Raw genomic sequence first — 54,328 nt, 5'->3', positions numbered from 1 at the left:
TGCCATTGCCGCAATTCATTCGTATTGGTGTGTGCACGCAAGCCATGGCATCCCAGGTTCAGTCCATTCTTGACGCGGCAGGAGTACCATTGCAGGCTGAAGTGAAAACCGACTGGTACTTTCTGGGCCAGTGACCATGACCATACACCTTACCCACGGCGATTTGTTGAAACAGGACGATGTTGACGCCATAGTCAACACGGTGAACTGCGTCGGCGTCATGGGCAAGGGCATTGCCCTGCAGTTCAAGAACAAGTGGCCTGACAATTTCACTGCCTACTACGCTGCTTGCAAAGCTGGCGAGGTGCGCCCCGGCAAGATGATGGTGTTTGACGCGGGCGCCTACGCGCAACCCCACTTCATCATCAACTTCCCGACCAAAGACCATTGGCGTGGTAACTCCAAGCTTTCATTTATCCAGGACGGCTTGCAAGATTTGGTTGCACAAGTGCGCGCGCTTGATATCCGCTCAATCGCCATTCCGCCTTTGGGTTGCGGCAATGGGGGTTTGGATTGGCAAGATGTGAAGCCTTTAATCGAGGCTGCTTTTACAACCTTGCCCGACGTGGATGTGCGTCTGTTTGAGCCAGGAGATGCGCCCGCCGCCAAGAACATGATGGTGCGTACCGTTCGTCCCAAAATGACGCTTGGCCGAGCCGCAATCCTCAAGTCCATTGATACCTACCGCGACTTGAATTACGGCTTGACCAAGATTGAGGTGCAGAAGCTGGGCTACTTCTTGCAAGCCGCAGGCCAAGACCTGGGTTTGCAGTTTGAAAAGCATCTGTACGGTCCATACTCTGAGCAACTGCGCCATGCACTGAATCGCATGGAAGGCCACTTCATTGTCGGCATGGGCGATGGCTCGGTCGATTCAGAAATTGAGCCCGCACCCGATGCATTGCTAGAGGCTGATGCGTTTCTTGCAGCCAGTGGAGATGCAGCAATCAACGCCCGTATATCTCGTTTACAAACATTGATTGATGGTTTTCAATCACCTTACGGCATGGAACTGTTGGCAACGGTTCATTGGGTTGCGGTGAACGAACCAGGTATTGCTTCGCCTGGTGAAGCGTTGCAAGCAATCGGAAAATGGAACCCGCGCAAAAAGCGTTTGATGAAAGCAGAACACATTAGTACTGCCTGGGAACGCTTGGAAAATACCGGTTGGTTCTTGTCTAAAGCGCATTGAATTAAACAAGAGCCCCCGCACGTCATCTCGGTATCAAACGTCGATATTCGCAGCCCGCAGCATTCGTCTCAATAAACTCGCGCCGCGGCTCCACCTCATCACCCACCAGCACCGTGAACACGGGATCGGCCTCGATAGTTCCATCGACTTGGGCTTTCTTTCCGCTGCGCATAGACCCCTCACACACTGGCGTACTTCGCCATCAATGCAGGAATAGCGGGTTTCGCGCAGCGCTGCAGGTTCATCAACAAGGCGTGGTCGGGCTTGCCCACGCGGTGCCGGGTACGCAGGTCATGCTGGATTTGCCCTAGCAACGCCGCCGCCATTTCCGCATCCGCCAGCGCCAGCGCCAGGTGGGCACGGCCAGCGCAGGACAGGTGGTGCTAGTCCACCAGCACGCCCAGCTTGTGGCTGGATGCCTGGGGGTATAGCCTTCTGGAAACAAGCATGGTGCAGGCAAAGGGCTGCGCCGCTGCTGCGCCGGCACGCGCCAGCTCGGCCTGCCAGAACCTGCGGTCAAACGAAGCGTTGTGCGCCACCATGGGCGTGTTGCCCACAAAGCGGCTGGCAGCCAGCATGACCGTGGCGGCATCGGGCGCGGTGGCCACCATCGCGTTGCTGATGCCGGTGAGGCTGGTGATGAAGGCGGGAATGTGCACGCCCGCGTTCATCAGGCTCTGGAAGCGGTCGACCACGCAGCCATTTTCAACCAGCACGATGGCCACCTCAGTAGCGCGGTCGCCCATGGCGGGCGACAGGCCGGTGGTTTCAAAGTCGATGACGGCGACCAAGGTCATGCCAGGTCGCCTGGCAGCATGGCCTTCATGCGGTAACTCTGGCGTGACCGCACGCCACAGCGCTCGCGCTTCACCCGGCAATGGCCAAGCTTACGGAAACTGTCTGGCCACATGCACGACAGCCCGGACGATCACGGTGCAACTGCTTTCGTCCTGGTCGAAGTAAACGATGTAGTTTTGGTGGGCTACCAGCTCATGTGCCCCCGCGACCCGCGTGCTTGGCCGACGCGGAAAATTGGCGTCGACCAAACCTTCCACTTGATCGTCTATCCATATCCACATATCGACCGCCGCACTGGCATTGTCCCGGGCAATCCAGGCTTCAATGGCATCCAGGTCTTCGAGGTATTCAGGCCGACGCACGATGCGCCAGAACGTGCAACTCATGTGGCCTGCGCGGCCTTGCGTTCAACCAGCTTCGCAGCCCTGATACGCTGCCATTCCTCATCGGTGACCGGCGGTCGCGGATCGTCGCGACTGGTCTGGACCTTGGCGCGTACCCAGCGGTCGTATTCTGCGGCGCGGGTCAACGCAGCCGCCCGGTCGGGCCGGGTACGGCGCCCTGGCGCCGCCTGCTCAGGGTGCCAGCGCTCCAGCCGGTCCAGCACAATGCGCCGCACGCCGACCTTGTGCAGCACTTTCATCGCGCTGTCCACCGTGCCAAAAAGCCGAAGTTCTGTTTTTCGCGCCTGAACCAGCATGGCATCGCCATTGCGCGTGATGACCTTCACCGCAAATTGAGCGCCCTGCGGTTCAATTTCTACCGACTGAACCGCGCCGTGCTCAAACGCGGCTAGAAATTGAGACTGGGTCAGGTTTTGCATTTCTGGTGCCTTGATAACATTATTCTTACCGATTTTATATGTTATTTTTACGTCATAGTGTCAATTGAGAAATCCACAAGCCCGATTAGGCGGGCAAATCGTGCTCCAGCACAGCCCAAAGAGGCACGGCCTCCATGCCGTCCGCCAGCTTGTACCGATGCAGCCCCGGGTACACCACATACAACGCGTCCAGCTTCAGGTCATTCATGGCAATGCGCATGCTGGGGGTCACTCGCGGTGCATCGGCACGTTTGAATTCAACACCCACGCGCTGATGGCCTTTGAACATCAGCAGGTCAAGTTCGGCGCCCTGATGGGTGGCCCAGAAATAGGCCTGATCCGGTTGCGCAATGCGCAGTACCTGCTCCAGCGCAAAACCTTCCCAGCTGGCCCCGCTTTGGGGATGCGCCAACAGGTCCGGGAGGGTCTTCACACCCATCAGCGCGTGAAGCAGGCCTGTGTCGCGAAAGTAGATTTTCGGCGCCTTGACCTGGCGCTTGCCCAGGTTCTCGTGCCAGGGTTGTAGCTGACGGACCATCAAGGTCTGCGTCAGAGTGTCCAGATACCGGCGGATCGTGGGCTCAGAAACACCCATCGACTGTGCCGACGGGGCGGCTGACCAGATCTGCCCGTGGTAATGCGCCAGCATCGTCCAGAAGCGCAACATGGCGGGCGCCGCAATATTGATCCCGAACTGGGGCATGTCTACCCGCACATGATCGGACACCGCATGAGCACGCCAAACCATGCTGTCTTCATCATTTGCCGCAAGATACGCTCGGGGAAAACCTCCGCGCAGCCATAAACGGCCTGCGGCTTCTTCGCTATAGGCGCCCTCGTGAGCGCTGATCTCCTGAAGGTCAAAGCCGCCAATATTCACGGTTTCCACCCGCCCCAGCAACGACTCGCCGGCTTGCCGCAGAAAGGCGGGCGAGGCACTGCCTAGAAGCAAATACTGGCCGGGCGTATCGGTGCGATCCATGAGCACCCGCAACAGCGGAAACAACCCGGGACTGAGCTGAACCTCATCGATCACAACCAGGCCCCTCAATGCTTCGAGTACCTGTGCGGGTTGCTCAAGCAGCCGGGCATGCGGCGGATATTCCAGATCGAAGTAATTGGGCGACTGCCGGCCCAGAAACTTCTGGGCCAGTGTGCTTTTGCCGGATTGCCGCGGTCCGCTGAGTACAACGCCGCGAGAACGGCCTAACGCTGTGCGAATGGAAAGCTCGAGGGTTGTACGGCCTAGCATCGGCAAATACTAGCACGAAACTGCAAATTACCATGAAATTCGAATATCAAGTATTCGAATTTCATGGTCTTTTTTGGTTGCCTCGACGTGCGCGCCAATCAGCCCGCTACATCCTGGTTTCTCGCTACGACTGCTTCTTCAGGCCTTCAAGCGCTTCCAGGTCCGCCAGATCCTTGTAACGACCCACAGCTCTCTTGTTGATCTTGAAGTCGTCCAGCGAAATGAAACCAAGCTCAACGCCATCAACTACAACCGTCAAGCGGCGCTGGTAACAATCCACGAAGTCAACACCGTCAATGCTGGTCAACAAGTCAATGCGGGCCGGTGGGTAGCCCATCTGAATGACGTTGTTGGTTGTGGTCAGGTCTGCTTTGCCGATGCCAAGGCTTCCGAAGCCAAACTGGCCCAGTGCCACCAGTACCCTGTCTGCATTGCCTGAGTCCGTCCCGATCCAGAAGTCCAGATCGCCCGTGTACCGGGGGTGGCCATAGGCAGCCAACGCATAACCGCACACCACCAGATATTCAACCTTGTTTGAGTTGAGAAATGCGACAAACTCTTTGAATCCGGAAGTCAATAGAAGTGAGTCCTGAGTTGTGCTGAAGACGCAAGGCCTCCAATACATCGATTCGCGCCTGAACGGGTTGAGCGAGCCACCAGGCCAAGTCTGCGGGCTCCTGGGTTGCATGCAACAGGGTGCGCTTCACAGTGCGTTGCATGGCAACTCCTTACACATCAATATTCGCAGCCCGCAGCGCATTCGTCTCAATAAACTCGCGCCTCGGCTCCACCTCATCACCCATCAGCATCGTGAAGACGTGATCGGCTTCAATCGCGTCGTCGATCTGTACGCGCAGCAGGCGGCGCACGGTCGGGTCCATGGTGGTTTCCCATAGCTGGGCCGGGTTCATCTCGCCCAGGCCTTTGTAGCGCTGGCGGGCGGTGGCGCCTTCGGCCTGGGTGATCAGCCAGGCCATGGCCTGGCGGAAGGTCTCGACCTTGTCTTCTTTCTGGCGCTCGCCTTCGCCGCGCATCACGCGTGAGCCTTCGCTCATCAGGCCCTTGAAGGTGGCGGCCGCTTCGGCCAGGGCCGCGTAGTCGGCGCCGTGCACAAAGTCTTGCGTGAGCACGCTGCTTTTCACGTTGCCGTGGTGGCGGCGGCTGATGCGCAAAATCGGTTTGTCGTTGCGGGCGTCAAACTCGCCCGCCACTTCGGCCGTCGACAAATGGGCCTGCAGCGCGGCGGCTGAACGTTCGGCGTCTTCCACCGTGTCCAGGTTCAGGGCCACGCCGTCGGCAATCGCCTTCAGTGCCTCAGCGTCCATGTAGCCGCGCAGGCGGTTGATGACGGACTCTGCCAGCTGGTGTTTGCGCGCCAGTTCGGCCAGGGTGTCGCCGGTCAGCAGTGTGCCTTTACCTGTTGATGGATCGGCGCCGGTTTGCACAGATGCATCTTTCAGCGCAATCTTCAGCAGGAAGCTGTCGAGGGCCGGGCCGTCTTTGAGGTACTGCTCTTCCTTGCCCGACTTGACCTTGTACAGCGGTGGCTGCGCAATGTAGATGTGGCCGCGCTCCACCAGCTCAGGCATCTGGCGGTAAAAGAAGGTCAGCAGCAGGGTGCGGATGTGCGCGCCGTCCACGTCGGCGTCGGTCATGATGATGATGCGGTGGTAACGCAGCTTGGCGACGTTGAAGTCGTCATTGCCGGTGGTGCCACCCGCCTTGCCGATGCCGGTGCCCAGGGCGGTGATCAAGGTCAAAATTTCGTTGCTGGTCAATAACTTTTCATAACGCGCTTTTTCGACGTTCAGAATTTTGCCGCGCAGCGGCAGAATCGCCTGAAACTTGCGGTCCCGGCCCTGCTTGGCAGAACCACCGGCAGAGTCGCCCTCGACGATGTATATCTCGCACAGCGCCGGGTCCTTCTCCTGGCAGTCGGCCAGCTTGCCGGGCAGGCCCATGCCGTCCAGCACACCTTTGCGGCGCGTCATGTCGCGCGCCTTGCGGGCCGCCTCACGCGCACGCGCGGCTTCAATGATCTTGCCGACGATGATCTTGGCGTCGTTGGGCCGCTCCTGCAGGTAGTCGGTCAGCAGTTTGCTGACGATGTCTTCCACCGGGCCACGCACCTCGCTGCTGACCAGTTTGTCCTTGGTCTGGCTGGAGAACTTGGGCTCTGGCACCTTGACTGACAGCACGCAGGTCAGGCCTTCACGCATGTCATCGCCGGTGACCTCAACCTTGGCTTTCTTGGCGATTTCACTGTCGTCGATGTATTTGTTGATGACCCGTGTCATCGCGGCGCGCAGGCCGGTCAGGTGCGTGCCACCGTCGCGCTGCGGAATGTTGTTGGTGAAACACAGCACCTGCTCGTTGTAGCCGCTGTTCCACTGCATGGCAACTTCCACACCAATGTTGGTGTTCTGGTCGCTCTGGCGGTCGCCCATGGCGTGGAACACATTCGGGTGCAAAACCGTCTTGCCCTTGTTGATGAAGTTGACAAAACCCGTCACGCCACCGGCGCCGGCAAAGTCGTCTTCCTTGCCGCTGCGTTCGTCTTTCAGGCGGATCTTCACGCCGTTGTTCAAAAAGCTCAGCTCGCGCAGGCGCTTGCTCAAAATTTCGTAATGGAAGTCGTTGTTCTGCTGAAAGATGTCGGTGTCGGGCAGAAAGTGCACCTCGGTGCCGCGTTTGTCGGTATCACCCAGCACCTGCATGGGTGACACATCCACGCCGCCCACCTGTTCAACAATGCGGTTTTGCACAAACCCTTTGGAAAACTCCATCACGTGGACCTTGCCTTCACGCCGGATAGTCAGGCGCAGCATTTTGGACAGCGCATTCACGCAGCTCACACCCACGCCGTGCAGGCCGCCTGATACCTTGTAGCTGTTCTGGTTGAACTTGCCGCCCGCATGTAGCTCGGTCAGCGCAATCTCGGCCGCAGAGCGTTTGGGCTCATGTTTGTCGTCCATCTTGATGCCGGTCGGGATGCCCCGGCCGTTGTCCACCACGCTGATGGAGTTGTCCAGGTGGATGGTGACCATGATGTCGTCGCAATGGCCGGCCAGCGATTCATCAATCGAGTTGTCGACCACCTCAAACACCAGGTGGTGCAAGCCGGTACCGTCAGATGTGTCGCCGATGTACATGCCAGGGCGCTTGCGCACCGCCTCCAGGCCTTCCAGGATCTGGATCGAACCCTCCCCATAACCCTCAGACGCGCCTGCCTGGTTAGAGTCGATCTTGGGCTGGAAATTGGAGCTTCCCTCAGCACCTTCACCCGAATGAACACCTTCGCCTACAGCGCTTGGTTCAACAGGAGTGGCTTCGCTGGCTTTATTTTCTTGCGTCATAACTACGTTTTCTCAATCTCTTCAATGACCGAACCCGCTTTGGAAAGCGGGTTCGGTGAGGTGGCAGTGTGTTTTTTTGTACTGTAGATACGCTTAAATCCGCATCGGCATCACGACGTATTTAAAGGCCGCATCGTCGGGAATGGTCAGCAGCGCCGAACTGTTGGAGTCGGCCAACTCGATCTTCACCATGTCCTGCTGCATATTCATCAAGGCATCGATCAGGTAGGTTACGTTGAAACCGATTTCAATCGCATCACCCGCGTAGTCGATGTCAAGCTCGTCCACCGCTTCTTCCTGCTCGGCATTGTTGGACGCCACACGCAGGATGCCGGGCTCGATGTTCAGGCGCACACCCTTGAACTTCTCACTGGTCAAAATGGCGGTGCGCTGCAACGATGCCAGCAGCGGTACGCGGCCCAGGGTAATGATGTTTTTGTGGTTTTTGGGGATCACGCGGTTGTAGTCGGGGAATTTACCCTCGACCAGCTTGGTCACAAACTCCATGCCTTCGAAGCTGAACTTGGCCTGGTTGCTGGCAAACTGCATCTCGATCGCGCCTTCTTTGTCGCTGAGCAGTCGCTGCATCTCCAGCACTGTCTTGCGCGGTAGGATCACTTCCTGGCGCGGTACTTCAACATCCAGCGTGGCCGACGAAAACGCCAGGCGGTGACCGTCGGTGGCCACCAGGCTCAGCTGTTTGCCCTCCGCCACAAACAAAATGCCGTTGAGGTAATAGCGAATGTCGTGCACCGCCATCGCAAACGAGACCTGGTTCAGCAGCTCTTTGAGCACTTTTTGCGGCACCGAGAAGCTGGGGCCAAAGTTGGCGGCTTCCTGCACCAGGGGAAAGTCTTCGGCCGGCAGGGTTTGCAGCGTGAAGCGGCTTTTGCCACCCTTGAGGATCAGCTTGCTCTGCGCCGACTCCAGTGAAACCGTCTGGTCGCTGGGCATGGAGCGCAGGATGTCGATGAGCTTGCGCGCTCCCACAGTGGTGGTGAAGTTGCCAGTGTCGCCATCCAGCTCGGCGGTGGTGCGGATCTGGATTTCAAGGTCGCTGGTGGTCAGCTGCAACTGCGCGCCTGTTTTGCGAATCAGCACGTTGGCCAGGATAGGCAGCGTGTGCCTGCGCTCCACAATGCCGGCAACCGATTGCAGAACCGATAAAACTTTATCCTGAGTGGCTTTGAGAACAATCACTGTCTTAACCTCTTATTTCTTTAATTCAAATTAGTAGTAGTAGATAAGGGCAGCACGTTTCTGTGGACAGCCCTATTTTCTTCTTTTTGATCAACTACTTGGCGCTTGTTTAACCTTGTGGTCAGACATCCCCCCAACCCTGCTGCCAAATATGAACAACTTTCAGAAATCCACCTGCCCTGTGGATAAGTGATGGGTTGTTCAAAACTTGTCCCCATAGTTGTCAGACTGGCTTGCAACTGGGGAAAAGAGACTGAAAAAGTAGTCACTTCAGCCTTTCAGGGTTTGTTCCAGCACATGTAATTGCTGGTTGAGCTCGGTCATTTGCTGGCGCTCGGCAGACATCTTGCGCACCGCGTGAAGCACGGTGGTGTGGTCACGGCCGCCAAACAGCTCACCGATCTCGGGCAGGCTCTTCTGGGTCAGCTCCTTGGCCAGGTACATGGCAATCTGGCGCGGCCGGGCAATGCTGGCCGGCCGCTTCTTTGAATACATGTCGGCGACCTTGATCTTGTAATAGTCGGCAACGGTCTTCTGGATGTTTTCAACCGAGATCTGGCGGTTCTGGATGGACAGCAGGTCGCGCAGCGCCTCACGTGCCAGCTGAATGGAGATTTCTTTCAGGTTGAAGCGTGAGTAAGCCAGGATTTTGCGCAGCGCACCTTCGAGCTCACGCACATTGGAGCGTACGTTTTTGGCAACAAAAAATGCCACCTCCTCGGGCATGACGGCGCTTTCGGCCTCGGCCTTGCGGATCAAAATGGCCACGCGCATCTCCAGCTCGGGCGGCTCGATGGCCACCGTCAGGCCGGAATCAAAACGCGAGACCAGACGCTCGTGGATGTCGGTCAGGCCTTTGGGATAGGTGTCGCTGGTCATCACAATGTGTGATTTTTTGGTTAGCAAGGCCTCAAAGGCGTTAAAGAACTCTTCCTGCGTGCGGTCTTTGTTGGCCAGGAACTGCACATCGTCAATCAGCAGCAAATCCAGCGAATGGTAGCGCTCCTTGAACTCGTCAAAAGTCTTGCGCTGATAGGCTTTAACCACATCCGAGACAAATTGCTCGGCATGGATGTAGAGAACTTTGCAGGCCGGGTTGTCGGCCAGCAGCTTGTTGCCGATGGCGTGCATCAAATGGGTTTTGCCCAGCCCGACGCCGCCATAGATAAAAAGCGGGTTGTACAACTGCCCCAGGCTGCTGGACACATGCATGGCCGCAGCTCGGCCCATGCGGTTGGCCGTGCCCTCAATCAGGGTGTCAAAAGTCAGCGCGGTGTTCAGCCGGTTTTTGAAAGGGGCGCCAGCCACGTCGTCGGGCACACCCAGTGCAGCCGGCTCAGCCACGCCGTTACCCTCAAAGCTGCGGGTCAAAGGTGCAGAACGGACGGGGGCTTCACGCTGAGCGAGCGCTAACTCAAGGTGAACGCCGTGGCCGGAGATTTTTTCCAGCAGGGCAGAAATGCGGCCTGCGTACTGAGCCCGAATCCAGTCCAGCTTGAAACGGTTGGCAACCTGGATGGTGACTTTGGACAGGTCGGCGGCGACCTCTGCAACCAGCGGACGAATCCAGGTGTTGAACTGCTGCTCGGGCAGCTCCTGGGCGAGGTGGTCGACGCAGCTTTGCCACAGGTCCTGGCTGGAACTGAGAACAGAGGCCTCACGCATACGGGGTTTTGGCTGGACAGTCACAGCTGCCGGCAGGCTTGTGCTTGTGCTTGTGGATATTATTAATTTTTGGCACCCGTTATTGTAGCCGCGCCGCCTAGTTATCCACAAAAATATTCGTCCGGGTTTTAACCTAGTGCAGCACCCCGGCCGGGGCCTGCCATCTCAGGCTTTACCGCCAATACAGGGCCTAACTTGTTTACCACACTTGCGAAATCTGCGATAATCATAGGTTTCCCTGACTCGTCGCGGGTTTGCAAGTTGTGCGGGCGCTTATTTTTAGCCGCCGAACCACGCATTGCGGATTTTGCACAGGGAGCTTTGTAGCCCGTAGGACCCATTATGAAACGCACATACCAACCCTCCAAAGTCAAACGCGCACGCACGCACGGCTTTTTGACACGCATGAAAACCCGCGGCGGCCGCGCAGTGATTGCTGCCCGTCGCGCCAAAGGCCGCAAGCGCCTGGCTGTATAAGCCTGCTTCCGGTTGCCGGTTGCTTTCGCGCGGACGCCAGGCGCCAGTGCAGCGGCTTCAAACCCGTCCCCAGTTTCAGGCCGTCCTTGCCGGCGCCATCGTGGCAAGAACAACGCATTTCGCATTGCACCGCAATGCGCTGGATGCCATGAACGCGCAAACCGTGCCCGCCAAAACCCACGCCACGCCGGACCTTTTTCCGGTGCAGGACACCTGGGTCGGGGCGATGGTGCCTAAACGCTGGGCCAAACGAGCTGTGACGCGCAACGCCATCAAAAGACAGATCTACACCGTGAGCGCTGATTTTTTGCCCCATTACCCCCAGGCTGCCTGGGTGGTGCGCTTGCGTCGTGATTTTTCCCGCAAGGAATTCGTCAGCGCCAGCTCTGAAGCATTCGCGCAGGTCGTCCGCAGCGAAGTGTTGGCCTTGATGCGGGCCGGGGCCCCTGTCGCATGAGCACCCTGACGATGTTGCGCCGCGCGGCCTCTGCCCTCAGTCGGTTGCCGCAGAAGTTTCTGGTGACCCTGGTCAAGGGCTACCGCTTGTTGTTGAGTCCCTGGCTGGGCTCGTCCTGCCGTTTTGAGCCGACCTGTTCTGCCTATTCCTTGCAGGCGCTGCAGCAGCATGGCGCCGTCAAAGGCAGCTACCTGACGCTTTATCGCCTGGTGCGTTGCCACCCCTGGTGCAACGGCGGCTACGATCCGGTGCCGTCGTCGTCGCCGCAATCGTCCACTGGCCGATTTTCCCTTTTCACCCGTCTGGTCACGCCCGTGACTTCGATTTCCTCTAAAAAGAAGCCGTCATGAACGACATACGCCGCACCATTTTGTGGGTGATTTTTGGTTTTTCCATGGTCTTGTTGTGGGACCAATGGCAGATTTTCAATGGCAACAAGGCGACGTTTTTTCCGTCGCCTGCGCCTGTGGCCAGTAGTCCTGCGCCGGCCAGCTCGCCCACCCCCACGGCAAGCGTTCCCACGGGCGCGCCCACCAGCAGCGCCGTGCCGACGCCGGTGTTGCTTCCTGGCGCAGTGGTGGTCGCGCCGGGCGCCGTGCCCGCCAGCACACCGTCGGCCACCAAGCAACGCCTGGTCGTGAGCACGGATGTGCTGTCGCTGACCTTTGACACCGAGGGCGGCTCGCTGATTGGTTCGGCCTTCCCGCGCCTGAAGGATGTGGATGGCAAGACCGATGGTTTTGTGCTGCTCGATGAAAGCGCGGCGCGCGTTTATGTGGCCCAGTCCGGCCTGATTGCAGGTGCCGGCGGCGGCAGCTTCCCTACCCACAAAACACTGATGACGGCGCTGCCTGGCGAGCGCCAGCTCAAGGACGGCCAGGACAGCCTGGAAGTAAAGTTCGAGTCGGCCGAGGTCGGCGGCGTCAAGCTGATCAAAACCTACACGCTCAAGCGCGGAGCCTATGACATGGCGGTGCGCCACGACATCGTCAACACGGGCACAGCCCCGGTGTCGCCGCAGCTTTACATGCAGTTGGTGCGCGACGGCAACAAGCTGCCGGGCGAGTCGGCGTTTTATTCGACCTTTACCGGCCCGGCGCTTTATACCGAGGCCAAGAAATACCAGAAGGTTGAATTCAGCGACATAGAAAAGAACAAGGTCGAGGTTGAGAAACACGCCAGCAATGGTTATGTGGCCATGGTCCAGCACTATTTTGCGTCGGCCTGGATCCTGCCTGACGGCCTGCAGCGCGACATTTTCCTGCGCAAGGTGGACACCAACTTGTATGCTGTGGGCATGATCACGCCGCTGGAAGCCATCGCGCCCGGCACCACCAAGTCAAGCACCGCGACGCTGTTTGTCGGTCCGCAGGAAGAAAAACAGCTTGAAGCGATTGCGCCGGGGCTGGAGCTGGTCAAGGACTATGGCTGGCTGACCATCCTGGCAAAACCGCTGTACTGGTTGCTCGACAAGTTGCATGGCTTTCTGCAGAACTGGGGCTGGTCCATCGTGGCGCTGGTGCTGCTGCTGAAGGCCGCGTTTTACTGGCTCAATGCCAAGGCTTATGCCAGCATGGCCAAAATGAAGGCGGTCAACCCCAAGATCATGGAAATGCGCGAGCGGCTCAAGGACAAGCCGCAGGAAATGCAGCAGGCCATGATGAAGATGTACAAGGATGAAAAAGTCAACCCGATGGGTGGCTGCTTCCCCATCATGATCCAGATTCCGGTGTTCATTGCGCTGTACTGGGTGCTGCTCAGCTCGGTCGAGATGCGCAACGCACCGTGGATTTTGTGGATCAAGGACCTGTCATCGCCCGACCCTTACTACATCCTGCCGCTGGTGATGGCCGCCACCACCATGCTGCAGACGGCTCTGAACCCGACGCCGCCCGATCCGCTACAGGCCAAACTGATGTGGTACATGCCGCTGATTTTCAGTGTGATGTTCTTCTTCTTCCCGGCCGGCCTGGTGCTGTACTGGATCACCAACAACATCCTGTCGATCGCGCAGCAGTGGGTGATCAACACCCGCATGGGTGTGCCGCCGCAGTTCAACCTGCCCAAATTTAAGTAACCCCCCGAAGCGCCTTTGGCGAGGTGCCATTGCCAGAGTCAATGGCTCTTCGTGTCCGTCCAAACCTGCGCGGGCAGGTTTGGAGCCGCGGCCTCTCAGCCCCCCAGGGGGCGACACCTGCGGCCCGGCAAAGCCGGTTCCGCAGTGTCTGCTGATAATGCATCCATGCTTGCGCGCCACCATGACCCCATCGCTGCCATTGCCACCGCGCCCGGGCGCGGCGCGGTCGGCATCGTGCGGGTGTCGGGCAAAAATATCGCGCCGCTCATCGCTGCCGTTTGCGGGCGCACGTTGGCCCCGAGGCAGGCGACCTATCTGCCGTTTTGCGACGCACAAGGCAAGCCAATCGACCAGGGCCTGGCGATTTATTTCCCGGCGCCGCACTCCTACACCGGTGAAGACGTCCTGGAGCTGCAGGCCCACGGTGGGCCGGTGGTGCTGCAATTGCTGCTGGCGCGCTGTCTGGAGGCGGCGGCAGCCATTGCTGTAGCCACTGGCCAACCGCTGCTGGCCGGCCTGCGCCTGGCCCAGCCCGGAGAGTTCACCGAGCGGGCTTTCCTGAACGACAAGATTGACCTGACCCAGGCCGAGGCGATAGCCGACCTGATCGATGCCAGCACCGAAACCGCTGCGCGCTCGGCAGCGCGCTCGTTGTCGGGAGAGTTTTCGAAGGAGGTGTATGTCCTCCTTGATCGGCTGGTGCATCTGCGCATGCTGGTCGAAGCCACACTGGACTTCCCCGAAGAAGACATTGATTTCCTGCAACAGGCCGATGCCCAGGGCCAGCTCAGCGGACTGCGGCAGACGCTGGCCAGCGTGATGCGGCGCGCGCAGCAGGGCGCGATCCTGCGCGAAGGCATCAAGGTGGTGATTGCCGGGCAACCCAATGCCGGCAAAAGCTCGCTGCTCAATGCGCTGGCGGGTGCCGAGCTGGCGATTGTCACGCCGATCGCTGGCACCACCCGCGACAAGGTGACCCAGCTGATCCAGATCGACGGCGTGCCCCTGCATGTGGTGGACACCGCCGGCCTGCGCGACAGCCGGCTGCCGGAAGTCGGGGAGGTTGAAAAGATAGGCATTGCACGCGCCTGGCGAGAAATCGAAAGCGCCGACGCGGTGCTTTTTCTGCATGACCTGACACGCCAGCAAACGCCCGAGGACCCGCAGATGGCGCAGCGCTATAAAGCGGCGGATGCCGCCATCGCGGCAGACCTTGCCGACAAGCTGCCCGCCAATACGCCGGTCATTGATGTGTGGAACAAGTCCGATACTGCGCTTGCGGCGGTGTTGGCCGAGGCCCGCGCTGGCGTGATGATCTCCGCTAAAACCGGCACCGGCTTGCCGCAACTGCGTCAGCGCCTGCTAGCACTGGTGGGTTGGCAGGCCGCACCCGAAGGCGTGTTCATGGCGCGCGAGCGCCATGTGCGCGCATTGCAGCAGGTGGATGGCCAGCTTGTGCAGGCTGCCAGGCAGTTGCTGGCGCCAGCGCCCGCGCTGGACCTGCTCGCGGAAGACTTGCGGCAGGCGCAGAATGCGCTGAGCGGCGTCACTGGCGCGTTCACGTCGGACGACCTGCTTGGCGAAATATTTTCAAAATTCTGCATCGGCAAATAAGCCGGCAACCGGCCTGAACCTGGGCAAGCATGGCCGACCATGCGGCACCGTATATCAACAAGACCGAACCGTTACAGCCGCGCCCCCCGATGTATCAGCTGTAAGCGAGCGTTAACGTCCCTTGCCGGTTGCGTGCTTGGAGGCGTATCTTCCGTCCACCATGAACGCAGCTCTACCCGCCGTCCTCCGTTTTGATATTCAAGGCCTGGCCTCCGCGATTGCGCACAGCCATGCCAGTGACGTGCTGCGCTGCCAGTTCACGCAGCAGCAGTGGGAGATTTTGGCCGGCTATATGCAGCCCTTTGCCATGCAGCCGGGCCAGGTGCTGATTGAGCAGGGATCGAACGACCAGACCCTGTACTTTATTGAAAGCGGCACGCTGAGTGTTCACTACGAAGACGACAAGGGCCGGGTCCGGCTGGCGCTGGTGGCGCCCGGCACCGTGATTGGCGAAGGCGCATTTTTCTCGCGTTTGCCGCGCAACGCCACGGTGCAGGCGTCCAACGCCAGCAAGGTCTGGTGTCTGACAGCCTTGCGTTTCAAGGAACTGGCCAACCGGCACAGCCCGATTGCGCTGGAACTCACCCTTGCCATGGGTGGCGTGCTGGCGAAACGGCTGTACAACCGTCCCAAACGCGTGGCGGTCACCTGATGGGTGACCCTAACCGCTACGATATTGACAGCTGATGACGCTTGCTAGCAAAGGGCCAAGCGGCAAAAACATTCACAAGCGCGGCGCCTGCGGGCGCCCTGGCGGGTGGGCCGCAAGCTGATCGAAAGAAACGGCTCGGGCCGTTTCTCCAACACAGCGTCAACGTGATTTATTGCAGGCACTTGTTTCGCCCCGGCGGGCGACAAGTGACAGAGGACTCAGTAAACTCCTTGACAAGCGCGTGACCTTTTTGCAACCCACCCGATGGCCGTTGATGCGGCCGTTGTTTTTCAGGCAGTAGCCCATGTCTTTATTCAACTGGTTTTCCGGCAAGCCCGCTGCTGTGTCGGGCAAAGCGAAGCCGGAGAGTTCCGGCCTGGCTGGTGGCGGCGATCACCGGCCTGCCGCCGCGCCGCTGAAAACTGCCGCAGTCAGCAGTGTGCGGGCCAGCAGCGCGCACAAGTCACATCGCCACGCCAGGCGGGAGCTGCTCTACACGGCGGTGCGCGAGGCCATGATACGTGCCGGTGTTTTGTCGGCCAGCTACAAATTCAAGGTCTTGTCGCTGGACCCGCGCGGCGAGCAGTTCATGGTCATGATCGATCTGTCGCAGGAGTTTGGCGGACAGCCCGAGCGGCTGGCCGAGATAGAAGTCATGATTGCCCAAAGCGCCAAGTCGCGCTACAACATACGGGTCACGGCGGTGTACTGGCGCCTGAACGAGCTGGTGTCGGTGGCCCGGCCGGCTGGCGCGCCGCAGGCCGGCCACCGGCCGACGGCCCCGCGCCTTGCCGAGGCAGCGCTAGCAGCCGCGGCCCTGCCGGCGCCAGCGATGGCCGCGTTGAAGCCGTCGCCGGTGGTGCATCGGTATGAGCCCATTCAGGCCGATGAGGTCGCGGCTTTCAAACAGGCGCTTGCCGCCGCATCAGCGCAGGGTGTGCCGGCGGTCGAGGGCGGCGCGCCAAGCCGCAGCAGGCTGCGTTCCTACACGCTGCTCACCGGGTTTGAAGACACCGAGATGCCGGACTCGCCAGCCCTGGTGCCCGCGCTCAGTGCGACCCAGTACGGCGACCTCAATTAAGAGTAAAAACGCCCCCAGCCCTTACAGGACGGGCATCAACAGCTATTGATTTAATAGCGTTTTCGGGATCAATGCTCGGCGAAATCCAGCAAGGTGAACAAGGGCAAGCCAGACGCTTTCAGTTTGACCGAGCCGCCCAGTTCTGGCAGGTCCACGATGGCCGCCCCTTCCATCACGGTGGCGCCGAGTTTTTCCAGCAGCTTTTTGCCGGCCATCATGGTGCCGCCGGTGGCGATCAGATCGTCGATCAGCAACACCTTGTCGCCGACCTTGACCGCGTCGGTGTGCAACTCCACCGTGGCGCTGCCGTATTCCAGTTCGTAGGTTTCCTGCACGGTGGTAAAGGGCAGCTTGCCTTTCTTGCGGATCGGTACAAAACCGACGTTGAGCTCATAGGCCACCACGGCGCCCAGGATAAACCCGCGCGCATCGAGGCCGGCCACCACGTCTGGGCGCAAGTTTTTGTCCATGTAGCGGTGTACGAAGGCATCGATCAGCACGCGAAACACCTTGGGGTCTTGCAGCAGCGGCGTGATGTCGCGGAACTGCACCCCCGGCGCGGGCCAGTCCGCCACGGTGCGGATGTGGTTCTTCAGGTACTGGTTGACCGTCAGGTGGCTGAGAGCATCGGGCGGGTGAGGGTTCATGGCAGGTTCGCGAAAAACCGTCATTTTGACTTGTCCGGCGCGGCACCCGCTGCTGGGCCTGAGGCGCCGGCCTGGGCGCGTCCGCTGAGAAGCTTTTCTTCCGCGACCGCCAGCGCTTCGGGCTTGCCGGACAGTACCAGGGCGTCACCGCCTTCGAGCAGGGTGTCGTCATCATGGCTCAGGGGCTTGCCATTGCCGCGCCTGATGCTGACGACCCGCACGCCAACGGCGTGCAAGGCCATGGCACCGAGTCGCTGCCCGGCGGCGCGCGTGCCCAGTGGCAGCGTGAGGGTGGACAGCCGCTCCTGGTCAAGCTCGTTGACCGTGTTGTCGTCAGCACCGTGAAAGTAGCCACGCAACAGGTTGTAGCGCGCATCGCGTTGGTCCTGCACCACGCGGATCACGCGGCGCATCGGCACGCCTACCAGCGCCAGCGCGTGGCTTGCCAGCATCAGGCTGCCTTCAATGGCTTCAGGCACCACCTCGGCAGCGCCGGCGGCCCGCAGTTTCTCCAGGTCGCGGTCGTCCACTGTGCGCACGATCACCGGGACCGTTGGCGAATGCGCGCGGATGTTGGCCAGCACCTTCATGGCGCTGGCGGTGTCGAGGTAGGTCACCACCACCGCGCTGGCACGCGCCAGGCCCGCCGCCATCAGGGCCTGCAGCCGTACTGCGTCGCCAAACACCACCGAATCGCCGGCCGCTGCGGCCTGGCGCACCCGGTCCGGGTCCAGGTCCAGCGCCATGTAGGGAATGCCTTCGCCGTCGAGCATGCGGCCCAGGTTCTGGCCGCAGCGGCCGTAGCCGCAGATGATCACATGTTTGTCGACGTTGATGGACTTGCGCGCGATCGAGGTCATCTGCAGCGACTGCTGCAGCCAATCGCTGCTGACCAGGCGCATCACGATGCGGTTGCTGTACATGATGATGAAGGGCGTGGCCAGCATCGACAGCACCATGCTGGCCAGGATGGGGTTGAGCAGCTCCGGCGGGATCAGGCTGTTGTCCTGGGCCAGCGACAGCAGCACAAAACCGAACTCACCGGCCTGCGCCAGGTACAGGCCGGTGCGCAGCGACACCCCAGCAGTGGCGCCCAGCCCGCGCGCCAGTGTTGTCACCAACAGCAGCTTGAACAATACCGGCACCGTCAGCAACAGCAGCACCAGCGGCCAGCGCTCCAATACCAGTCGCCAGTCGAGCATCATGCCGATGCTGATGAAAAACAGGCCCAGCAGCACATCGTGGAAAGGCCGGATATCGGTTTCCACTTGGTGTTTGAACTCAGTTTCAGAGATCAGCATGCCGGCGATAAAGGCCCCCAGCGCCAGGCTCAGGCCGGCCAGTTCCGTCAGCCAGGCCAGTGCCAGCGTGACCAGCAGCAGGTTCAGCACAAACAGCTCCTCGCTTTTGCGCCTGGCCACCAGCGTCAGCCACCAGCGCATGACACGCTGGCCACCGGTCAGCAGCAGCCCGACCAGCACGGTGGCCTTGAGGCCGGCGACGGCCAGTGCCATCAACAGCTTGTCGGGCGAGGAGCCCAGCGCAGGGATCAACACCAGCAGCGGCACCACGGCCAAGTCCTGAAACAGCAACACACCCATCACGCGTTTGCCGTGTTCGGACTCCATCTCCAGCCGCTCGGACAGCAGCTTGACCACCACGGCAGTGCTGCTCATGGCAATGGCGCCTGACAGGGTCAGCGCGGTTTGCCACGACATGCCCCAAAGCGTGGGCGCCAGCGTGGCCAGGAACAGAGATCCGAAGGTGACCAGCAAAATCGTCATCATGACCTGCAGCAGCCCCAGGCCAAATACATGGCGCCGCATGGAGCGCAGCTTGGGCAGGTTGAACTCCAGCCCGATCACAAACATCAGGAACACCACGCCGAACTCACCGAGATGCCGCACGCCGTCGGCGTCCTCTGACAAGGCCAGCGCGTTCGGGCCTATCACCACGCCAACGGCCAGGTAACCGAGCATGGGCGGCAATTTGAGCCAACGGCAGGCGACCACGCCGAGCACGGCAGCCAGCAAATACAGCAGGGTCAGTTCAAGCGCGCTCATGCGCCGATGGTAGCTGATGACCGGTGTGCAGCGCAGGGCATGGCGTCCCCTCACAGGCGGTGTTTCAGGGGGGCTCTATAGAATGCGGGCATGAGCTTTGATCCCGTGAATTTCGACCCTGCGCAGGCGTTAGCGCTGGCCCACGCAACCTTTGACATAGAAGCTGCGGCGGTGCTGGGCCTGAAAAAACGGGTCGGTCCCGAGTTTGCACGGGCGGTGCAGCTGGTTCTCAACTGCAAGGGTCGGGTGGTGGTCATGGGCATGGGCAAAAGCGGCCACATCGGCCGCAAGATTGCTGCGACCCTGGCGTCCACCGGCACACCGGCCATGTTTGTCCACCCGGCCGAGGCCAGCCACGGCGACCTCGGCATGATCACCGCCGCTGATGTGTTGTTTGCAATTTCCAACAGTGGCGAGGTGCAGGAACTCACCTCCATTTTGCCGGTGGTCAAACGCCAGGGCGTGCCCCTGCTCGCCATGTCTGGCGCCCTGCAGTCCACGCTGGCGCGACATGCCGATATCGTGCTCGACAGCAGCGTCGAGAAAGAAGCCTGTCCGCTGAATCTGGCGCCCACGGCCAGCACCACCGCCCAGTTGGCGCTGGGCGATGCGCTGGCGGTGGCTCTGCTTGACGCGCGCGGGTTCAAGGAAGAAGACTTTGCCCGCTCGCACCCCGGCGGCGCCCTGGGCCGCAAGCTGCTGACCCACGTCAGCGATGTGATGCGCTCCGGGGAAGCCGTGCCGGCCGTGGGCCGGCACACTGGCTTCACCGAATTGATGCGTGAAATGAGCAACAAAGGCCTGGGCGCCGCCGCCGTGGTTGATGACCAGCGGCGGGTGCTCGGAATTTTTACCGACGGCGATTTGCGCCGCCTGATTGAAAAGGGCGTTGATCTGCGAGCCAGCACTGCCGGAGAGGTCATGCATCCGGGGCCCCGGACCTTGCGCAGCGACGCACTGGCGGTGGAGGCGGTGACCCTGATGGAGCAATACCGCATCACCAGCGTGCTGGTGGTGGACGGCAACGAGGTCCTGTGCGGCGCGCTTAACAGCAACGACTTGCTGCGCGCGAAAGTGATCTGATGGCCCCCACAAGTCCTCACCTTCCTGCTCTGACTTTTGCGCCCGAGCTGCTGCTGCGTGCGCAAAACGTCAAAGTGGTTTTTTTTGATGTTGACGGTGTGTTGACTGACGGTGGTCTGTATTTCGGGGAGTACCCGCAAGGCGATACACGGGCAACGCTGCAGGACAGTTTCACCACAGGCGGCGAAACGCTCAAGCGCTTCAATACCCTTGACGGCCACGGCTTGAAGCTGTTGCAAAGGGCCGGCATCACGCCGGCCGTGATCACCGGGCGCGACAGTGCGGTGCTGCGCTCACGCCTGCATGCGCTGGGCGTGACCCACGCCCATTTCGGCACCGAAGACAAGCGCCCTGCGGCCGAGTTCACCCTCAAGGCACTGGGGCTGGACTGGTCCCAAGCTGCCTTCATGGGGGACGACTGGCCGGACCTGCCGGTGATGCGGCGTGTTGCCTTTGGCTGTGCGCCCGCCAACGCGCATGTGGAAGTCAGGGCTGCGGCCCACCACGTTACCGAGGCGCGTGGTGGCGACGGAGCCGTTCGTGAGTTCTGCGACTTGCTGATGGTGGCCAGTGGCCGTTATGCCGCGCTGCTGCAGGAGTACACGCGCTGATGGCCGCCAGCCGCCGCCGGCCTGTCTGGGGCACCGCGCCCGGCTGGCGCCATGCGCTTGACCGCTTGTCGCGCGGGTGGGAGCGCACGGCCATCTACATTCCGGTGCTGCTGATGGGCCTGCTGGCCCTGGGCACTTACTGGCTGGTCAGAAACACCCCCGAATCGTTGCCACCAGAAGGCCAGAAAGTCATCAGCAGCGAGCCGGACTACTACATGCGCAAGTTTGGCATCAAGACTTTTGATGACGCCGGCCAGCTCAAGAGCGATGTCACCGGCACCGAGGTCCGCCACTACCCCGATACCGACACGCTGGAGATCGACAATGCGCTGATTCGCAGCTACAGCATCGAAGGCCGGCTGACAACTTCGACCGGTGACCGCGCGCTGACCAATGGCGACGGCTCCGAAGTCCAACTGATTGGCAATGCACGCGTGGTGCGGGATGCGTCGGTGGGCCCGGATGGCCGGGAGGTTGCCCGGCTTGAGTTTCGCGGTGAGTTCCTGCATGTGTTTGTCAACGACGAACGCGTCAAATCGCATTTGCCGGTGGTCATCAAACGCGGCGCCGACGAGTTTGAGGGCGATACCTTTGCCTATGACAACCTGGACCGGGTGGCCGACCTGAAAGGCCGTGTCAAAGGGGTGCTGGTGCCCCGAAAAGCGGCCGGCAGCCTGCCCTGAACCGCGCTTGCCTTTCTGCAACCTCGGCGCGAACCTTGCCTATGTCCAGACTTGTTTTCATCACCGGCGCGTCCAGCGGCATTGGCCAGGCGCTGGCGCTGCGGTTTTCGCGTGCGGGTTACCGTCTGGCCCTGGTGGCGCGCCGCACGGCGGAAGTCCAATCGTGGGCTTTGGCGCAAGGGATAAGTGCAGACAGCTATGAAATATATAGCGCGGATGTGTCCCTTGCGGAGAGCATTGTGGCGGCGGGCCAGGCCTGCATCGCGTCGCAGGGCCTGCCCGATGTGGTGATTGCCAACGCCGGCATCAGCATTGGCATGGACACGGCCGCGCGTGAAGACCTGGACGTGATGGCGCAGACCTTTGCCACCAACAACACCGGCCTGGCGGCGACCTTTCACCCCTTCGTTGATGCCATGGTGCAACGCGGCGCGGGCGCATTGGTCGGCATCGGCAGCGTCGCCGGCATTCGCGGCCTGCCTGGTCATGGGGCTTATTGCGCCAGCAAGGCGGCCGTCATTGCCTATTGCGAAAGCCTGCGCGGGGAGTTGCGCTCTGCCGGTGTGAAAGTGGTGACGCTGTGCCCCGGTTACATCGACACGCCGCTGACACAGAAGAACCGCTACGCGATGCCTTTTCTGATGCAGCCCGACGCGTTTGCCGACAAGGCACTCCATGCCATCGAGGCCGGCGTCAGTTACCGCGTGATTCCCTGGCAGATGGGTGTGGTGGCCAAGCTGCTGCGCCTGCTACCGAACGCACTGTTCGACCGGGCGCTGGCGGGCCGGCCGCGCAAGCACCGGCAAGGCGCTGGACGGTAAACATCGCGTTCGGCCTTGGCCTGACGCGTCAGTGGTCACATTGACGCCGTCAGTCTCGGGGAACAACAAGGTCAGCGAACAACGCTGAGGTAAGCGAAGGCCGCGCGGCGCAGCTCACGGGCCTGGCGCGGGTTGCGCCCGGCGCGGTCACCGGCACGCTCCATCAACTGACGCGCCACGCCCGGGGTCGATGCTGGCGTGTGGTGTGCCGGCAAAAAACGAAGAAAAAAACCAAACAAGCGGGTCATATCAAAGTCCAAAGTCACCCACAAAAGGTGAAAAGTTGCGATGACACAAAGATAAGGGTTTTCCCTTGTTTTGCAAGTCGCCCACCGACCGATTCACATGCGCAACACGCATAGTTTGGCCCGCTGCCGACATGGACCTGTCGTTTGGCCGCCCTGGCTCCTGGCGGCATCCCGCACAATCGGTGGGTGAAAATTCAGCTCCTGTCCGACCTCCACCTGGAGTCCAACCCGCATTTTGTGGCGCAGCCGACGCCCGGTGCCGACCTGTTGGTGCTGGCTGGCGACATCGGGTCTTACCAGAGCGGCTCCATGCTCAAGGAAAGCGACTTCGGGCTGGCGCGTTTTTCGCCGCTTCCGGTTGCCCAGGGTGGCGCCGCCTGGCCCACGCCGGTGCTGTTTATCCCGGGTAATCACGAATATGACGGCCTGGACTTTGACGCCACCCACGCGCGGCTGCGTGAAACCTGTGAACGACTCGGCATGGTATGGCTGGAGCAGCAAACGGTGGTCTTGCAAGGTCTGCGTTTTATCGGCAGCACCCTCTGGACCGACTTCGACGCGCTGAGCGCCGAAGCGGCGAGCGCAGGCGAGGTCAGCCTGGGCGAGCAGCTCAAGGCCCGCGACAAAGCCTTTCGCGCGGCCAACTTTTACCTTCGCAAAAACCACGCCTTTCAACACGGTCAGCCGATGCTGGCCGACGCCGTGCGCGAACGTGGTCTGCAAAGCCAGGCTTGGTTGCGGCAGGCGTTGGCCATACCGTTTTCGGGCCCGACCGTGGTGGTCACTCACTTCGCGCCCAGTCTATTGAGCGGCGATCCGCGTTATGGCCTGGCGCCCGGCACCGCCGGTTTTTGCAATGCGCTCGACGACGTGCTGGCGGGGGCGCAGCTCTGGTTGCACGGCCACCTGCATTGCCCCAGCAACTATGTGAAAAACGGCTGCCGCGTGGTGGCCAACCCGCTGGGTTATGCCCGCAAGGGTGAGCAAGACGGCTTCAAGCCCGATTTTTTGATCAAAATCGGGGCCTGACCCATATGAATGCTACGTAACCAGCTATCTTATTTATAGCGTTGCAAGCTGCCTGAAGGCGGCCGGTCAGGCCGGCCGGGCGTTCAAGCCCTCAAAACAGGTGCGGACCACCAGCTCGACGAGTTCCTGGTCACTGTGTTGCCCGCCTGCCTTGAGGAACTCCAGCACCGGGTCGCAGGCCCGTGCGTACAAGGTGTAGAGCACCAGCAACGCCGGAAGTGTGGGGTTCAGCGAGCCGTCTTGCTGGGCTTGTTCTATCCAGCCGCCGAGTTGTTCGCTGACCTGCATCAAGCCGTCTACATAGGCCTTGTTGTTGACCAGCGTGGTGCGCAAGCTGGAGTTGTGGTGCGGCAGTGACGGCATTTCACCCGCCAGTTGCAGCCGAATCATCCATCGCACCATGGCCTTGAGCTGGTCCAGCGGCGGGGCGTTGGCCGGTAAACCCGCCAAAAACGCCTGCGCTTGTCCTACGACGCGCACCATGGCGGCGGCGGCCAGGTCTTCCTTGCTCGGAAAGTGTTTGTAGAGGCTGGCCTTGGCGATGCCCACTTCAGCGGCCACCTGGTCTACCGTCATCAGATCAAAGCCTTTTTCCGCCAGCAGGCGGTTGACGGCCTGCACGATGGCGTCTTCCCGCACGGCCAGCATGTGGGCTTTGAAGGAGACTTTTAAGGTCGGCTCGGCCGGAGCGGCAGGCAAGGCAGAGGGGACGAGGGTCCGGGTAATCATCCCGCAATTTTAGCTGTACGCGTTGTTCAAGATCAGTCCAGCGCTTGTGGCTTTGCAAGTATCTTGCGTAGGCGTCTGGGCGCCGAAGTGAAAATTGGCCCCGGCGACCTCCCCATGGCTGCTTGCATCGCGGGCTGCGCCGCCCAGGCTCCTAGCCATACCCGCTAGGCGTGAACAGCTATCAAAACAGGAGTAGCGACTGGCCATCTGGCCCTGTCCTACAGGGCCACGCGCGGGATGCTGATGTGGCCTCCGCAGAGCGCCGCCTACCATCAAATTATTATTTTTATGGGCGCGGTGCGTCCCAGTCCCATCAGGAGATTCAGGATGTTGAAGTACGCCATCATTTTTGCGATTATTTCGCTGATTGCCGGAGCCTTGGGCTTTGGCGGCATTGCGGCGGGCTCGGCGGGGATCGCGAAGATTCTGTTCGGCCTGTTCCTGATCCTTGCGGTCATTTTTGTGGTGCTGGCCGCGTTGGGCGTGGGTGCGGTGAACAAGGCTCTCAAGTAAATGCAGACCACGTTTTACGGGCTGCATGGTGTGACGCTTTCAACCGACAAACGCGAGCCGCAAGCCGAACCGGGCACCGCGCTGTCCCGCGCCAGCGCGCAGCGCGCAAGTGTGGCCCAGTTGCTGCTGGTGGCCCGCCTGAAAGCGCGCAACCGCCGCGATCTGGCTGTGGACACGCTTGAACGCGGCGCCCATGTGATGTGGGTGACCTGCAAGAGCTGGTTTTCCTCCGGCAGCCCCAGCGCATCCCCAGATTCCGACCTCAACACAGACAAAGATACCGATGCACACCGCGACCGTTGATTGCCTGCTTGACTACGATGTGCTCAGCCCGACCCATTTCCTTTTCAATATTGAGGCGGCTTTTCACGACAGCCACAAGGTGCTTGAAGAACGCCTGAGCGTGACGCCCAGCGTCAAAGTCCGGCATTTCTGCGACGAGCGCAACGGCAACCGGTTTTTCCGGCTCGATGCGCCGCGTGGCCTGCTGTCGGTCAACTACCACGCGCAGGTAGAGCTGCACCATGCCCCCGTGCCGCAGCACCTGGAAGAGGCGGCGGTTACAGCCGTGCCCGACGATGCACTGCGTTACCTGATGCCCAGCCGTTATTGCGAGTCCGACATCATGAGCCGGGCTGCGCAGCAGCTGTTTAGCCATCTGTCGCCCGGTCTGTCGCGGGTGCAGGCGATTGAGAGCTGGATTCACGACTCCATCCACTACCTGCCGGGTTTCAGCAACTCCACCACCACGGCGCAAGAGGTGTTTGTGCAGCGCGCCGGTGTCTGCCGTGACTTTGCGCACCTGGGCATCACGCTGTGCCGGGCGTTGAACATTCCGGCGCGGCTGGTGGTTGGGTATGTGTATTTTGACGAGCCGCCGCAGGACTTTCATGCGGTGTTTGAGGCCTGGCTGGACGGGCGCTGGGTGTTGTTTGACGCCACGCGTATGGCCCCCAACGACCGGCTGGTGCGTATTGGCACAGGGCGCGATGCCAAAGACGTGGCTTTTGCCACGATCTTTGGCGCCGTGCAAATGGTGCGCAAAGAGCTGGTGATTGACCAGGGCGACATGCCCGCACGCGCGGTGGCAGGTGCACAGCCCGCTGCCCTGGCGACGGCCTGATCGGTTGAAGGCGCGGCGGGCGCTGATCTGCGGCTGCGCGCCAGTCAAGCCCTCAGCCCGCGCTTGTTTTTCAGGACTTGTAGCTCTCGTCCAGCCGGTCCAGCTTGCGGATCAGCGACGGCCAGGCAAAAGCGCCGCCCATGCCGCCGGTCTGCACCCGCATGGCTTCACCCACGCCCTTGACGATTTGCGGGTTGACCTCGGTCAGCGCGCCCCCGGCCTGCGCATCAAGCTGGATGCGGCAGGTGTTTTCAAAGGTGTACATGGCCAGAAACGCATCGGCAATGGTTTTGCCCACCACCAGCAGGCCGTGGTTGCGCAGCATTAAAAAATTGGCGCGGCCCAGGTCGGCCTGTAGGCGCGGCTTTTCGTCGTCGCGGAAGGCCACCCCTTCGTAGCTGTGATACGCCAGCGAGGCCAGCACAAAAGTGGACTGCTGGCTGATCGGCAAAATGCCGCAGGCTTGCGCGCTGACCGCCACACCGGCGCGGGTGTGGGTGTGCAGCACGCAGCCGGCGTCTGCGCGCGCTTCATGCACCGCGCTGTGGATCACAAAGCCGGCCGGGTTCACGGGAAACGGCGAGTCGATCACCTTGTTGCACAACCCGTCCACCTTGACCAGGCTGGAGGCCGTGATCTCGTCAAACATCAGGCCATAGGGGTTGATCAGGAAGTGGTGCGCACTGGCGCCCGCTACCTCCTCGGGCAGCTTGGCGCTGATGTGGGTAAAGACCAGGTCGCTCCAGCCGTACAGCGCCACCAGGCGGTAACAGGCGGCCAGGTCGCAGCGCAGTTGCCATTCTTGGTCGCTGACAAGTTTTTTGAGTGAGGGGATGTGCATGTGTGTCTCCTGGACGTTGTTGTTAAAGGCGGGGCTGACTTGGACAATACGTCAGTGCTTGACGGGCAACTGTCAAAATATTTGACAATGGGCAGCATGACTGTACTGTCCGCGACACCCGCCTGCCCCCCGAGCCTGGCGGGCTGTTGCTGCGCCTGTCGGCCAACCCCCGGTTTGACAAGCGGCGATGTCACCATGGCCGCAGATGCCCGTCCTGTGGTGCCGGTCTCGCAGGAGGCGATGGCCATGATGCTGGGCATGACGCGGCAGACCTTGTCCAAAGAGCTGAAGGTGCTGGTTGCCGAGGGCGCGGTGGCGCTGCGCTACCGCCGGATCGAAATCACCTCTGCCGCCCGGCTGAAGGTCTTGAGCGACCCCTCACGCTGACAAGTTGCTATAAATACAGGAGCTGCTGACGCACAGCCAGCAAGGGCTACAGCCCGATTTGATACAAATTAATGGCGCAATGGCCGCAGCGGCAGTGCAGCGGCGCGGGTGACCGACAACTGCCGGAACCCGCTCGGGCTCAGGCCGGTGTGCGCACGGAACACGCGGCTGAAATGCGAGAGGTTGTTGAAACCCCAGGACAGTGCAATTTCGGTGATGGGGCAGGCTTGCGGGCTGGTCTGCTGCAGCTCGCGCAGGCAGGCCTGTAGCCGCATTTGCAGGATGTAGCTGGCCAGGGTGTCGGCTTCGCCGGCAAAGGCGTTGTGCAGGTGGCGCTTGCTGCAGTTCAGCGCCTGGGCGATCTGCTCGATGCTGAGCGCCGGGTCGCGCAGCCGCAGCGCTACATAGGCGCAGATGCGGTCTTTCAGCGCTTCGCGCTGCGTCACTGCGGTTTCCTGCCCGCTCAGCTCAATCAGCGACAGGCGCACCGCTTGGGCGATCAGCTCGCCCGCGCCACGGGCCGCCGACGCGCTCATGTGGGGCAACTCCTGGTAAGTACTGCGCATGGTGGCCAGGGCCACGCGTGCGATGCCGCTGGCGCCGCCCACATGGCGCGCCATCAGGCTTTCCAGCGGCAGGCCGCGCTCCAGCAGCTGGGCCTTGGGCAGCATCACGATCAGGTGTTCAACCCGCTCGGGGTTGTCCACCGCATAGGCGCTGCTGGTGTCGTAAATGGTCCAGCCGCCGGGGCTGACCCAGGCCCGGCGCCCCATCTGCTCGACACCGGCGCGGCCCTGCATGGGCGCGACGATCTTGAAGTAACCGGTGTCGCTGGCGCGCGCCATGTCGGCTGTGCGCACCACGCGGTGGCGGTTGGCCTCCAGTTTGGTCAGGATGACATCACCAGCGTGGCCCGAGGCCATGTGACCGTCGAAATCGGTGTCGCCATACAGGTCTGATTCCAGCCCGCCGAAGTGTTTCCAGACCCACTCGCGCCACACCGGCGCGCGCTCGCGCGGGGCGAAATTGTCGGTGGATACAACGGTGGCCGCAGTCATGTTTGTCTCCGGTTGTGCGGGGCCTGGCGCCCAGATGCCTCAAGAAGATTATGGGCGTTGTGCCTTGTCCTGTCGGGCTCTCCGGTCAAGGGTTAACCCCGATCAGCGTGCGCTGTGCGTCAACTGCTTTGTGCACCTTGAGCAAAGCGCCTGGCCCCGCCCCTGCCTACCATGGTGTCTCATCCGCCCGAACGGCGCACCCACACAGGAGTCACCACCATGGTCCAGTCATCGAAACGCCATTTGCTCAAAGGCGCCGCAGCCGCTGTTGGCGCAGCCGCCTTTGCGCCTTCCCTTTTCGCCCAGGCCAAGCCGGTGCGTGTGGGGTATGCCATTGCCCGCACCGGGCCGTGGACCGGCGGCGCGCAGGTCAGCCAGGAGCCGAACTACCTGCTCTGGGCCGAGCAGCAAAACGCGGCGGGCGGCCTGAGCGTGGGCGGCACACGGCGACCCATCGAGCTGATCAGCTCGGACGACCGCAGCGACATCGAAACCTGTGTGCGCTCTTACGAAAAGCTGATGGGTAGCGACAAGGTCGATCTGGTGCTGGCGCCCTGGGGCTCCAACGCCAACTTTGCGGTTGCGCCGCTGGCCAATCGCTTCCAGTACCCCTTTCTCGCGCCGACCGCGCTGTCCAGGCGGCTGGCCGAGATGAAGCTGCCCTACTTCTTTTTGCTGCTGCAGCAGCCCAAGTCGATGTGCGACGCGCTGGTGGACATGCTCAAGGCCAATGGCGTCAAGAGTGTGGCAGTGATTTATGTGGACGACCTGTTTGGCCTGGAGAATTTTGCCGCGTTGAAAGTGGCGCTGCAGGGCACCGGCATCCAGATGGTGGAAGACAAGAGTTACCCCGGCGGCGTGAAAGACCTGTCGCCAGTGCTGCGCTCCATGAAGGACAAGAACCCCGATGCCTTCATCGGATTCACCTACCCGCCGGACACGATTCTGGCGAGCAAGCAGGCCAAAGAGATCGGCTTCAATCCGAAGTTTTTTTATGCGTCGGTGGGCACGGCCTTTCAGCTCTACAAAAATGTGATGACGCCGGCTGGTGCCGAAGGTGTGCTGGGCATGGGCTCGTGGAACAGCAAGACCAGCCCCGCTGCCAAAGCCTACTTTGATGCACACACCAAAAAGTTTGCAGGCAAAGAGCCGGACCGCTGGGCCAGCGGCGCCTGCTGGGCGGGTATGGAAATCCTCACAGCCGGCGTGGCCAAGGTGGGCCTGGACCGCAAGGCGCTGCGTGACTACATTGCCGGCACCACGCACAAAACCATCATTGGCGACATCAAGTTCACTGGCAGCGAAAACACCGCCACGCCGGGTACGGTGAGCCAGTGGCAAAACGGCGAGTTCGAGGTGGTGTGGCCGCAAAAGCTGGCCACCGCCAAACTCAACCCGAACAAGCCAGTCTGGAAATAAGCAAGAAGTTGTCATTGCGGGCTTGACCCGCAATCCATGCCTCGTCCACGACTGCGGTTGGGGCGCCATGGATGCCGGGTCAAGCCCGGCATGACAAACTGCGTGATCATGTCTTTTACAGCCTGGCTTGAACTGATTGCTTCCGGTTTGATCACCGGCGGCATTTATGCGCTGGTGGCGCTCGGGCTGAACCTGCAGTACGGCCTGATGCGCATCCTGAATATCGCCCATGGCGAGTTTTTGATGGTGGGCGCCTACCTGACCTGGATGGCGCAGACCTCGCTCGGCCTGTCGCCGCTGCTGATGGTGCCGGTGTCGTTTCTCGTGCTGATGGCGCTGGGGATGGTGATTCACCGGCTGTGCTTTCGCCGGCTTACCGCCACCTCGCCGAACCTTGACATCTTTGAGGCGCGCGGCCTGATGGTGGCGTTTGGCCTGATGTTTCTGGTGCAGAACTTCGCCTCCTTCATGTGGGGCGGTGACCTGCGCGGTTACGACTACCTGACCGATCCGGTGAAGGTGGGTGATGCGCAGTTTGCCGGCAACAAGCTGCTGGTGTTTGGCCTGGCGCTGCTTTTCAGCGGCGCGCTGATTGTGCTGCTGCGCTACACCCTGCTGGGCAAGGGCGTGCGCGCGCTGATGCAGTCACCGGTGGGCGCGCAGCTGGTGGGCATTGACACCCAGCGCCTGCACCCGCTGATGTTTGGGATGGGTCTGGGCTTGTCCGGCGTGGCCGGTTGCCTGCTGTCAATGGCCTACACCATCACGCCCGCCATGGGTGAGCCCTACACGGTGACGGCGCTGATTGTCATCACGCTGGGCGGTTTTGGCAGCATGAGCGGCGCGCTGGCCGGTGGCTTGCTGCTCGGTGTGATCGAGGCGCTCGGCATGCATTTCACCAACCCCTCACTCAAGGCCTTGCTGTCGTACAGCGTGTTCATCGGGGTGCTGCTGTTGCGGCCTCGTGGCCTGTTTGCAAAGTAAAAGAAAAACAGGCAGATGAAAGACCGCCAAATTCTTGTTCGTGACGTGCTGCTCCTGCTCGCCTTTGCCGGCTGGGGGCTGGCGCTGCCGCATTACGGCAGTGAGTTTGTGGTGTCGATGGCGCTGACCTGCCTGATGTATGTGGCGCTGTCCTCCAGCTGGGGCCTGTTTTGCGGCAGCACACGTTATTTGTCGCTGGCAACTTCGGCCTTCTTCGGCATAGGCGCTTACACCAGCGCGATTGCGCTGGAACACCTGTCGTGGCTGGAATCGATTGCGCTCGGTGCGGGCCTGGCTGCCTTGGTGGCGGTGGTCATGGGTGCGGCCGTGCTGCATTTGCGCGGGACTTATTTTGCAGTGCTGACCTTCGGCATGACCGAGCTGATTCGCCACGCCGTGACCTATTTTGAAAAGTCGGTGACCGGCACGGTGGGCCGGGTGCTCACGGTGGTACCGGACCGGGACACGATTTACCTCACGGTGCTGGGGCTCGCCGTGCTGGCGGTAGGGGTGTCCATCATCGTGCGGCGCAGCCGCTTTGGTCTGGCCTTGATGGGCATAGGCGCGGACGAGCAGCGTGCGCAGACGCTGGGCGTGAACACGCGCTTGATCAAGATTGCCGGTTTTGCGATGACGGCCGCGTTTGCCGGCGCGGTCGGTGCGGCCATGGCGGTGCGCTGGACCTATATCGACCCGCTCACGGTCTTCAACCCCTTCATCGGTTTCCAGACGGTGCTGATTGCGCTTATAGGTGGCGCCGTGACCCTGTGGGGCCCGCTGATTGCCGCGATTGTCTTCAGCGTGCTGGCCGAGACGCTGCGTCTGCAGGCGCCGCAGATCTACATGATGTCGCTGGGCCTGCTGCTAATCCTGAGCGTGCTCTACCTGCCCGGTGGCCTGGCCTCACTGCGCTGGGCGACCTTTGGCGGCTGGTGGCGTGACAGCCGGGGCTGGCTGCGCGGCTTGAAAAGCAAGGAGCGCGACCGTGGCTGAGCTCTTGCTGCAGGCGCAGGGCATCACGGTGCGTTTTGGCGGTTTGACAGCGGTGGATGCCGTCAGCGCTGATTTTCACGCCAGTGAGCTGGTCGGCATCATCGGCCCCAACGGCGCGGGCAAGACCACCTTTTTCAATGCCATTTCGGGTGTGATTGCGCCGACCTCGGGCCAGCTGATCGCCGGCGGCCGCAATCTCAGCGGCAAGGGCCCGCACCGTTATGCAGCGGCGGGTATTGCGCGCACCTTCCAGACGCCGCGCGTATTTCCCGATATGCAGGTGTCGGAGAACATTGGCTTTGGCCTGAAGTTTGCGGGGCGCAGTCGCGAGGGCGCCTGGCATTTGCGCAGTGAGGAAAGCATTCTTGCGCTGATTGGTTTGGGTGCGCAAGCCGCGCTTCCCGCAGCGGCCATCACGCCGTCGCAGCAGCGCCTGCTGGAGATCGGCATGGCGCTGGCCACGCGGCCGCGTTTGTTGCTGCTCGACGAGGTGGCGGCCGGCCTGACCGAAGCCGAGATTGAAAACATGGCGCAGCTGATACGCCGCATGCGGGACGAGCTGGACATGACGGTGGTCTGGATTGAACATGCGGTCACGACGCTGCTGCGGCATGTCGAGCGTGTGATTGTGCTGCACCAGGGCCGCGTGATTGCCGACGGCACCCCGGCGGAGGTGGTGCGTGATGCGGGTGTGATTGAAGCCTATCTGGGCGATGAGATGGCCGTATGAAGCGAAGGGCGAGGGCCCCGCGCAGCGGGATCGACCAGCGTAGTGCGGCCCGTTGCCGACACTGCGGCAGAGCATGGACCAAGACAATTGGGGAGGCAACTGAACCATGATGTGGCATGCCCCCCCGTTTGTGCTGGGCTCGTCGGGCCATGCGCACCTGAAGGTGCGGGGCCTGAGCGCTGGTTATGGCGCCTTCCTGGTGCTGCGCGATGTCACGCTGGAGGTCAAACCCGGCCTGACGGTGATTCTTGGCCCCAACGGCGCCGGCAAAACCACCTTGCTCAAGGCGCTGTCGGGGCTGATTCCGCGCGGCGGCGAGATTCTGCTGGACGATCAAAAGCTGCCGCTCAAAACCAGCGAGATCGTGCAGCGCGGCATGGCCCTGGTGCCCGAAGGCCGGCAGTTGTTTCCGCAGATGACGGTGACTGAAAACCTGGAGCTGGGCGGCTGGCTGGCCGGCAAAGCCGAACGCGCGCTGCGGCTGGAGCAGGCGTTTACCGACTTTCCCAAACTGCGCGAACGCGCGCAGCAACTGGCCGGCACCATGAGCGGCGGTGAGCAGCAGATGGTGGCCGTGGCGCGCGCCATGATGAGTGCGCCGCGCCTGCTGCTGCTGGACGAGCCGTCGCTGGGCCTGGCGCCCAGGATGGTTGACGAGCTGCTGGCGATGACGCGGCGCATTGCCGACAGCGGCACCACCGTGCTGATGGTTGAGCAAAACGTGAAGAAGGCGCTGGCCGTGGCGGATCGCGGCTATGTGCTGGAGCGCGGGGCGCTGGTGGCCAGCGGCCCGGCCGCGCTGCTGGCGCGATCATCCGTGATTCGCGAGGCCTACCTCGGAGCGGCGCCGGTCGCGGCCGCCCGATCCAATTCCGTTCAGGCTGAGCCTACCCCCGCCCTTCGACACGCTCAGGGTGAGCGCTAATCAACGTCCCGAATTTTCAAGGAGTACCACGATGTCTGACATGTCCATGCTGATCAACGGCCTCAAGGTCAGCGCCGAAAAAGGCGCGACGTTCGAGCGGCGCAACCCGCTCGACGGCAGTGTTGCCACCCGTGCCCCCGCCGCATCGCCTGCCGATGCGGTGATGGCCGCCGAGGCCGCCGCCGAGGCCTTCAAGACCTGGAGCGAAACCGGGCCGGGCATGCGTCGCGCACTGCTGCTCAAGGCGGCGGATGCGCTTGAAGCCAAGACGCCGCAATTCATCGAGGCCGTGGTCGCTGAAACCGGCGCCTCCGGCATGTGGGCGGGCTTTAACGTGATGCTCGCCGCCGGCATGATCCGCGAGGCGGCATCGCTGACCACACAGATCAGCGGTGAGGTGATTCCGTCCGATGTGCCCGGCAGCCTGGCCATGGGGATGCGCCAGCCCGCCGGTGTGGTGCTGGGCATCGCGCCGTGGAACGCACCCATCATCCTGGGGGTGCGGGCGATTGCCACGCCGCTGGCTTGCGGTAACACGGTGATCTTCAAGGGTTCGGAGAACTGCCCGCGCACGCACCAGCTGATTGTCGAGGCTTTTCTTGACGCGGGTTTTCCACCCGGCGTGGTGAACTACATCACCAACGCGCCGGCGGATGCGGGCGCGGTGGTCGAGGCCATGGTGGCGCACCCGGCGGTGCGGCGTGTCAACTTCACCGGCTCGACCAAGGTGGGCAAGATTATTGCGATGACCTGCGCCAAATACTTGAAGCCGGTGGTGCTAGAGCTGGGCGGCAAGGCGCCGCTGGTGATTCTGGACGACGCCAACATCGACGACGCCGTCAATGCCGCCGCATTTGGCTGCTTTGCCAACAGCGGCCAGATCTGCATGTCCACCGAGCGCATCATCGTGGACCAGAAAATCGCCGATGAGTTTGTCAAACGCTTCGCCACCAAAGCGAGGGCTCTGCCGCTGGGCGATCCGCGCAAGCCCGAGCCGGTGGTGCTGGGCTCGGTCATTGGCATGGGCACGGTCACCCACTGCAATGCGCTGATTGATGATGCGCTGGCCAAGGGGGCGAAGCTGGCCTGCGGCGGCAAGGCACAAAACACACTGATGCCCGCAACAGTGCTGGACCATGTCACACCCGCGATGCGGATCTACCACGAAGAAACCTTTGGCCCGGTCAAGTGTGTGGTGCGTGTCAGCGGCGTGGAGGAGGCCGTGGCCTGCGCCAACGACAACGCTTACGGCCTTTCGGCGGCAGTGTTTGGCTCGAACATCGCGCGCGCCTTCAACGTGGCACGGTGTATCGACTCCGGCATTTGCCACGTCAACGGACCGACCGTGCACGACGAGGCGCAGATGCCGTTTGGCGGAGTCAAGGGCAGCGGGATGGGGCGCTTTGGCGGCAAGGCGGGTGTGGCCGAATTTACCGAGCTGCGCTGGATCACGATACAGACGGCGCCACGGCACTACCCGTTCTGATCCGGCGTTCTGCCGCTGAAGGGATTCGTTGCGTCACGCTGCGTTCCCGGTTTGCCTTCGGCAGTAGGGTCTAACTCCCCACTCCCACCCCTAGCCCCTCCCTCGCCCCGCTGGGCGATGGAGGGGGACTTTATTTGGCCGCGTGTGCTGCTCTCGCGTGCAAACATGACGGCCAACCGAATACGCCCTGACGCGCTTCGCGCGTCAGGGCTCCCCGCATCCGGGATTTGGTATTTGTCTTTGGTCCCCCAACCCGTCGGGCTGGGCCGAGGAGCACAGCCGAAAACGGATCAGGGCGAGCGATTGTCTGAGCCGCAGGCGAGTTCGAGCTCGACCCCGTTTTCGGCGAGCACCGCAGGTTGCCCGGAGCGAAGCGGAGGGACCCAGACCATCGGGTCGCCTTTCTTTTGGGTACTTTTCTTTGGCGACGCAAAGAAAAGTGCCTCGCCCGCCGGGGCGAGACTCGGCTTGCTGGCAGGCCACATGAATTGACCCGAAGTGAATATTCAACGGGCATCAATCCCGGATCAAGTCCGGGATGACAGGCGTGGCGCAGTAGCCTGTTCCAGCAAGGTAAGCCAGGCCAGCGCCGCCGGCGGATCGGCACCACACATCTCCACCGATGGCATCAATTGCCGGCAGACCACCGGTCGTTCCGGCTGCCCGAAGATGCGGCAGGCATTGGCCTCATCGAGCTGCACGCAGCGCACCCCCGCCGGTTTTTCCTGCGGCATGCCCGGGATGGCTGAGCTGATGGACGGGGCAATGCAGCAGGCGCCGCAGCCTGGGCGGCAGCTCATGGCTGCTTGCTATCAAAGTAGGAGCTGCTTGCCCATGTCTGGCATGGACTGGAGGCCGATTTAGTCATTCAAACGGCGGCTGGCGTCCAGCACTTGGGTAATCACCGCCTGCACGCTGCTGCGGTGTTTCTCGCTGATTAGCTGCCCTTGCGCATCAAACGCCTCAGCCGCGCGACCCAGCGCAAACGCCTTGGGCGCGACCCAGCATTGCGCATTGAGCAGCAGCGGCACCAAATGGCTTTGCGAGCGCAGGCCGCCCAGGGCGCCGGGTGAGGCGCTGAGCATGCCCACCACCTTGCCGGTGAAGGATTTGAAACCTTCTTGCCAGGCCGGGTCGCTTTTGACGGGGCTGGAGACCCAGTCGATGGTGTTTTTGAGCAGCGCGGTGTAGCTGCCGTTGTATTCGGGTGAGCAGATGATCCAGGCCGGGTGCTCGAACATGAGCTGCTTGAGCTTCATCACGTCGGCCGGAGTGCCTTGGGCCTCCAGGTCGGCGTTGTACATCGGGATGTCGAAGTCGCTGAGCTCGATATGTGTGACCTCGGCACCGCTGGCGCGCGCCATCTGCGCGGCAACATGGGCGAGTTTGCGGTTGAACGAAGCCATACGGGTGCTGCCGGCAAAAACGAGGAGTGGGGTGGGTGGGGTAGTCATGCCGCAATTTCAACACAGGCAGCAGGGAGAAAAACTGCACCTTCCTCGTCTAAGCCGCACAAGGAGACTAAAATGTACAAAACTTCATAACTTGTACAAAATGCACACGATTCCTTTGAGCGAATTCCGCGCCCATGCGGCGGCCATGATTGATCTGGTCGAGCAGGGCGAAACGGTGCGCATTTTGCGCCATGGCAAACCTGTGGCGGAGCTGGTGCCGATCAAGGACCTGCCGGCGCACATACCGAGCTGGAAGCAGCCTTTTGAGCCCGTGGTGCTGCCGCAAAAGGCTTCTTTGTCAAGCGCTGTGCTGCAAGAGCGCAATGAGTCGCCATGGTGAAAAGCTCGCCTGCTTATCCAGCCGCGCCGCCACCAGCGCGCAGCCTGCCGCGCGACGGCGAAATGCGGCTGATGTTTGATGCCTCTGCATTGACCAAGCGTTACGCCAGTGAAGTCGGGCGCGAACGGGTGCTGACCTTGATGGAAGCCGCCAGCGAGTTATTGATAGCGGCGCATTGCAAAACTGAAGTGGCTTCTGCCCTGCTGAGGCGCCGCCGTGAAGGCAGCTTGCCGACGGCAGAGTTCGACCGGGCTTGGGCGGCAGCACAAAAAGACGTGGCCGACATGACGCTGGTGCCGCTGGATGCCCGGGTAGAGCGCTTCGCTTTCTCGGCCATGGAGCTGGGCCCCCTGCGCGGCATGGATGCGCTGCATATCGGCAGCGCGCTGGTGGGCCGGGTGGACCTTTTTGTAACGGCAGACAAACGACAGGCCCAGGTGGCAAGCAGCATGGGTTTGCCGACAGAACTGGTTGAGAACTGAAGATGTACTACCCACAAGAATTTGATGTCATCGTGGTCGGTGGAGGCCATGCCGGTACCGAGGCCGCGCTGGCCTCAGCCCGCATGGGCTGCAAAACCCTGCTGTTGACCCACAACATCGAGACGCTGGGCCAGATGAGCTGCAACCCGTCCATAGGCGGCATCGGCAAGGGCCACCTGGTCAAAGAGGTCGATGCCATGGGGGGCGCGATGGCGCTGGCCACTGATGAAGGCGGCATTCAGTTTCGCATTCTCAACATTTCCAAGGGCCCGGCGGTGCGTGCCACACGGGCGCAGGCCGACCGTGTGTTGTACAAGGCGGCGATTCGCCGCAGGCTGGAGAACCAGCCCAATCTGTGGCTCTTCCAGCAGGCAGTGGATGACCTGATGGTCGAATCGGACGGAATAGTTGACCGGGTGGTGGGCGCGGTCACGCAGGTGGGCATCAAGTTCCGCTCGCGTACCGTGGTGCTGACGGCAGGGACTTTTCTGGACGGCAAGATCCATGTCGGCCTGAACAATTACGCGGCGGGCCGGGCCGGCGATCCGCCGGCGGTGTCGCTGAGCGCGCGCCTGAAAGAACTCAAACTGCCGCAGGGTCGCCTGAAAACCGGCACGCCACCGCGCATCGACGGCCGGACCATCGACTTCAGCAAATGCACCGAGCAGCCGGGCGACGGCATGCCCGGCGGCACGCCCGGGGCAGTCCCAGTTTTCAGCTTCATGGGCGGCCAGATAACGCACCCCAAGCAGATGTCGTGCTGGATCACCCACACCAATGAGCGCACGCACGAGATCATTCGTTCTGGTTTTGACCGCAGCCCGATGTTCACCGGCAAGATTGATGGCGTCGGGCCGCGTTATTGCCCGAGTGTGGAAGACAAGATCGACCGTTTTGCCGACAAGGAAAGCCACCAGATTTTCCTGGAGCCGGAAGGTTTGAGCACGCATGAGATCTACCCCAATGGCATCTCGACCAGCCTGCCTTTTGATATTCAATATGAGCTGGTACGGTCCATGGCGGGCATGGAAAACGCCCACATCCTGCGTCCCGGCTACGCGATTGAATACGACTACTTTGACCCCCGCGCGCTGAAAACAACGTTTGAAACCCGGGCAATTGCCGGTCTGTTTTTCGCCGGTCAGATTAATGGCACGACTGGTTATGAAGAGGCGGCAGCCCAGGGCATGTTTGCCGGCATCAACGCGGCCCTGCAATGCCAAGGCAAGGAAAGCTGGTTGCCACGGCGCGATGAGGCTTATCTGGGCGTGCTGGTCGATGACCTGATCACCAAGGGCGTGACCGAGCCTTACCGCATGTTCACCAGCCGGGCCGAGTTTCGCCTGATGCTGCGCGAAGACAATGCCGACATGCGCCTGACGGAAAAGGGCAGGGAGCTGGGCCTGGTCGATGACGCCCGCTGGGATGCTTTTAACCGCAAGCGCGACGCTGTTTCACGTGAAACAGCGCGACTGCGCGCGATCTGGGTCAATCCACGCAGTCTGCCGGCGGCAGAAGCCGAGCGCGTACTGGGCAAGGCGATTGAGCACGAATACAACCTGCTTGATCTGCTGCGCCGTCCCGACGTGAATTACGCCGCGCTGATGTCTCTGGACGACGGCAAATATATCAACCCCGAGTTGGCGCCTGAAGTTTCACGTGAAACATCTGCGGTTGGCGACCTGGCCCGCAGCGTGATTGAGCAGATCGAAATTGCCGTCAAATACGCGGGTTACATTGACCTGCAAAAAATCGAGGTCGAGCGTGCCTCGCACTACGAAAACCTCAAACTGCCGACCGATCTGGACTACCTACAGGTCACGGCCCTGGGCTTTGAAGCGCGCCAGACCCTGGCCAAACACCGGCCCGAAACGCTGGGCCTGGCATCGCGCATTTCAGGCATCACGCCGGCTACTGTTTCCTTGTTGCTGGTGCACCTGAAAAAAAACCTGTGGAAAAACACCAAGCCGCTTTCATCCACAGAACAGGCTGAAGCCTGATGGGTGATGCAGAGACGGCCTTGCGGGCGGGCCTGCGCGCCTTGCAGCTTGAGCTGAACGACCAGCAGATCGCCCAGTTGCTGGACTACCAGGCGCTGATTGCCAAATGGACGCAGGTGTACAACCTGACTGCCGTGCGCAGCCCTGCGGAAATGATGACGCACCACCTGCTGGATAGCCTGGCCGCCGTGCCGCCGCTGATGCATCATCTACAGCAGGCGGGACTGGCGCAGGGCGCTGGCCTGCTCGACGTAGGTTCAGGCGCGGGGCTGCCGGGGGTCGTTTTTGCCATTTGCTGTCCTGGCGTGACGGTGACCTGCGTGGACACCGTGGCAAAAAAAGCCGCTTTTATCAAACAGGCGGCGCTGGTCCTGAAGTTGCCCAACTTGACGGGGTTACATGCGCGGGTTGAAAGCGTGACCCAGACCTTTGACGTGATTTGTTCGCGCGCCTTTGCATCGTTGCCCGATTTCACCCGGTGGTCGGTCGGCGCGTTGGCCCCGGCCGGCGTCTGGCTGGCTATGAAGGGCAAACATCCGGTCGATGAAATCACCGCCTTGCCGGCCGAGGTCGAGGTGTTTCACGTGGAACAGTTGCGGGTGCCAGGATTGGACGCCGAGCGTTGCGTCGTCTGGATGCGTCAAAAAACCACGGTTTGAGCCATGCCGACAGCCCTTTCCCGCGGGAAGTGGCCGGGCAGCCCGGTGCGCTGACGTAAACTCACGCCTCACTCCGGGGATTTTCATGCTGGGCTCATTTGCTGGCGTCGCTGACTACGGCGCATTTGTCATCGCAATCATTGTTTTTCTGCTGATTCCGGGGCCTGGCAACCTGGCGTTGATCACGTCAACCAGCAAGGGCGGTATTCCGGGCGGATTGGGGGCCACTTTTGGCGTCATCGCCGGTGACCAGGTCTTGCTGTGGGCTGCGGTGGCTGGCGTGTCTGCCGTGATGGCCGCCTATCCGACCGCATTTCACATCGTCCAGTGGGCGGGCGCGGTGTACCTGGCCTGGCTGGGCATCAAGCTGCTGATGGTCAAGGCCGGTGACGCGCCGATTTTGCAGATCAAGCCGCGGCATTACTTTCGCCAGGCGCTGCTGATCACCCTGCTCAACCCCAAGGCGATTGTGTTTTACATGGCCTTTTTCCCGCTGTTTGTGGACCCGGCGCTACACCGCGGCATCACGACGTTTGCGGTAATGGCCGCAACCATTGCCGGGCTGACTTTTCTGTATGGCCTGACATCAGTGCTGCTGACGCACTTTCTGGCTGAACGCATACGCGCCAACCCCAAAATCTCCGGCTTCCTGAACAAGGCGGCGGGTGTCTTCCTGATTGGCTTCGGGCTCAAACTGGCCGCTTCCAAATAGTCCCTGAACCCACATAGAAGAACAAGATGGCCAAGATTTTCTGTATTGCCAACCAAAAGGGCGGGGTTGGCAAAACCACCACCACTGTCAATCTGGCTGCCGGCCTGGCCCTGGTCGGTCAGCGGGTACTGATGGTGGATCTGGACCCACAGGGCAATGCCACCATGGGTTCGGGTGTGGACAAGCGCAAGCTGGCGCTGACGGTGTACGACGTGTTGCTGGAGTCGGCTTCGATTCAGGAAGCGCGGGTGCACAGCGAAAAATGCGGCTACGACGTGCTGGGCGCAAACCGCGAGCTGGCCGGTGCCGAGGTCGAGTTGGTCGAGGTAGAGCGACGCGAAAAGCGTTTGAAGCTGGCGCTTGAAGCGGTGGTGGCGGAGTACGACTTTGTGCTCATCGATTGCCCGCCGTCGCTGAGCATGCTGACCCTCAATGGCCTGTGCTGCGCACACGGCGTGATTGTGCCCATGCAGTGCGAGTACTTTGCACTCGAAGGCCTGACCGATCTGGTCAACACCATCAAACAGGTGCATGCCAACCTGAACAAAGACCTGGCCATCATCGGCTTGCTGCGCGTGATGTTTGACCCGCGCATCACCCTGCAGCAGCAGGTCAGCGACCAGCTCAAAGAGCATTTTGGCGACAAGGTGTTCAACACCGTGATTCCGCGCAACGTGCGCCTGGCCGAAGCGCCCAGCTACGGTCTGCCCGGCGTGGTGTTTGATCCCTCGTCCAAAGGCGCGCAGGCTTTTGTCGCCTTTGCCGAAGAGATGGTGCAGCGCATCAAGCGCATGTGATGGTTTTACAAGCCAAATCGACCTGTAGCCCTTGCTGTATATGCGCGAGCAGCTATTAAAACAATAGCAACTTTATTCTTGCCACGATGAGCCCTGCGCACACCCTGATTCTTCCCGGCTGGCAGAGCAGCGGCCCCGGCCACTGGCAAAGCCTGTGGGAAGCCGCGCACGGCTATCAGCGGGTTGAGCAGCATGACTGGCTGCGTCCCTTGCGCGGCGACTGGAGCGCCCGGCTTGAAGAAGTGTTGCTGGACACAGATGCCGAGGGTGGGGGGCCAGCCGTGCTGGTGGCGCACAGCCTGGGCTGCATGCTGGCGGCGGCCTGGGCCGCCCATTCACGCAACACACACCGCGTCAAGGCCGCCTTGCTGGTAGCGCCCCCCGATGTTGAGCGTGCCGATGTGCGCCAGGTGCTGCCGGGATGGGCGCCGGTGCCGCTGCAGGCGCTGCCGTTTCCGGCGCTGGTGCTGGCCAGTAGCAACGACCCCTTTTGCGATCTGGCGCGCGCGCGGGGCTTTGCCGCCGCCTGGGGCGCCGACTTTGTGGATGTCGGCCCGTGTGGCCACATCAATGCCGACAGCGGGCTGGGCGAGTGGCCGCAGGCGCATGAGCACCTGAAGCGACTACAGACGCTGCGTTTTCCAAGCCGCGAGTTCTGCCTTTCGCCGAGTGGCAACACACTGAACAAGCAAGCTCACGCTGCTAAACTAACGCGGTAGTCACATCTGACTACCTGCGTCTATCAAGCTGTCCCACTCCTCAGGAAAACGCCATGCAAGTTGCTACCAGCCTGAAACTGCCCGCCGAGCTCAAAGCGCAAATTGACGAAACCGCGCGCAAGTCCGGCATGACGGCACATGCCTTTATGGTCAAAGCGCTCAGCGACACCGCCCGGCGCGCCCAGCAGCAAGAGCAGTTTCAGCAAGACTCGCTCGATGCGCTGGCCGAGGTAGAACGCACTGGGCTGGCCTATCGGTTGGAGGATGTCTCTGAATACTTTGAGGCGCGCGCGCGTGGTGAAAACCCGGCAAAACCGGAGTTGAAGCCGTGGCGAGGCGCCACCAGGCCATGAGTCAGTCTGTAGCGATTGACTACGCCAGCGCTGCATTTGAAGACATCGAGCGGCTGGAAGTTTTTTTGCAACTGCAAGGAAACCCATTGAGTAGCCATTTGGTGAGATTTATCGGTGAAGCGATATCCATTTTGGCTATTCAGCCCGGCATGGGTCGCCCAGTTGCAGGTGGCTACCGCGAGCTGATCATTCACTGTGGCCGCAGTGGCTACCTGGCGCGCTACAGCTACAACCGCGACAAAAAAATCGTCACCGTTCTGCGAATTCGCCACCAAAGCGAATCGGGCTACACCATCGACGAAATTTAACTATTGAGCTTGAAAGAAAAACCATGGTCACCAAAAAACCCAAAGGCCTGGGCCGCGGACTCGAAGCCCTGCTGGGCCCCAAGGTCAGCGAATCCGGCGACAACCCCAACAGCAGCCTGAGCAGCCCGGGCCTGCCGGCCTCGCTGCGCCTGGGCGATATGGTGGCCGGCCAGTACCAGCCGCGTACACGCATGGACGAGGGCGCGTTGTACGAGCTGGCGGAAAGCATCAAGGCGCAAGGCATCATGCAGCCGATTCTGGTGCGGCGTCTGACCAGCGGCGCCAACGACGGCAAGTACGAAATCATTGCCGGCGAGCGGCGCTTCCGGGCCGCAAAAATTGCCGGCCTGGACAGCGTGCCAGTGCTGGTGCGTGACGTGCCTGATGAGGCCGCAGCGGCCATGTCGCTGATCGAAAACATCCAGCGTGAAGACCTCAATCCGCTGGAAGAAGCGCACGGCCTGCAACGGTTGGTGAAAGAGTTTGGCTTGACGCATGAGCTGGCGGCGCAGGCCGTGGGGCGCTCACGCAGCGCTGCCTCCAACCTGCTGCGCCTGCTGAACCTGGCCGAGCCTGTGCAAACCATGCTGATGGCCGGCGACCTCGACATGGGCCATGCGCGCGCCTTGCTGGGCCTGGACCGTGCCACACAAATCACCGCCGGCAACCAGATTGCCGCAAAAAAAATGTCGGTGCGCGAGGCCGAAAATCTGGTCAAAAAACTCAGCGCCGAGTTTTCGCTGAAACCGCAAAAAGCCCCGAAGGAGAAGTCGCGTGATACGCGCCGCGTTGAGGAAGAGCTGGCCGACCTGCTGATGGCGGATGTGGAAGTGCGCATCAAAAAACAGGTCAAGCGCAATGGCAGGCGCGAAGACGTGGGCGAAGTGGCGATCCAGTTCTCCTCGATGGACGAGCTCAATGGCTTGATCGAGCGGCTGCGCGGCGGCAAATAGGTCACGCCGTGGCGGTGGCGGGGGCTCCAAACCTGGCGGCTCGCGGCGGAGTTTTCACGCCACCTGTCGCCAGACTTGCGTCTGTTCGCTTTCGGGCGTGCAGACAGTGTCGCGGGCGCCGCCGACTGAGCGCACCGCCGCGCAGGTTATGCGCCGCGCACGAAGTTCTCCCGGTATCGGCCTGGCGACAGGCCGATACGCCGGCTGAAGTCGCGCGTGAAGTGGGGCTGGTCGGCGTAGCCAGAAAGGAACCCGACCTCCGCGATCGGTAGCGTGGACTCCAGCAGCCACCACGCTCCCGCGCGCAGCCGGGCCTCGGCCAGCACCGACGAGTAGCTAAGCCCGGCGGCCGCCAGGGCCCGCTGAAGGCTGCGCGCAGAGGTGCCGACGTCGCGTGCCACGGCGCCGACCGTGCGCCGCTGCAGGAGATCGTCGAGGATGATAGCCGCGCAGTGATGCGCCAGCTTGGGCCAAGGCAAGGCAGAACAAAGATCCCTGGGCGCGTGGACCTGCGCAGGCCCGGGCCGGGCCGGGGCTACGCTGCGTGCCTGCGCGTGCGCGGGCGGGCGCCAGCGCACATGCCATGTTCCGGTGCGGGCGCCTTGCGCCAGCCGCTGCAAAACCGCTTCGGCCGATTTGCCGGCTTCGGGATAGACCCGCCGGCCATCGATTTCGGCCGCCACATCCTGTAGCCCGATGGCTTCCAGCAGGGCCAGCAGCACGCCGAGAACCACCAGGTCTTCGGCCGCACTCGGCGCCGCACCGGGCGCGCGCGAGCGATGGATAAGCAGGGCAGCGCCGGGTTCGAGTGCAGCCACTTCGACCCAATGCAGCGAATGCACAAAGCGCTCTAACCGGCCCCAGCGATCAAAGAGGTCGGCGGCGTCACGCGCCAAGGTCAGGGCCCGGTGCGTCGGATCGTCGAGGTTGAGATGCCCGCCCCGGCCCAGCTTCACCAGGCACGACAAGCCGGCTTGCCGCACCGCCGAGCCGACGAGCTGCTGCTTGATATCCAAGCGCACCTGCGCGTCGCCTTGTGTCGGCTGCATGTCTGCCGCCGACGTGTCCAGGCCGAGCGACTGCATGCCGTTCACCAGCACCCGGACCATGGCCGCGCTGGCGAAGTCGGTCATGGGCTGGCAGCGGCCATGCAGGCGGCAAGTGAGCGGTCAACTGCGGTTTCTAGGATCATGAATTGTCGCCGCGATCCCCGGCGAGCACGGCAGCTTGAAACGCGCGAAAGCGCAGCAGCGCCCCGCTCAGCACCGGCAGCCTGGCCAGCACGGCAGGGGCCTTGATCAGCAAGCCCAGGAACAAAGCGAACCAGATCAGCTTGCCGGCAAAGACCGCCGCCACCACCGCTGGCACGGCGGCCCCGGCGAGCAGGGTGGCGGCCGTCAGCAGCCGGGGCGGCGTCGGGAAGATCGAGGCGGCAAAGACGGCCCACAGCCCCAGCACCTGGACGCGCCCGGTGATGCGCGTCCAGTCCGCGCCGAACTGCTCGGCACCAAACTGCTGCGCGTAGCCACCGACGGCCGACAGCAGCAGCGCGAGCAAGGCGGCGCCCAGCGCGGCGGCGGTCGCAAAGGCCAGCGCGATCCACGCCGCGCGTTGCGGCTGCATCAAGCCCAGCGCCAGCACCGAGGTCTGGGTTGGCAGCGCGGGCACGAAGAAGTCGCCGACCGAGACGGCTGACAGCGCTGCGATGGCCCGGCGCCGCGAGCCGTGGAGGACTGCGAAACGGGCGACGCGCTCCACGAGACCGCGCCGGCAGGCTCCTGGTTCCGGGGCACTCATCGCCTGGCGATCAAGTTCAGCACAAACCCGAAGCGGTGCGCCGCAACAAAGGGTTTGATCGCGTTTTTACAGCCACCGGCGAACCTTCGTTTTGTAGCGACGGTACTCGTCACCGAACTTTGTTTCCAGGTACCGCTCTTCGCGCAGGACCACGCCCCACTGCGTGAGCGCCACGGCCGGCACGACCATGAGCAAGACCCAAGGCGAGCCGAGGACCAACGCGATACCGGCGTACAGCAGCGTGAGTGACAGGTAGGTCGGGTTGCGGCTGTAGTGAAACGCTCGGTCGCTGACGAGGGCGCTCGTGGGCTTTCGTGCGTCGAAGGCCGTCTTTGCCCGGGCGAGTGCTTTGAACGCCGAGATGACGATGGGGATTGAAAGCGCAATGATGACAACTCCGAGCCAAAGCGAAACGGGCCGGGGTAAAGGCACGGTCGGGAGTGTGAACTCGGCGGCCAGTCCAAGCACCAGGGCTGCGCCATAGATGGCCGGTGCCGGTGCGACGACACCGGCGTTGTCTTTGGGTGAACTGGCTGGCACGATGGCTCCTTCGTGATCCGACACCAGATTATGATCGGCTCCGTCAGGAGCCGGGGCGCAGGCGCACGACGGTGCGCAACTGGCCGCGTCAAGGCGCGCCGCGAGCACTGGCAAGCGTTGCAGCGCCTGCTCGGGAGCCAACCCGGGAGCGGCCCTTCGTTGACTCCAGCGCTGCGAGCAGGTCGGCCGGCCGCACTGGCAGCCGCGATGCGCGCCAACCCGTGGCGGCGGCCAACGCATTGGCCACCGCTCCGGCGGCAGCGACGATGGCGGTCTCGCCGGCGCCTGTGGGTGCGTCGCCTTCATCGACCAACACCACCTCCATGGGCGGCACGTCGGAGATAAGCGGGATCGGCGAGTCGGCAAACGTTGCGGCGGCGACCTGCGAGTCGGCCACGGGCAAGGCCTCAACCAGCACCATGCCCAGGCCCCACACCAGGTTGCCCTCGCACTGCGCGCGCACCTGGTCTGGGTTGACAACATGGCCGCAGTCATGGGCGCACCACAGTCGCGTGACGCGCACCTGGCCGGACGCTGGATCGACCTCGACATCGGCCACTGCGGCGGCGTAGCTCATGCCCTTGTAGATGCCGCAAGCCACGCCCCGGCCGACCAGGAATCGGGAGCCCGCAGGCAGCGGCCGCCCCCAACCCGCCGCCTGCGCCACGCGCCGCAGCACGCGCGCCAGCCGCAGGTCTTCAATGTGTGCCAGCCGGAAAGCGACCGGATCGGCACCGGCGCGCCGCGCCAGGGCGTCAATCGCCGACTCGATCGCCAGCACGTTCGGCCCGGCGCCCAGGCCGCGCCACGGGCCGGTGAGCACGGGCAGCCGGACCAGGTCGAACTCGGTGCGTTTGGCAGCCGCGCGGTAGGGCAGCAATGCGCCGCGCGCCGCGCCGTCGTCGCCGATGAAGTCGGTGAGTTTCTGTAGCCACGGCGGCACCACGGCGTTGGTGAACAGGATGTGGCTGGAAGCGAAAGCATGCCACCACTGGTCGATGCGGCCGTCTTTCAGCCGGGCGCGGATGCGGTGGCTCGATGGTGGCCGGTGAAAACCGAACCGGAACTCCTGCGCCCGCGTCCACTGCACCTTGACCGCGCCGCCGACGGCGCGCGCCAGCACGGCCGCTTCCAGCTCTACCGTCGAGATGGTCTTGCCGCCGAACGCACCGCCAACCCGCGAGCCATGCACAACGACACGCTTGTCGTCCAGCCCGAGGCGCTTGACGACCACATCACGCTGGTAAAACACGTCCTGGCTGCCGACCCAGAGCTGCATCTCGCCGGCGGGCGACCATTCGGCGACTGCGGCACGCGGCTCGATCGGTGCATGCGCGGCCAAGGGCACGTCCAGCCGCAGGTCCACGTCCCAGGCCGCCTGGGTGTCGATGCTGTCCTTGCTGACACGGTGGGCCAGTGAGCCCTTGCCGAGCCGGGCATCGATGTCGATGCTGCGGTCGATATCGGCTTGGGCGAAGCTGCTCTGGACAGACCACTGGACCGCCAGCGCCGCTTCGATGCGCAAGAGTGCGCCCGGCGTGCGCGCCACGATACCTACGCCTTCACTCACGCCTTGCGTCAGCAGCGGATCGCGCACCAGCGCGACGAAGCCGGGCACGGCCCGCGCAGCGGCTTCATTCATGGCGCTCGCGCGTGAGGCCAGCTCTGGCGACGCGGCGGCGCGCAGCACCCGCCCGAACTGCATGCCCGACCGGCGCACGTCGGCGGCATACAGCGGCAAGCCGCGCACGATGGCCGGGCCTTGCTCGATCGGCTGTGCCCGGCCCACATGCACGGCGCTGCGGGCGAAGGCGCGCAGTTCGGCGAAAGGCCGGGGCTTTGTCGGCAGCAGGCCTTCGGTGCGACCAGTGGCGAGGGCCTCGCGCAGCGTCGCGCAGGCCTGGGCCAGCGGAATCGCAAACTCCTTGATCGAATCGCTGCCGACGGTGGCCTTGACGCGGCGGATGTCGTTCGTGCTCGGCAGCCGCGCATCGACCTGCGACCAGGGTACGCCGAGCTCGTCGCAGGCAACCTGCTTCAACGCCGTCAGGATGTTCTGTCCCATCTCGACACGCGGCAGGAACAGCGTGTAGCGACCGGCCGCAAAACGCACCCACGACAGGGCGGCTTCGGCATCCGGCAGGGGCCGCTTCGGAATCACCGGCAGCGCGCAGCCGCCGAGGAAGGTCACCGTCAGGCCGCCAGCGGCGAGACCAGCCACACCGAGGAAACCGCGCCGCTTCATGCCGCACCCCCGCCGGCCGCCTTGGCTGCGCGATGTACCGCGCGGCGGATGCGCTGCTGCGTGCCGCAGCGGCACAGGTTGCCGGCCAGCGCGGCGTCGATGTCGGTGTCATCGGGCTTGGGCTTGACACGCAACAGGGCCACCACCGACATGATCTGGCCGGTCTGGCAGTAGCCGCACTGGGGAACGGATTCGTCCAGCCAGGCGCGCTGCACCGGGTGCAACTCATCGCCGCGCGACAGGCCTTCAATTGTGGCGATTTTGGCGCCCGCCAGGTCAGCGGCCTGAAGCAGGCAACTGCGCTGGGCCTGCCCGTCAACCAGCACCGTGCAGGCGCCGCAGAGCCCGACGCCGCAGCCGAACTTGGCGCCGACCAGGCCGAGCGCCTCGCGCAGCACCGACAGCAGGGTCTCGTCGCGCCAGCCGTCGTCTACCGTTATGCGTTTGCCATTGATATCGAGGTTCATGGAGTTCTCCGGAGTGGAGACTCGATAATCGGCAAAAAGCGCGGGCGTGTATTGAATCAGCGCGCCAAGCGTGGGGCGACCGGGATTTTATACCAATAAGGCTTCTAGCCCTTTGTTTGTATGCGTGAGTAGCTATTATTTTGATAGCGACTGGACTTGGGCGGACAGGGGTGACGAGCCGGGTACAGCAGCAGCAAAGCGTCAATATCTCGCCCGGGGTTCAGGACGCTCAGCGGCTGCGGCGGGGGCTTGATGTTCGTGCCGACCGCACCGCTCAGACCCGTCGCGTATCGCCACGCATTGCGAAGGCCATCGCGTCGATGACCCCATTTTCTGTAGCATGGGCCGCGCCGGGCAGCCACCGTCGCCGCCTATCCCGTCGCTGATGGACACACCCAGTACGCCTATTGCGTCCGAAGATGGCGACATTGGCGCCAACCCGCCAGGCTTCGACCGCCAGGCCTTCCTGCAGCAGTTAAAACGCGAGCTTCCTGTCTTCTTCGACAAGGCATTTCGCCAAGCTCCCCGGAGGCGGGCACTGACGGCTTGAAGCAGTGCTCACGATGCGATGCCCATTGATCGGGATAGCGCCCCGTTTTATCCGATGGGGCTCATCTTGAGCACCACGCTTCCACCGTGACCAGGTCGGTCAGCGTAGCGATGTGCCTCTATGGCCTCTTCGAATGGGAACACGCGTGCGATGACCGGGCGATAGCGTCCTTGACGGACCAGCTCAGCCAGGTGTCCAAGCTGGTCGGCTCGCTCCTCGGCAGTGCCAACAATGATGTGCCGGCCCGCGCGGCGCGGTTGCAACATGGCCCGACACATCTCCGGCAGCCCCGCCTGGAGGCGGATCAGGCGGCCACCGGGATTGAGCACCTTCAGGCAACGCTCGACGCTCTGGTTGCAGGCCACGTCAAACACCACGTCGTAACGTTGCTCCAGCGCAGTAAAGTCTTCCAGCGCGTAGTTGATCACTCGCACGGCACCCAGGGACCGCACTTGATCGAGGTGAGCCGCGCTGCCTATGCCTGTGACTTGACCGCCCATGACACAGGCCAGTTGAACCGCAGCCATACCGACGTTGCCAGACGCGCCGTTGACCAGGATCGTCTCCCCTGCAACAAGACCGGCGCGCGTGAGGAAGAAAAGCGCCGTGCCACCACCGAAAGAAAGTGCAGCAGCGCCCTCAAACGACAGATGTTCTGGTTTGTGAGCGATGGCGCCTTTGGCGGACATGCACAGGTACTCGGCGTGCCCGCCCATGCGAAAACCACGGATACCGAACACCTCATTACCAGGGGTGAATCCTGCCGCACGGTTTCCGACGCTTTGCACCACACCCGCAAAAGTCGCGCCCAAAGTTGCATTCCTCGGAACGTGCCAACCCAAGGCCAGTCGACCCAGCGTGCGAAAGCCTTCCGGCATGTCCATGCTGCGCACTCGGAGGTCACCTGATGTGATGGTGGACGCTAGGACACGGATGAGGATTTCGTTATTCTTGGGCGTGGGGCGGGGAATCTCTACGAACTTCAGCACGTCAGGTGTGCCATATCTTTCGCAGACCAGTGCCGTCATGAGGCCATCGGCAGAGACCACCGTGCCAGCTTCTTCAAGAGTAGTCATGTCACATGACGCGCTCGAAAAACGCAAGGTTGACTGAACCCTCTTGAATCTTCTCAAGATAGGGGACACACGCCGAGGCGAATGGGCCAGTCCCCCACTTGGCGCACAGTTCAGCCGCGCGCTGCTGCGAGGTAGCAAAAACGACATCGACATAGGTGCCATCTGCTCCCTTTAACACCACATGACCCAGAAACCCGTCTTCGGTCTCGTACAGGCCTTTGACCATTTGTTCTACAGCCGTAAATAACTCGGCTTCAGAAACACCTTCCTTCAGCTTGAACGTCGAAATTTCCATGCCGCCAACGGCGGGGATGTTTGAAAGTGATTTGAGTTTCATAGGTTTTACCAAGTAATTAAGGAAATTCAGGTAACTACTCAGGTTGGACCGGGCTGCTTTCTTTCTCCCTCGCCCTCTGGGAGAGGGTTGGGGTGAGGGCTCCCCGCAGCCGAATGGATGTCACTTGATCAAACGCACCGCCACCCTCACCCTAGCCCTCTCCCGCCAGCGGGAGAGGGGACCGAACCACGACAGAGCTCTCAAGAAACAGATTTAACAACCACCGACTTGACAACTAAAAGTAGTTTGTTTCTTTAGGAACGCCTGGCACGCTTGCGGGCTTGGGATGCTGAGTAGTTACAAAATTAGAAGTTAACTTAACCATGCTGACACCGTTATGTCAGTAGGTGCAGATGGCTCGCGCAAGCATGAGCGTCAAATACAAAAAGTGCCGTGCTTGCAGCCAGTGACCCAAGCCAGCCCGCAGTCGAAGCTTGGGCATGTTGAGTGAAAGACCGTGCAGCAAGCGCTAGCGATGCGTCAATCCTTGTGCGGCACGCCGATTCATGATTTGCGCCCTTTCGGTTTACCCAACGGACTTCGGGGCTAGCGATATCTCAGCATTTACCAGCCGCTTTCAGCAACGCATTGCAGCTTGCCTTGTTCGTTTTCCCCTGGTCTGGTGAGCCCGCCGTGAAATCTGTGCACATGGCGCTTGATCCGCTGGCCATTCCCCAACTCATCACCTTGCCAAAACCGGAGGGCTCCAAAATGTCGCACTTGAACGTTTTTCCAGCCTTGGTTTTTACCGTGTACTGCATTCCATCTGTTCCGCCCGCCGAATCTATTTTCTGCTGGCCGGCAATGGTGAAGGTTCCTACCTCCTGGCCAATCGCCATCGATATCTTTTTCTCTGCCTTGCTGTTGCCATCACTGGGTGCAGACGCACTGGCTGCGGGCACGCTGCCTGAACTGGTCGTACAGCCATGAAAAATGCCGCTCAGGGGCAGAAGAAGCATCAGGGGAAGCAGTTTGGTGAGTTTCATGGTTAAGCCTTTTCTCAGGAGAACAACTATTCAAATTTCAAGCCGCCCCCGAAGGGCGGTATGCGTGATTCGCGCGATTTTTCAAAGTCATGGAAAAACCGTGACCTTGCGATATGTGGTGCGGACCGAAAGGTCAGACACACGCGAAACAGCGATTGAAGCGCGATGGCCGTGTGGCGTCTACTGTCAGATCTGACAGGGTGCGCCGACCAGAAGGGGGGGAGCCCTCTAGAAAGGCCGGGGCTGGATGAGGCCCTGGAGCGCCGCCTTGGCCACCGCATGCTGGCGGTTGACGACGTCGAGTTTGCGCATGGCATTGTTCAGGTGAAAGTTGGCCGTGCTCTCGGAAAGCCCCAGCAGCTGGGCAATTTCGCCAGAGGTTTTGCCATCTGCCGCCCAGCGCAGGCATTCAATCTCGCGCGGGGTCAGATTCGGGCCACCGTTGTGCAGCAGACCGCTGACGCGGCGCACCGCTTCGTGCAGATAACCCGCCAGCACCTGAACGTGGCTTAGCGCGCGCTGGCTGATGGCGCGGGCTTCTTCCGCAGGGGCGTCCACCGCCAGACTGAGAATGCCGAGTTCGCCCTGCGGGCTGTGCAGCGGCATGGTCACACCGTCGCGCAGGCCGAAGCCTGCCGCCTCCTGCATCATGCGTTCGGCCTGGCTACCGGGCTCCAGGCTGAGGTCGCTCCAGCACACCGGCACCACATGCCGCGTGCAATAGGCCATCACCGGGTCGGCGTCAAAATGAGATTGTTCAAAGTAGTGTTTGACCCAGCCCGGCGGGTAGCCGTCGATCATGATCAGGCGTGCATCAGCGAAGTGGGTTGGAACCCGCAGCGCATAAACAAAATGCTGAAAGCCCAGCGCCTCGCTGTGCTCGCGGCACAGGGCGTGAAGCTCATCCAGAGTGACAGCGGCCGTCAGGCGTAGCCTGAGCGCGTCGATGTTTTGCACACCCACGGTACGCGGGCTCAAAGCGTAAAAATCTTGCCCGGGTTCATGATGTTCAGCGGGTCCAGTGCGCGCTTGATGGTGCGCATCATGTCTACCGCGCCGTTGCCGGTCTCTGTCACCAGAAAATCCATCTTGTGCAGGCCCACGCCGTGCTCGCCGGTGCAAGTGCCTTCAAGCGCCAACGCGCGTGTGACGAGCTTGTGGTTCAGCTCCTCGGCAACACGCCGCTCCTCAGGAATATTCGGGTCAATCAAATAGCCAAAGTGGAAGTTGCCGTCGCCCACATGGCCGACCAGAAAGTAGGGGATGCCGCTGGCATCGGCTTCGCTGACCGAATCCAGCAGGCAGTCGGCCAGGCGTGAGATGGGCACGCAGGTGTCGGTCGAAATCGCGCGGCAACCGGGCCGGGACTGGATGGCCGCAAAGTAGGCGTTGTGCCGCGCGGTCCACAGGCGTGTGCGTTCTTCGGGCGTGCTGGCCCATTCAAAGGCATTGCCTCCCTGGTCAGCGGCAATTTCCTGCACCGTCTCGGCCTGCTCCTTGACGCTGTTGGGAGAGCCGTGAAACTCCATCAGCAGCATCGGTTCTTCGCGCAGGCCAAGTTTGCTGTGCGCGTTGACCATGCGCACCGTGTTGGCGTCTATCAGTTCAACCCGGGCAATCGGAACACCCAGCTGGATGATCTGGATGGTGGTGCGTACCGCTGCCTCAATGCTCGGGAAAGAGCAGATGGCGGCGGATATCGCCTCGGGCAGCGGGTAAAGCTTGACGGTGATTTCAGTGATCACGCCCAGCGTGCCTTCGCTGCCCACCATCAGGCGGGTCAGGTCGTAACCGGCCGATGATTTTTTGGCGCGGGTGCCGGTGCGTATGACTTCGCCGCTGGCAGTGACCACTTCAAGCGCCAGCACGTTTTCACGCATGGTGCCGTAACGCACGGCGTTGGTGCCGCTGGCGCGGGTGGCGCTCATGCCGCCAATCGTCGCGTCAGCGCCGGGGTCGATCGGAAAAAACAGGCCGGTGCTTTTGACTTCTTCATTGAGCTGTTTGCGCGTCACGCCGGCCTGCACGGTGACCGTCAGGTCTTCGGCATTGATGGACAAGACCTTGTTCATGCGGCCCACATCAATGCTGATGCCGCCCTGCACGGCCAGCAGATGGCCTTCGAGCGAGGTGCCGACGCCAAAGGGAATCACCGGTACCTGATGCTGGGCCGCCAGCTTGACCGCATCGGCCACGTCGAGCGTACTTTCGGCAAACACCACGGCGGCCGGCGGCGGTGCTGCAAACGAAGACTCGTCCCTGCCATGCTGCTCACGCACCACCAGCGCGGTGGAGCAGCGTTCTCCAAACCTGGCCTTCAGCGCGTCGATCAGCGCCGTGGGCGTGTCGCGCAGATTGAGTTGGGGCAGCAAGTGGTCGGGATGGATGGGGGCGTTCATGGTGTCTTATATGGATGCCTCCCGGGTAGCAAGAAGAATTTGTGTCGTGTTGCGAAGAAGTCGGCTGCTTACTTATATCCGGCCTTGATTGCGTGGTCCGCCTGGTTTCCCAGACTCGCCCGCTGGCCCCGATGCAT

General features: G+C 62.0%; 58 protein-coding genes and 2 pseudogenes (1 of these 60 cut by a window edge). 34 read left to right on the top strand and 26 right to left on the bottom strand.

What is annotated here, in order from left to right:
* Together Q8O29_RS04035 and Q8O29_RS04030 are read left to right on the top strand one after the other, a co-directional pair.
* Positions 1-134: pseudogene (locus Q8O29_RS04035) on the top strand (DUF4433 domain-containing protein) (it extends 547 nt beyond the left edge of the window).
* 2 nt (positions 135-136) lie between these two features.
* On the top strand, positions 137-1,192 hold the full coding sequence (locus Q8O29_RS04030) for a macro domain-containing protein (RefSeq protein ID WP_305560776.1): 1,056 nt from the start codon (positions 137-139) through the stop codon (positions 1,190-1,192).
* Between the two features lie 179 nt (positions 1,193-1,371).
* Here Q8O29_RS04030 and Q8O29_RS04025 read toward each other — a convergent pair.
* The 8 genes and pseudogenes from Q8O29_RS04025 to dnaA form a co-directional block, all read right to left on the bottom strand.
* Positions 1,372-1,989 (bottom strand): annotated as a pseudogene (locus Q8O29_RS04025) (PolC-type DNA polymerase III).
* Positions 1,990-2,079: 90 nt separating this feature from the next.
* Positions 2,080-2,376, bottom strand: coding sequence for a type II toxin-antitoxin system RelE/ParE family toxin (locus Q8O29_RS04020; protein WP_305560775.1), 297 nt, complete (start codon positions 2,374-2,376; stop codon positions 2,080-2,082).
* Complete coding sequence (locus Q8O29_RS04015) at positions 2,373-2,813, bottom strand: hypothetical protein (RefSeq protein WP_305560774.1); 441 nt, start codon at positions 2,811-2,813, stop codon at positions 2,373-2,375. Before Q8O29_RS04015 ends, Q8O29_RS04020 begins: the two co-directional genes overlap by 4 nt.
* An 85-nt stretch (positions 2,814-2,898) precedes the next feature.
* The gene (locus Q8O29_RS04010) at positions 2,899-4,065 is read right to left on the bottom strand and encodes an ATP-binding protein (RefSeq protein ID WP_305560773.1); all 1,167 of its coding nucleotides are present in this window, start codon (positions 4,063-4,065) and stop codon (positions 2,899-2,901) included.
* Between the two features lie 124 nt (positions 4,066-4,189).
* Positions 4,190-4,642 (bottom strand): hypothetical protein, encoded by a 453-nt coding sequence (locus Q8O29_RS04005; protein WP_305560772.1) that lies wholly within the window; start codon positions 4,640-4,642, stop codon positions 4,190-4,192.
* 151 nt (positions 4,643-4,793) lie between these two features.
* Positions 4,794-7,421 carry a DNA topoisomerase (ATP-hydrolyzing) subunit B gene (gyrB, locus tag Q8O29_RS04000; RefSeq protein WP_305560771.1) on the bottom strand — a complete coding sequence of 876 codons (2,628 nt, stop codon included), beginning with the start codon at positions 7,419-7,421 and terminating at the stop codon, positions 4,794-4,796.
* A 93-nt stretch (positions 7,422-7,514) separates the two neighbouring features.
* The gene (gene dnaN / locus Q8O29_RS03995) at positions 7,515-8,621 is read right to left on the bottom strand and encodes a DNA polymerase III subunit beta (RefSeq protein WP_305560770.1); all 1,107 of its coding nucleotides are present in this window, start codon (positions 8,619-8,621) and stop codon (positions 7,515-7,517) included.
* A gap of 270 nt (positions 8,622-8,891) precedes the next feature.
* Positions 8,892-10,286 (bottom strand): chromosomal replication initiator protein DnaA, encoded by a 1,395-nt coding sequence (dnaA, locus tag Q8O29_RS03990; protein ID WP_305560769.1) that lies wholly within the window; start codon positions 10,284-10,286, stop codon positions 8,892-8,894.
* A 342-nt stretch (positions 10,287-10,628) separates the two neighbouring features.
* Here dnaA and rpmH point away from each other — a divergent pair, with 342 nt between their 5' ends.
* The 7 genes from rpmH to Q8O29_RS03955 all read left to right on the top strand — a co-directional run bounded on the left by rpmH (position 10,629) and on the right by Q8O29_RS03955 (position 16,644).
* Positions 10,629-10,763 (top strand): 50S ribosomal protein L34, encoded by a 135-nt coding sequence (gene rpmH / locus Q8O29_RS03985; RefSeq protein WP_007862708.1) that lies wholly within the window; start codon positions 10,629-10,631, stop codon positions 10,761-10,763.
* 46 nt (positions 10,764-10,809) lie between these two features.
* Positions 10,810-11,220, top strand: coding sequence for a ribonuclease P protein component (locus Q8O29_RS03980; RefSeq protein WP_305560768.1), 411 nt, complete (start codon positions 10,810-10,812; stop codon positions 11,218-11,220).
* Positions 11,217-11,570, top strand: a complete 354-nt coding sequence (gene yidD, locus Q8O29_RS03975) for a membrane protein insertion efficiency factor YidD (protein ID WP_305560767.1) — start codon at positions 11,217-11,219, stop codon at positions 11,568-11,570. Before Q8O29_RS03980 ends, yidD begins: the two co-directional genes overlap by 4 nt.
* Positions 11,567-13,297 carry a membrane protein insertase YidC gene (gene yidC / locus Q8O29_RS03970; protein ID WP_305560766.1) on the top strand — a complete coding sequence of 577 codons (1,731 nt, stop codon included), beginning with the start codon at positions 11,567-11,569 and terminating at the stop codon, positions 13,295-13,297. Before yidD ends, yidC begins: the two co-directional genes overlap by 4 nt.
* A gap of 165 nt (positions 13,298-13,462) precedes the next feature.
* Positions 13,463-14,911: a tRNA uridine-5-carboxymethylaminomethyl(34) synthesis GTPase MnmE gene (mnmE, locus tag Q8O29_RS03965; RefSeq protein ID WP_305560765.1), complete on the top strand. Its 1,449-nt coding sequence runs from the start codon at positions 13,463-13,465 to the stop codon at positions 14,909-14,911.
* 160 nt (positions 14,912-15,071) lie between these two features.
* Positions 15,072-15,563, top strand: coding sequence for a Crp/Fnr family transcriptional regulator (locus tag Q8O29_RS03960; protein ID WP_305560764.1), 492 nt, complete (start codon positions 15,072-15,074; stop codon positions 15,561-15,563).
* Between the two features lie 304 nt (positions 15,564-15,867).
* Positions 15,868-16,644, top strand: coding sequence for a hypothetical protein (locus tag Q8O29_RS03955; RefSeq protein ID WP_305560763.1), 777 nt, complete (start codon positions 15,868-15,870; stop codon positions 16,642-16,644).
* Positions 16,645-16,712: 68 nt separating this feature from the next.
* Here Q8O29_RS03955 and Q8O29_RS03950 read toward each other — a convergent pair whose 3' ends face one another.
* Together Q8O29_RS03950 and Q8O29_RS03945 are read right to left on the bottom strand one after the other, a co-directional pair.
* Complete coding sequence (locus Q8O29_RS03950) at positions 16,713-17,291, bottom strand: adenine phosphoribosyltransferase (protein WP_305560762.1); 579 nt, start codon at positions 17,289-17,291, stop codon at positions 16,713-16,715.
* Between the two features lie 20 nt (positions 17,292-17,311).
* Positions 17,312-19,354 (bottom strand): monovalent cation:proton antiporter family protein, encoded by a 2,043-nt coding sequence (locus Q8O29_RS03945; RefSeq protein WP_305560761.1) that lies wholly within the window; start codon positions 19,352-19,354, stop codon positions 17,312-17,314.
* 90 nt (positions 19,355-19,444) lie between these two features.
* Here Q8O29_RS03945 and Q8O29_RS03940 point away from each other — a divergent pair, with 90 nt between their 5' ends.
* Genes Q8O29_RS03940 through Q8O29_RS03925 form a run of 4 tightly spaced genes read left to right on the top strand, consistent with a single transcriptional unit; the run spans position 19,445 to position 22,552 of the window.
* Positions 19,445-20,437 carry an SIS domain-containing protein gene (locus Q8O29_RS03940; protein WP_305560760.1) on the top strand — a complete coding sequence of 331 codons (993 nt, stop codon included), beginning with the start codon at positions 19,445-19,447 and terminating at the stop codon, positions 20,435-20,437.
* The gene (locus Q8O29_RS03935) at positions 20,437-21,048 is read left to right on the top strand and encodes an HAD family hydrolase (protein ID WP_305560759.1); all 612 of its coding nucleotides are present in this window, start codon (positions 20,437-20,439) and stop codon (positions 21,046-21,048) included. The genes Q8O29_RS03940 and Q8O29_RS03935 overlap by 1 nt, the downstream gene beginning before the upstream one ends.
* A complete protein-coding gene (lptC, locus tag Q8O29_RS03930; RefSeq protein ID WP_305560758.1) occupies positions 21,048-21,731 on the top strand; it encodes an LPS export ABC transporter periplasmic protein LptC in 684 nt (227 codons plus the stop codon). Before Q8O29_RS03935 ends, lptC begins: the two co-directional genes overlap by 1 nt.
* A 41-nt stretch (positions 21,732-21,772) precedes the next feature.
* Entirely contained in the window at positions 21,773-22,552 is a 780-nt protein-coding gene (locus Q8O29_RS03925; RefSeq protein ID WP_305560757.1) for an SDR family oxidoreductase, read from the top strand.
* Between the two features lie 71 nt (positions 22,553-22,623).
* Here the strand turns inward: Q8O29_RS03925 and Q8O29_RS03920 are convergent, their stop codons facing one another.
* On the bottom strand, positions 22,624-22,800 hold the full coding sequence (locus Q8O29_RS03920; RefSeq protein WP_305560756.1) for a hypothetical protein: 177 nt from the start codon (positions 22,798-22,800) through the stop codon (positions 22,624-22,626).
* Between the two features lie 186 nt (positions 22,801-22,986).
* Between Q8O29_RS03920 and Q8O29_RS03915 the strand changes: the two genes are divergently transcribed.
* Positions 22,987-23,829: a metallophosphoesterase gene (locus Q8O29_RS03915; protein ID WP_305560755.1), complete on the top strand. Its 843-nt coding sequence runs from the start codon at positions 22,987-22,989 to the stop codon at positions 23,827-23,829.
* A gap of 66 nt (positions 23,830-23,895) precedes the next feature.
* On the opposite strand, the gene Q8O29_RS03910 is transcribed toward Q8O29_RS03915, so the two are convergent.
* On the bottom strand, positions 23,896-24,558 hold the full coding sequence (locus Q8O29_RS03910; RefSeq protein WP_371134143.1) for a TetR/AcrR family transcriptional regulator: 663 nt from the start codon (positions 24,556-24,558) through the stop codon (positions 23,896-23,898).
* Between the two features lie 327 nt (positions 24,559-24,885).
* Between Q8O29_RS03910 and Q8O29_RS03905 the strand changes: the two genes are divergently transcribed.
* Genes Q8O29_RS03905 through Q8O29_RS03895 form a run of 3 tightly spaced genes read left to right on the top strand, consistent with a single transcriptional unit; the run spans position 24,886 to position 26,194 of the window.
* Complete coding sequence (locus Q8O29_RS03905; RefSeq protein WP_305560754.1) at positions 24,886-25,071, top strand: DUF1328 domain-containing protein; 186 nt, start codon at positions 24,886-24,888, stop codon at positions 25,069-25,071.
* Entirely contained in the window at positions 25,072-25,374 is a 303-nt protein-coding gene (locus Q8O29_RS03900; RefSeq protein WP_305560753.1) for a hypothetical protein, read from the top strand.
* Entirely contained in the window at positions 25,355-26,194 is an 840-nt protein-coding gene (locus tag Q8O29_RS03895; protein WP_305560752.1) for a transglutaminase family protein, read from the top strand. The genes Q8O29_RS03900 and Q8O29_RS03895 overlap by 20 nt, the downstream gene beginning before the upstream one ends.
* Positions 26,195-26,264: 70 nt before the next feature.
* Here the strand turns inward: Q8O29_RS03895 and Q8O29_RS03890 are convergent, their stop codons facing one another.
* Positions 26,265-27,035, bottom strand: a complete 771-nt coding sequence (locus Q8O29_RS03890; protein WP_305560751.1) for a class II aldolase/adducin family protein — start codon at positions 27,033-27,035, stop codon at positions 26,265-26,267.
* A gap of 96 nt (positions 27,036-27,131) precedes the next feature.
* Here Q8O29_RS03890 and Q8O29_RS03885 point away from each other — a divergent pair, with 96 nt between their 5' ends.
* The gene (locus Q8O29_RS03885) at positions 27,132-27,422 is read left to right on the top strand and encodes a helix-turn-helix domain-containing protein (protein ID WP_305560750.1); all 291 of its coding nucleotides are present in this window, start codon (positions 27,132-27,134) and stop codon (positions 27,420-27,422) included.
* Positions 27,423-27,490: 68 nt separating this feature from the next.
* Here the strand turns inward: Q8O29_RS03885 and Q8O29_RS03880 are convergent, their stop codons facing one another.
* Positions 27,491-28,480 carry a helix-turn-helix domain-containing protein gene (locus tag Q8O29_RS03880; protein WP_305560749.1) on the bottom strand — a complete coding sequence of 330 codons (990 nt, stop codon included), beginning with the start codon at positions 28,478-28,480 and terminating at the stop codon, positions 27,491-27,493.
* 219 nt (positions 28,481-28,699) lie between these two features.
* Between Q8O29_RS03880 and Q8O29_RS03875 the strand changes: the two genes are divergently transcribed.
* The 6 genes from Q8O29_RS03875 to Q8O29_RS03850 all read left to right on the top strand — a co-directional run bounded on the left by Q8O29_RS03875 (position 28,700) and on the right by Q8O29_RS03850 (position 35,017).
* The gene (locus tag Q8O29_RS03875) at positions 28,700-29,899 is read left to right on the top strand and encodes an amino acid ABC transporter substrate-binding protein (protein WP_305560748.1); all 1,200 of its coding nucleotides are present in this window, start codon (positions 28,700-28,702) and stop codon (positions 29,897-29,899) included.
* 108 nt (positions 29,900-30,007) lie between these two features.
* Positions 30,008-30,883 carry a branched-chain amino acid ABC transporter permease gene (locus Q8O29_RS03870; protein WP_305560747.1) on the top strand — a complete coding sequence of 292 codons (876 nt, stop codon included), beginning with the start codon at positions 30,008-30,010 and terminating at the stop codon, positions 30,881-30,883.
* A gap of 15 nt (positions 30,884-30,898) precedes the next feature.
* Positions 30,899-31,876 (top strand): branched-chain amino acid ABC transporter permease, encoded by a 978-nt coding sequence (locus tag Q8O29_RS03865; RefSeq protein WP_305560746.1) that lies wholly within the window; start codon positions 30,899-30,901, stop codon positions 31,874-31,876.
* The gene (locus tag Q8O29_RS03860) at positions 31,869-32,606 is read left to right on the top strand and encodes an ABC transporter ATP-binding protein (protein ID WP_305560745.1); all 738 of its coding nucleotides are present in this window, start codon (positions 31,869-31,871) and stop codon (positions 32,604-32,606) included. The genes Q8O29_RS03865 and Q8O29_RS03860 overlap by 8 nt, the downstream gene beginning before the upstream one ends.
* A 106-nt stretch (positions 32,607-32,712) precedes the next feature.
* Positions 32,713-33,531: an ABC transporter ATP-binding protein gene (locus tag Q8O29_RS03855; protein ID WP_305560744.1), complete on the top strand. Its 819-nt coding sequence runs from the start codon at positions 32,713-32,715 to the stop codon at positions 33,529-33,531.
* Positions 33,532-33,562: 31 nt separating this feature from the next.
* On the top strand, positions 33,563-35,017 hold the full coding sequence (locus tag Q8O29_RS03850) for an aldehyde dehydrogenase (RefSeq protein WP_305560743.1): 1,455 nt from the start codon (positions 33,563-33,565) through the stop codon (positions 35,015-35,017).
* 527 nt (positions 35,018-35,544) lie between these two features.
* Here the strand turns inward: Q8O29_RS03850 and Q8O29_RS03845 are convergent.
* Entirely contained in the window at positions 35,545-35,817 is a 273-nt protein-coding gene (locus Q8O29_RS03845) for a YkgJ family cysteine cluster protein (RefSeq protein ID WP_305560742.1), read from the bottom strand.
* Between the two features lie 60 nt (positions 35,818-35,877).
* Positions 35,878-36,471: an NADPH-dependent FMN reductase gene (locus Q8O29_RS03840; RefSeq protein ID WP_305560741.1), complete on the bottom strand. Its 594-nt coding sequence runs from the start codon at positions 36,469-36,471 to the stop codon at positions 35,878-35,880.
* A gap of 100 nt (positions 36,472-36,571) precedes the next feature.
* On the opposite strand from Q8O29_RS03840, the gene Q8O29_RS03835 reads away from it, so the two are divergent.
* The 10 genes from Q8O29_RS03835 to Q8O29_RS03790 all read left to right on the top strand — a co-directional run bounded on the left by Q8O29_RS03835 (position 36,572) and on the right by Q8O29_RS03790 (position 43,794).
* Positions 36,572-36,811 carry a type II toxin-antitoxin system Phd/YefM family antitoxin gene (locus tag Q8O29_RS03835; protein ID WP_305560740.1) on the top strand — a complete coding sequence of 80 codons (240 nt, stop codon included), beginning with the start codon at positions 36,572-36,574 and terminating at the stop codon, positions 36,809-36,811.
* Entirely contained in the window at positions 36,805-37,293 is a 489-nt protein-coding gene (locus Q8O29_RS03830; protein ID WP_305560739.1) for a type II toxin-antitoxin system VapC family toxin, read from the top strand. The genes Q8O29_RS03835 and Q8O29_RS03830 overlap by 7 nt, the downstream gene beginning before the upstream one ends.
* A 2-nt stretch (positions 37,294-37,295) precedes the next feature.
* Entirely contained in the window at positions 37,296-39,293 is a 1,998-nt protein-coding gene (gene mnmG, locus Q8O29_RS03825; RefSeq protein WP_305560738.1) for a tRNA uridine-5-carboxymethylaminomethyl(34) synthesis enzyme MnmG, read from the top strand.
* The gene (rsmG, locus tag Q8O29_RS03820) at positions 39,293-39,952 is read left to right on the top strand and encodes a 16S rRNA (guanine(527)-N(7))-methyltransferase RsmG (protein WP_305560737.1); all 660 of its coding nucleotides are present in this window, start codon (positions 39,293-39,295) and stop codon (positions 39,950-39,952) included. Before mnmG ends, rsmG begins: the two co-directional genes overlap by 1 nt.
* Before the next feature lie 85 nt (positions 39,953-40,037).
* Entirely contained in the window at positions 40,038-40,664 is a 627-nt protein-coding gene (locus Q8O29_RS03815) for a LysE family transporter (protein WP_305560736.1), read from the top strand.
* A gap of 26 nt (positions 40,665-40,690) precedes the next feature.
* Positions 40,691-41,461: a ParA family protein gene (locus Q8O29_RS03810; RefSeq protein WP_305560735.1), complete on the top strand. Its 771-nt coding sequence runs from the start codon at positions 40,691-40,693 to the stop codon at positions 41,459-41,461.
* An 86-nt stretch (positions 41,462-41,547) separates the two neighbouring features.
* Positions 41,548-42,180, top strand: a complete 633-nt coding sequence (locus Q8O29_RS03805) for an alpha/beta hydrolase (protein WP_305560734.1) — start codon at positions 41,548-41,550, stop codon at positions 42,178-42,180.
* Positions 42,181-42,233: 53 nt separating this feature from the next.
* On the top strand, positions 42,234-42,533 hold the full coding sequence (locus Q8O29_RS03800) for a hypothetical protein (RefSeq protein ID WP_305560733.1): 300 nt from the start codon (positions 42,234-42,236) through the stop codon (positions 42,531-42,533).
* Positions 42,530-42,841, top strand: coding sequence for a type II toxin-antitoxin system RelE/ParE family toxin (locus Q8O29_RS03795; RefSeq protein ID WP_305560732.1), 312 nt, complete (start codon positions 42,530-42,532; stop codon positions 42,839-42,841). Before Q8O29_RS03800 ends, Q8O29_RS03795 begins: the two co-directional genes overlap by 4 nt.
* 23 nt (positions 42,842-42,864) lie before the next feature.
* Complete coding sequence (locus tag Q8O29_RS03790; RefSeq protein WP_305560731.1) at positions 42,865-43,794, top strand: ParB/RepB/Spo0J family partition protein; 930 nt, start codon at positions 42,865-42,867, stop codon at positions 43,792-43,794.
* A gap of 146 nt (positions 43,795-43,940) precedes the next feature.
* Here the strand turns inward: Q8O29_RS03790 and Q8O29_RS03785 are convergent, their stop codons facing one another.
* From Q8O29_RS03785 to Q8O29_RS03740, 10 genes are all read right to left on the bottom strand, one after another.
* Complete coding sequence (locus tag Q8O29_RS03785) at positions 43,941-44,927, bottom strand: helix-turn-helix transcriptional regulator (protein ID WP_305560730.1); 987 nt, start codon at positions 44,925-44,927, stop codon at positions 43,941-43,943.
* A gap of 55 nt (positions 44,928-44,982) precedes the next feature.
* Complete coding sequence (locus Q8O29_RS03780) at positions 44,983-45,552, bottom strand: hypothetical protein (RefSeq protein WP_305560729.1); 570 nt, start codon at positions 45,550-45,552, stop codon at positions 44,983-44,985.
* 105 nt (positions 45,553-45,657) lie between these two features.
* Positions 45,658-46,131, bottom strand: coding sequence for an isoprenylcysteine carboxylmethyltransferase family protein (locus Q8O29_RS03775; protein WP_305560728.1), 474 nt, complete (start codon positions 46,129-46,131; stop codon positions 45,658-45,660).
* An 88-nt stretch (positions 46,132-46,219) separates the two neighbouring features.
* Entirely contained in the window at positions 46,220-48,376 is a 2,157-nt protein-coding gene (locus Q8O29_RS03770) for a xanthine dehydrogenase family protein molybdopterin-binding subunit (protein WP_305560727.1), read from the bottom strand.
* On the bottom strand, positions 48,373-48,843 hold the full coding sequence (locus Q8O29_RS03765; protein ID WP_305560726.1) for a (2Fe-2S)-binding protein: 471 nt from the start codon (positions 48,841-48,843) through the stop codon (positions 48,373-48,375). The genes Q8O29_RS03770 and Q8O29_RS03765 overlap by 4 nt, the downstream gene beginning before the upstream one ends.
* Before the next feature lie 597 nt (positions 48,844-49,440).
* Positions 49,441-50,469 carry an NAD(P)-dependent alcohol dehydrogenase gene (locus tag Q8O29_RS03760; protein ID WP_305560725.1) on the bottom strand — a complete coding sequence of 343 codons (1,029 nt, stop codon included), beginning with the start codon at positions 50,467-50,469 and terminating at the stop codon, positions 49,441-49,443.
* A 1-nt stretch (position 50,470) separates the two neighbouring features.
* On the bottom strand, positions 50,471-50,806 hold the full coding sequence (locus tag Q8O29_RS03755; RefSeq protein WP_305560724.1) for a hypothetical protein: 336 nt from the start codon (positions 50,804-50,806) through the stop codon (positions 50,471-50,473).
* A 557-nt stretch (positions 50,807-51,363) separates the two neighbouring features.
* Positions 51,364-51,792 carry a hypothetical protein gene (locus tag Q8O29_RS03750; protein WP_305560723.1) on the bottom strand — a complete coding sequence of 143 codons (429 nt, stop codon included), beginning with the start codon at positions 51,790-51,792 and terminating at the stop codon, positions 51,364-51,366.
* A gap of 228 nt (positions 51,793-52,020) precedes the next feature.
* Entirely contained in the window at positions 52,021-52,770 is a 750-nt protein-coding gene (locus tag Q8O29_RS03745) for a LuxR family transcriptional regulator (RefSeq protein WP_305560722.1), read from the bottom strand.
* On the bottom strand, positions 52,767-54,191 hold the full coding sequence (locus tag Q8O29_RS03740) for an FAD-binding oxidoreductase (protein ID WP_305560721.1): 1,425 nt from the start codon (positions 54,189-54,191) through the stop codon (positions 52,767-52,769). The genes Q8O29_RS03745 and Q8O29_RS03740 overlap by 4 nt, the downstream gene beginning before the upstream one ends.
* Positions 54,192-54,328 lie beyond the last annotated feature (137 nt).

The organism is Polaromonas sp. (assembly GCF_030689685.1).
Taxonomy (GTDB): domain Bacteria; phylum Pseudomonadota; class Gammaproteobacteria; order Burkholderiales; family Burkholderiaceae_C; genus Polaromonas.
The sequence above is the reverse complement of the archived record's forward strand: the minus strand, read 5'-3'. Positions and strand labels throughout refer to the sequence as shown.

What these genes read in the sequence shown, in the direction of transcription:
- Q8O29_RS04030 (WP_305560776.1), top strand. Translation starts at nt 137, where the DNA reads ATGACCATACACCTTACCCACGGCGATTTGTTGAAACAGGACGATGTT.
- Q8O29_RS04020 (WP_305560775.1), bottom strand. Translation starts at nt 2,376, where the DNA reads ATGAGTTGCACGTTCTGGCGCATCGTGCGTCGGCCTGAATACCTCGAA.
- Q8O29_RS04015 (WP_305560774.1), bottom strand. Translation starts at nt 2,813, where the DNA reads ATGCAAAACCTGACCCAGTCTCAATTTCTAGCCGCGTTTGAGCACGGC.
- Q8O29_RS04010 (WP_305560773.1), bottom strand. Translation starts at nt 4,065, where the DNA reads ATGCTAGGCCGTACAACCCTCGAGCTTTCCATTCGCACAGCGTTAGGC.
- gyrB (WP_305560771.1), bottom strand. Translation starts at nt 7,421, where the DNA reads ATGACGCAAGAAAATAAAGCCAGCGAAGCCACTCCTGTTGAACCAAGC.
- dnaA (WP_305560769.1), bottom strand. Translation starts at nt 10,286, where the DNA reads ATGCGTGAGGCCTCTGTTCTCAGTTCCAGCCAGGACCTGTGGCAAAGC.
- rpmH (WP_007862708.1), top strand. Translation starts at nt 10,629, where the DNA reads ATGAAACGCACATACCAACCCTCCAAAGTCAAACGCGCACGCACGCAC.
- yidD (WP_305560767.1), top strand. Translation starts at nt 11,217, where the DNA reads ATGAGCACCCTGACGATGTTGCGCCGCGCGGCCTCTGCCCTCAGTCGG.
- yidC (WP_305560766.1), top strand. Translation starts at nt 11,567, where the DNA reads ATGAACGACATACGCCGCACCATTTTGTGGGTGATTTTTGGTTTTTCC.
- mnmE (WP_305560765.1), top strand. Translation starts at nt 13,463, where the DNA reads ATGCTTGCGCGCCACCATGACCCCATCGCTGCCATTGCCACCGCGCCC.
- Q8O29_RS03960 (WP_305560764.1), top strand. Translation starts at nt 15,072, where the DNA reads ATGAACGCAGCTCTACCCGCCGTCCTCCGTTTTGATATTCAAGGCCTG.
- Q8O29_RS03955 (WP_305560763.1), top strand. Translation starts at nt 15,868, where the DNA reads ATGTCTTTATTCAACTGGTTTTCCGGCAAGCCCGCTGCTGTGTCGGGC.
- Q8O29_RS03950 (WP_305560762.1), bottom strand. Translation starts at nt 17,291, where the DNA reads ATGAACCCTCACCCGCCCGATGCTCTCAGCCACCTGACGGTCAACCAG.
- Q8O29_RS03945 (WP_305560761.1), bottom strand. Translation starts at nt 19,354, where the DNA reads ATGAGCGCGCTTGAACTGACCCTGCTGTATTTGCTGGCTGCCGTGCTC.
- Q8O29_RS03940 (WP_305560760.1), top strand. Translation starts at nt 19,445, where the DNA reads ATGAGCTTTGATCCCGTGAATTTCGACCCTGCGCAGGCGTTAGCGCTG.
- Q8O29_RS03935 (WP_305560759.1), top strand. Translation starts at nt 20,437, where the DNA reads ATGGCCCCCACAAGTCCTCACCTTCCTGCTCTGACTTTTGCGCCCGAG.
- lptC (WP_305560758.1), top strand. Translation starts at nt 21,048, where the DNA reads ATGGCCGCCAGCCGCCGCCGGCCTGTCTGGGGCACCGCGCCCGGCTGG.
- Q8O29_RS03925 (WP_305560757.1), top strand. Translation starts at nt 21,773, where the DNA reads ATGTCCAGACTTGTTTTCATCACCGGCGCGTCCAGCGGCATTGGCCAG.
- Q8O29_RS03920 (WP_305560756.1), bottom strand. Translation starts at nt 22,800, where the DNA reads ATGACCCGCTTGTTTGGTTTTTTTCTTCGTTTTTTGCCGGCACACCAC.
- Q8O29_RS03910 (WP_371134143.1), bottom strand. Translation starts at nt 24,558, where the DNA reads ATGATTACCCGGACCCTCGTCCCCTCTGCCTTGCCTGCCGCTCCGGCC.
- Q8O29_RS03905 (WP_305560754.1), top strand. Translation starts at nt 24,886, where the DNA reads ATGTTGAAGTACGCCATCATTTTTGCGATTATTTCGCTGATTGCCGGA.
- Q8O29_RS03900 (WP_305560753.1), top strand. Translation starts at nt 25,072, where the DNA reads ATGCAGACCACGTTTTACGGGCTGCATGGTGTGACGCTTTCAACCGAC.
- Q8O29_RS03895 (WP_305560752.1), top strand. Translation starts at nt 25,355, where the DNA reads ATGCACACCGCGACCGTTGATTGCCTGCTTGACTACGATGTGCTCAGC.
- Q8O29_RS03890 (WP_305560751.1), bottom strand. Translation starts at nt 27,035, where the DNA reads ATGCACATCCCCTCACTCAAAAAACTTGTCAGCGACCAAGAATGGCAA.
- Q8O29_RS03885 (WP_305560750.1), top strand. Translation starts at nt 27,132, where the DNA reads ATGACTGTACTGTCCGCGACACCCGCCTGCCCCCCGAGCCTGGCGGGC.
- Q8O29_RS03880 (WP_305560749.1), bottom strand. Translation starts at nt 28,480, where the DNA reads ATGACTGCGGCCACCGTTGTATCCACCGACAATTTCGCCCCGCGCGAG.
- Q8O29_RS03875 (WP_305560748.1), top strand. Translation starts at nt 28,700, where the DNA reads ATGGTCCAGTCATCGAAACGCCATTTGCTCAAAGGCGCCGCAGCCGCT.
- Q8O29_RS03870 (WP_305560747.1), top strand. Translation starts at nt 30,008, where the DNA reads ATGTCTTTTACAGCCTGGCTTGAACTGATTGCTTCCGGTTTGATCACC.
- Q8O29_RS03865 (WP_305560746.1), top strand. Translation starts at nt 30,899, where the DNA reads ATGAAAGACCGCCAAATTCTTGTTCGTGACGTGCTGCTCCTGCTCGCC.
- Q8O29_RS03855 (WP_305560744.1), top strand. Translation starts at nt 32,713, where the DNA reads ATGATGTGGCATGCCCCCCCGTTTGTGCTGGGCTCGTCGGGCCATGCG.
- Q8O29_RS03850 (WP_305560743.1), top strand. Translation starts at nt 33,563, where the DNA reads ATGTCTGACATGTCCATGCTGATCAACGGCCTCAAGGTCAGCGCCGAA.
- Q8O29_RS03845 (WP_305560742.1), bottom strand. Translation starts at nt 35,817, where the DNA reads ATGAGCTGCCGCCCAGGCTGCGGCGCCTGCTGCATTGCCCCGTCCATC.
- Q8O29_RS03840 (WP_305560741.1), bottom strand. Translation starts at nt 36,471, where the DNA reads ATGACTACCCCACCCACCCCACTCCTCGTTTTTGCCGGCAGCACCCGT.
- Q8O29_RS03835 (WP_305560740.1), top strand. Translation starts at nt 36,572, where the DNA reads ATGCACACGATTCCTTTGAGCGAATTCCGCGCCCATGCGGCGGCCATG.
- Q8O29_RS03830 (WP_305560739.1), top strand. Translation starts at nt 36,805, where the DNA reads ATGGTGAAAAGCTCGCCTGCTTATCCAGCCGCGCCGCCACCAGCGCGC.
- mnmG (WP_305560738.1), top strand. Translation starts at nt 37,296, where the DNA reads ATGTACTACCCACAAGAATTTGATGTCATCGTGGTCGGTGGAGGCCAT.
- rsmG (WP_305560737.1), top strand. Translation starts at nt 39,293, where the DNA reads ATGGGTGATGCAGAGACGGCCTTGCGGGCGGGCCTGCGCGCCTTGCAG.
- Q8O29_RS03815 (WP_305560736.1), top strand. Translation starts at nt 40,038, where the DNA reads ATGCTGGGCTCATTTGCTGGCGTCGCTGACTACGGCGCATTTGTCATC.
- Q8O29_RS03810 (WP_305560735.1), top strand. Translation starts at nt 40,691, where the DNA reads ATGGCCAAGATTTTCTGTATTGCCAACCAAAAGGGCGGGGTTGGCAAA.
- Q8O29_RS03805 (WP_305560734.1), top strand. Translation starts at nt 41,548, where the DNA reads ATGAGCCCTGCGCACACCCTGATTCTTCCCGGCTGGCAGAGCAGCGGC.
- Q8O29_RS03800 (WP_305560733.1), top strand. Translation starts at nt 42,234, where the DNA reads ATGCAAGTTGCTACCAGCCTGAAACTGCCCGCCGAGCTCAAAGCGCAA.
- Q8O29_RS03795 (WP_305560732.1), top strand. Translation starts at nt 42,530, where the DNA reads ATGAGTCAGTCTGTAGCGATTGACTACGCCAGCGCTGCATTTGAAGAC.
- Q8O29_RS03790 (WP_305560731.1), top strand. Translation starts at nt 42,865, where the DNA reads ATGGTCACCAAAAAACCCAAAGGCCTGGGCCGCGGACTCGAAGCCCTG.
- Q8O29_RS03785 (WP_305560730.1), bottom strand. Translation starts at nt 44,927, where the DNA reads ATGACCGACTTCGCCAGCGCGGCCATGGTCCGGGTGCTGGTGAACGGC.
- Q8O29_RS03770 (WP_305560727.1), bottom strand. Translation starts at nt 48,376, where the DNA reads ATGAAGCGGCGCGGTTTCCTCGGTGTGGCTGGTCTCGCCGCTGGCGGC.
- Q8O29_RS03765 (WP_305560726.1), bottom strand. Translation starts at nt 48,843, where the DNA reads ATGAACCTCGATATCAATGGCAAACGCATAACGGTAGACGACGGCTGG.
- Q8O29_RS03760 (WP_305560725.1), bottom strand. Translation starts at nt 50,469, where the DNA reads ATGACTACTCTTGAAGAAGCTGGCACGGTGGTCTCTGCCGATGGCCTC.
- Q8O29_RS03755 (WP_305560724.1), bottom strand. Translation starts at nt 50,806, where the DNA reads ATGAAACTCAAATCACTTTCAAACATCCCCGCCGTTGGCGGCATGGAA.
- Q8O29_RS03750 (WP_305560723.1), bottom strand. Translation starts at nt 51,792, where the DNA reads ATGAAACTCACCAAACTGCTTCCCCTGATGCTTCTTCTGCCCCTGAGC.
- Q8O29_RS03740 (WP_305560721.1), bottom strand. Translation starts at nt 54,191, where the DNA reads ATGAACGCCCCCATCCATCCCGACCACTTGCTGCCCCAACTCAATCTG.